The 56369-nt window shown below is 73.7% G+C and carries 54 protein-coding genes and 2 tRNA genes (2 of these 56 cut by a window edge); 40 read left to right on the top strand and 16 right to left on the bottom strand.

Going from position 1 to position 56369, the window contains the following annotated elements:
* From GC722_RS11460 to GC722_RS11470, 3 genes are all read right to left on the bottom strand, one after another.
* A protein-coding gene (locus GC722_RS11460; RefSeq protein WP_331714720.1) for an ABC transporter permease crosses the window boundary here: on the bottom strand, positions 1 to 735 show its 5' portion. Its footprint begins 243 nt before the window's first position; 735 of the gene's 978 nt are visible here — the first part of the coding sequence; it begins with the start codon at positions 733 to 735; its stop codon lies off the left edge, out of view.
* 11 nt (positions 736 to 746) lie between these two features.
* Positions 747 to 1730: an ABC transporter permease gene (locus tag GC722_RS11465; protein ID WP_156610228.1), complete on the bottom strand. Its 984-nt coding sequence runs from the start codon at positions 1728 to 1730 to the stop codon at positions 747 to 749.
* A 148-nt stretch (positions 1731 to 1878) separates the two neighbouring features.
* Complete coding sequence (locus GC722_RS11470) at positions 1879 to 3435, bottom strand: dolichyl-phosphate-mannose--protein mannosyltransferase (RefSeq protein WP_331714721.1); 1557 nt, start codon at positions 3433 to 3435, stop codon at positions 1879 to 1881.
* Positions 3436 to 3512: 77 nt separating this feature from the next.
* Between GC722_RS11470 and rsmI the strand changes: the two genes are divergently transcribed.
* The 7 genes from rsmI to GC722_RS11505 all read left to right on the top strand — a co-directional run bounded on the left by rsmI (position 3513) and on the right by GC722_RS11505 (position 9768).
* On the top strand, positions 3513 to 4358 hold the full coding sequence (rsmI, locus tag GC722_RS11475) for a 16S rRNA (cytidine(1402)-2'-O)-methyltransferase (RefSeq protein ID WP_331714722.1): 846 nt from the start codon (positions 3513 to 3515) through the stop codon (positions 4356 to 4358).
* 32 nt (positions 4359 to 4390) lie between these two features.
* Positions 4391 to 4963: a GNAT family N-acetyltransferase gene (locus GC722_RS11480; RefSeq protein ID WP_331714723.1), complete on the top strand. Its 573-nt coding sequence runs from the start codon at positions 4391 to 4393 to the stop codon at positions 4961 to 4963.
* A 32-nt stretch (positions 4964 to 4995) separates the two neighbouring features.
* Positions 4996 to 5844 (top strand): TatD family hydrolase, encoded by an 849-nt coding sequence (locus tag GC722_RS11485; protein ID WP_331714724.1) that lies wholly within the window; start codon positions 4996 to 4998, stop codon positions 5842 to 5844.
* Entirely contained in the window at positions 5841 to 6440 is a 600-nt protein-coding gene (locus GC722_RS11490; protein ID WP_156610229.1) for a nitroreductase family protein, read from the top strand. The genes GC722_RS11485 and GC722_RS11490 overlap by 4 nt, the downstream gene beginning before the upstream one ends.
* A gap of 258 nt (positions 6441 to 6698) precedes the next feature.
* On the top strand, positions 6699 to 7901 hold the full coding sequence (locus GC722_RS18990) for a ubiquitin-like domain-containing protein (RefSeq protein ID WP_156610231.1): 1203 nt from the start codon (positions 6699 to 6701) through the stop codon (positions 7899 to 7901).
* Positions 7902 to 7935: 34 nt separating this feature from the next.
* A complete protein-coding gene (gene rsmA, locus GC722_RS11500; protein WP_331714725.1) occupies positions 7936 to 8799 on the top strand; it encodes a 16S rRNA (adenine(1518)-N(6)/adenine(1519)-N(6))-dimethyltransferase RsmA in 864 nt (287 codons plus the stop codon).
* Positions 8800 to 8826: 27 nt separating this feature from the next.
* Positions 8827 to 9768 carry a 4-(cytidine 5'-diphospho)-2-C-methyl-D-erythritol kinase gene (locus GC722_RS11505; RefSeq protein ID WP_331714726.1) on the top strand — a complete coding sequence of 314 codons (942 nt, stop codon included), beginning with the start codon at positions 8827 to 8829 and terminating at the stop codon, positions 9766 to 9768.
* A 142-nt stretch (positions 9769 to 9910) separates the two neighbouring features.
* On the opposite strand, the gene GC722_RS18995 is transcribed toward GC722_RS11505, so the two are convergent.
* Positions 9911 to 10486, bottom strand: a complete 576-nt coding sequence (locus GC722_RS18995; protein ID WP_197430054.1) for a TetR/AcrR family transcriptional regulator — start codon at positions 10484 to 10486, stop codon at positions 9911 to 9913.
* 86 nt (positions 10487 to 10572) lie between these two features.
* On the opposite strand from GC722_RS18995, the gene GC722_RS11515 reads away from it, so the two are divergent.
* From GC722_RS11515 to pth, 8 genes are all read left to right on the top strand, one after another.
* On the top strand, positions 10573 to 10887 hold the full coding sequence (locus GC722_RS11515; protein WP_156610235.1) for a DMT family transporter: 315 nt from the start codon (positions 10573 to 10575) through the stop codon (positions 10885 to 10887).
* Positions 10887 to 11237 (top strand): DMT family transporter, encoded by a 351-nt coding sequence (locus tag GC722_RS11520; protein WP_156610237.1) that lies wholly within the window; start codon positions 10887 to 10889, stop codon positions 11235 to 11237. The genes GC722_RS11515 and GC722_RS11520 overlap by 1 nt, the downstream gene beginning before the upstream one ends.
* Positions 11238 to 11291: 54 nt before the next feature.
* The gene (locus GC722_RS11525; RefSeq protein WP_156610239.1) at positions 11292 to 11789 is read left to right on the top strand and encodes a MarR family winged helix-turn-helix transcriptional regulator; all 498 of its coding nucleotides are present in this window, start codon (positions 11292 to 11294) and stop codon (positions 11787 to 11789) included.
* A gap of 63 nt (positions 11790 to 11852) precedes the next feature.
* Positions 11853 to 11932, top strand: a tRNA-Gln gene (locus GC722_RS11530).
* 55 nt (positions 11933 to 11987) lie between these two features.
* Positions 11988 to 13469 carry a bifunctional UDP-N-acetylglucosamine diphosphorylase/glucosamine-1-phosphate N-acetyltransferase GlmU gene (gene glmU, locus GC722_RS11535; RefSeq protein ID WP_156610241.1) on the top strand — a complete coding sequence of 494 codons (1482 nt, stop codon included), beginning with the start codon at positions 11988 to 11990 and terminating at the stop codon, positions 13467 to 13469.
* 77 nt (positions 13470 to 13546) lie between these two features.
* Positions 13547 to 14524, top strand: coding sequence for a ribose-phosphate diphosphokinase (locus GC722_RS11540; RefSeq protein ID WP_331714727.1), 978 nt, complete (start codon positions 13547 to 13549; stop codon positions 14522 to 14524).
* 144 nt (positions 14525 to 14668) lie between these two features.
* The gene (locus tag GC722_RS11545) at positions 14669 to 15292 is read left to right on the top strand and encodes a 50S ribosomal protein L25/general stress protein Ctc (RefSeq protein ID WP_156610243.1); all 624 of its coding nucleotides are present in this window, start codon (positions 14669 to 14671) and stop codon (positions 15290 to 15292) included.
* Positions 15293 to 15333: 41 nt separating this feature from the next.
* On the top strand, positions 15334 to 15933 hold the full coding sequence (gene pth / locus GC722_RS11550) for an aminoacyl-tRNA hydrolase (RefSeq protein ID WP_156610245.1): 600 nt from the start codon (positions 15334 to 15336) through the stop codon (positions 15931 to 15933).
* Between the two features lie 9 nt (positions 15934 to 15942).
* Here pth and GC722_RS11555 read toward each other — a convergent pair whose 3' ends face one another.
* The 3 genes from GC722_RS11555 to GC722_RS19285 all read right to left on the bottom strand — a co-directional run bounded on the left by GC722_RS11555 (position 15943) and on the right by GC722_RS19285 (position 19418).
* Complete coding sequence (locus tag GC722_RS11555; RefSeq protein WP_331714728.1) at positions 15943 to 17244, bottom strand: EAL domain-containing protein; 1302 nt, start codon at positions 17242 to 17244, stop codon at positions 15943 to 15945.
* 55 nt (positions 17245 to 17299) lie between these two features.
* Complete coding sequence (locus tag GC722_RS11560; protein ID WP_156610249.1) at positions 17300 to 18286, bottom strand: TIGR03557 family F420-dependent LLM class oxidoreductase; 987 nt, start codon at positions 18284 to 18286, stop codon at positions 17300 to 17302.
* 64 nt (positions 18287 to 18350) lie between these two features.
* Positions 18351 to 19418 (bottom strand): hypothetical protein, encoded by a 1068-nt coding sequence (locus GC722_RS19285; RefSeq protein WP_156610250.1) that lies wholly within the window; start codon positions 19416 to 19418, stop codon positions 18351 to 18353.
* 66 nt (positions 19419 to 19484) lie between these two features.
* Here GC722_RS19285 and trmD point away from each other — a divergent pair, with 66 nt between their 5' ends.
* From trmD to GC722_RS11610, 9 genes are all read left to right on the top strand, one after another.
* On the top strand, positions 19485 to 20696 hold the full coding sequence (trmD, locus tag GC722_RS11570; protein WP_331714729.1) for a tRNA (guanosine(37)-N1)-methyltransferase TrmD: 1212 nt from the start codon (positions 19485 to 19487) through the stop codon (positions 20694 to 20696).
* Between the two features lie 9 nt (positions 20697 to 20705).
* On the top strand, positions 20706 to 24299 hold the full coding sequence (mfd, locus tag GC722_RS11575; RefSeq protein WP_331714730.1) for a transcription-repair coupling factor: 3594 nt from the start codon (positions 20706 to 20708) through the stop codon (positions 24297 to 24299).
* Positions 24300 to 24342: 43 nt separating this feature from the next.
* On the top strand, positions 24343 to 24918 hold the full coding sequence (locus tag GC722_RS11580) for a hypothetical protein (protein ID WP_156610252.1): 576 nt from the start codon (positions 24343 to 24345) through the stop codon (positions 24916 to 24918).
* 50 nt (positions 24919 to 24968) lie between these two features.
* Complete coding sequence (locus tag GC722_RS11585; protein ID WP_156610571.1) at positions 24969 to 25544, top strand: MazG family protein; 576 nt, start codon at positions 24969 to 24971, stop codon at positions 25542 to 25544.
* Positions 25545 to 25998: 454 nt separating this feature from the next.
* Positions 25999 to 27285 carry a phosphopyruvate hydratase gene (gene eno, locus GC722_RS11590; RefSeq protein ID WP_156610253.1) on the top strand — a complete coding sequence of 429 codons (1287 nt, stop codon included), beginning with the start codon at positions 25999 to 26001 and terminating at the stop codon, positions 27283 to 27285.
* Between the two features lie 12 nt (positions 27286 to 27297).
* Positions 27298 to 27954: an FtsB family cell division protein gene (locus tag GC722_RS11595; RefSeq protein ID WP_156610255.1), complete on the top strand. Its 657-nt coding sequence runs from the start codon at positions 27298 to 27300 to the stop codon at positions 27952 to 27954.
* Entirely contained in the window at positions 27951 to 28487 is a 537-nt protein-coding gene (locus GC722_RS11600; RefSeq protein ID WP_408609310.1) for a DUF501 domain-containing protein, read from the top strand. Before GC722_RS11595 ends, GC722_RS11600 begins: the two co-directional genes overlap by 4 nt.
* The gene (locus GC722_RS11605; protein ID WP_331714731.1) at positions 28484 to 29422 is read left to right on the top strand and encodes a Ppx/GppA phosphatase family protein; all 939 of its coding nucleotides are present in this window, start codon (positions 28484 to 28486) and stop codon (positions 29420 to 29422) included. The genes GC722_RS11600 and GC722_RS11605 overlap by 4 nt, the downstream gene beginning before the upstream one ends.
* Positions 29419 to 30690: an alpha-galactosidase gene (locus GC722_RS11610; protein ID WP_197430058.1), complete on the top strand. Its 1272-nt coding sequence runs from the start codon at positions 29419 to 29421 to the stop codon at positions 30688 to 30690. The genes GC722_RS11605 and GC722_RS11610 overlap by 4 nt, the downstream gene beginning before the upstream one ends.
* A gap of 22 nt (positions 30691 to 30712) precedes the next feature.
* Here GC722_RS11610 and GC722_RS11615 read toward each other — a convergent pair whose 3' ends face one another.
* The 3 genes from GC722_RS11615 to GC722_RS11625 are packed head-to-tail and all read right to left on the bottom strand — an operon-like array spanning position 30713 to position 33866.
* Positions 30713 to 31585 (bottom strand): carbohydrate ABC transporter permease, encoded by an 873-nt coding sequence (locus GC722_RS11615; protein WP_156610275.1) that lies wholly within the window; start codon positions 31583 to 31585, stop codon positions 30713 to 30715.
* A 1-nt stretch (position 31586) separates the two neighbouring features.
* The gene (locus tag GC722_RS11620) at positions 31587 to 32522 is read right to left on the bottom strand and encodes a carbohydrate ABC transporter permease (protein WP_331714732.1); all 936 of its coding nucleotides are present in this window, start codon (positions 32520 to 32522) and stop codon (positions 31587 to 31589) included.
* 3 nt (positions 32523 to 32525) lie between these two features.
* Complete coding sequence (locus GC722_RS11625) at positions 32526 to 33866, bottom strand: sugar ABC transporter substrate-binding protein (protein ID WP_197430060.1); 1341 nt, start codon at positions 33864 to 33866, stop codon at positions 32526 to 32528.
* A gap of 207 nt (positions 33867 to 34073) precedes the next feature.
* On the opposite strand from GC722_RS11625, the gene GC722_RS11630 reads away from it, so the two are divergent.
* The 6 genes from GC722_RS11630 (at position 34074) to GC722_RS11655 (ending at position 40083) form a co-directional block, all read left to right on the top strand.
* Positions 34074 to 35612 carry an alpha-N-arabinofuranosidase gene (locus tag GC722_RS11630; RefSeq protein WP_156610280.1) on the top strand — a complete coding sequence of 513 codons (1539 nt, stop codon included), beginning with the start codon at positions 34074 to 34076 and terminating at the stop codon, positions 35610 to 35612.
* A 51-nt stretch (positions 35613 to 35663) separates the two neighbouring features.
* The gene (locus GC722_RS11635) at positions 35664 to 36719 is read left to right on the top strand and encodes a LacI family DNA-binding transcriptional regulator (RefSeq protein WP_156610582.1); all 1056 of its coding nucleotides are present in this window, start codon (positions 35664 to 35666) and stop codon (positions 36717 to 36719) included.
* Positions 36710 to 36782, top strand: a tRNA-Leu gene (locus tag GC722_RS11640). The genes GC722_RS11635 and GC722_RS11640 overlap by 10 nt, the downstream gene beginning before the upstream one ends.
* A gap of 81 nt (positions 36783 to 36863) precedes the next feature.
* On the top strand, positions 36864 to 38285 hold the full coding sequence (locus tag GC722_RS11645; RefSeq protein WP_156610282.1) for a threonine/serine exporter family protein: 1422 nt from the start codon (positions 36864 to 36866) through the stop codon (positions 38283 to 38285).
* 27 nt (positions 38286 to 38312) lie between these two features.
* Positions 38313 to 39146 (top strand): hypothetical protein, encoded by an 834-nt coding sequence (locus GC722_RS11650; RefSeq protein WP_156610284.1) that lies wholly within the window; start codon positions 38313 to 38315, stop codon positions 39144 to 39146.
* A gap of 91 nt (positions 39147 to 39237) precedes the next feature.
* Positions 39238 to 40083, top strand: coding sequence for a Bax inhibitor-1/YccA family protein (locus GC722_RS11655; protein ID WP_156610286.1), 846 nt, complete (start codon positions 39238 to 39240; stop codon positions 40081 to 40083).
* Positions 40084 to 40156: 73 nt separating this feature from the next.
* Here the strand turns inward: GC722_RS11655 and GC722_RS11660 are convergent, their stop codons facing one another.
* Positions 40157 to 40894 carry an NUDIX hydrolase gene (locus tag GC722_RS11660; RefSeq protein ID WP_331714733.1) on the bottom strand — a complete coding sequence of 246 codons (738 nt, stop codon included), beginning with the start codon at positions 40892 to 40894 and terminating at the stop codon, positions 40157 to 40159.
* Positions 40895 to 40976: 82 nt separating this feature from the next.
* Between GC722_RS11660 and GC722_RS11665 the strand changes: the two genes are divergently transcribed.
* The gene (locus tag GC722_RS11665; RefSeq protein ID WP_156610289.1) at positions 40977 to 41789 is read left to right on the top strand and encodes a carbon-nitrogen hydrolase family protein; all 813 of its coding nucleotides are present in this window, start codon (positions 40977 to 40979) and stop codon (positions 41787 to 41789) included.
* A gap of 28 nt (positions 41790 to 41817) precedes the next feature.
* Complete coding sequence (locus tag GC722_RS11670; protein WP_156610291.1) at positions 41818 to 42606, top strand: EI24 domain-containing protein; 789 nt, start codon at positions 41818 to 41820, stop codon at positions 42604 to 42606.
* Here GC722_RS11670 and GC722_RS11675 read toward each other — a convergent pair.
* Positions 42584 to 43294 (bottom strand): VOC family protein, encoded by a 711-nt coding sequence (locus tag GC722_RS11675; protein ID WP_156610293.1) that lies wholly within the window; start codon positions 43292 to 43294, stop codon positions 42584 to 42586. The two genes, GC722_RS11670 and GC722_RS11675, sit on opposite strands and share 23 nt — an antisense overlap.
* A gap of 95 nt (positions 43295 to 43389) precedes the next feature.
* On the opposite strand from GC722_RS11675, the gene GC722_RS11680 reads away from it, so the two are divergent.
* The 3 genes from GC722_RS11680 to GC722_RS11690 all read left to right on the top strand — a co-directional run bounded on the left by GC722_RS11680 (position 43390) and on the right by GC722_RS11690 (position 46111).
* Positions 43390 to 44529: an acyl-CoA dehydrogenase family protein gene (locus GC722_RS11680; RefSeq protein ID WP_156610584.1), complete on the top strand. Its 1140-nt coding sequence runs from the start codon at positions 43390 to 43392 to the stop codon at positions 44527 to 44529.
* A gap of 98 nt (positions 44530 to 44627) precedes the next feature.
* On the top strand, positions 44628 to 45119 hold the full coding sequence (locus GC722_RS11685; protein ID WP_156610296.1) for a transporter substrate-binding domain-containing protein: 492 nt from the start codon (positions 44628 to 44630) through the stop codon (positions 45117 to 45119).
* Positions 45116 to 46111, top strand: coding sequence for a cation diffusion facilitator family transporter (locus GC722_RS11690; protein WP_156610298.1), 996 nt, complete (start codon positions 45116 to 45118; stop codon positions 46109 to 46111). The genes GC722_RS11685 and GC722_RS11690 overlap by 4 nt, the downstream gene beginning before the upstream one ends.
* Before the next feature lie 10 nt (positions 46112 to 46121).
* Here GC722_RS11690 and GC722_RS11695 read toward each other — a convergent pair whose 3' ends face one another.
* Positions 46122 to 46649, bottom strand: coding sequence for a DUF488 domain-containing protein (locus GC722_RS11695; RefSeq protein WP_156610300.1), 528 nt, complete (start codon positions 46647 to 46649; stop codon positions 46122 to 46124).
* Between the two features lie 306 nt (positions 46650 to 46955).
* Between GC722_RS11695 and GC722_RS11700 the strand changes: the two genes are divergently transcribed.
* From GC722_RS11700 to GC722_RS11715, 4 genes are all read left to right on the top strand, one after another.
* Positions 46956 to 47591 (top strand): response regulator transcription factor, encoded by a 636-nt coding sequence (locus GC722_RS11700; RefSeq protein WP_156610303.1) that lies wholly within the window; start codon positions 46956 to 46958, stop codon positions 47589 to 47591.
* A 122-nt stretch (positions 47592 to 47713) separates the two neighbouring features.
* The gene (locus GC722_RS11705) at positions 47714 to 49300 is read left to right on the top strand and encodes a hypothetical protein (RefSeq protein WP_156610305.1); all 1587 of its coding nucleotides are present in this window, start codon (positions 47714 to 47716) and stop codon (positions 49298 to 49300) included.
* A 9-nt stretch (positions 49301 to 49309) separates the two neighbouring features.
* The gene (locus tag GC722_RS11710; RefSeq protein WP_156610306.1) at positions 49310 to 50689 is read left to right on the top strand and encodes a hypothetical protein; all 1380 of its coding nucleotides are present in this window, start codon (positions 49310 to 49312) and stop codon (positions 50687 to 50689) included.
* Between the two features lie 19 nt (positions 50690 to 50708).
* A complete protein-coding gene (locus tag GC722_RS11715) occupies positions 50709 to 52058 on the top strand; it encodes a caspase family protein (RefSeq protein ID WP_156610308.1) in 1350 nt (449 codons plus the stop codon).
* A gap of 10 nt (positions 52059 to 52068) precedes the next feature.
* Here GC722_RS11715 and GC722_RS11720 read toward each other — a convergent pair whose 3' ends face one another.
* The 3 genes from GC722_RS11720 to GC722_RS19290 all read right to left on the bottom strand — a co-directional run bounded on the left by GC722_RS11720 (position 52069) and on the right by GC722_RS19290 (position 55940).
* Entirely contained in the window at positions 52069 to 53682 is a 1614-nt protein-coding gene (locus GC722_RS11720; protein WP_156610310.1) for an arylsulfatase, read from the bottom strand.
* 28 nt (positions 53683 to 53710) lie between these two features.
* Entirely contained in the window at positions 53711 to 55042 is a 1332-nt protein-coding gene (locus GC722_RS11725; protein WP_197430064.1) for an MFS transporter, read from the bottom strand.
* A gap of 142 nt (positions 55043 to 55184) precedes the next feature.
* On the bottom strand, positions 55185 to 55940 hold the full coding sequence (locus GC722_RS19290; RefSeq protein ID WP_156610312.1) for an IclR family transcriptional regulator: 756 nt from the start codon (positions 55938 to 55940) through the stop codon (positions 55185 to 55187).
* A 112-nt stretch (positions 55941 to 56052) separates the two neighbouring features.
* Here GC722_RS19290 and GC722_RS11735 point away from each other — a divergent pair, with 112 nt between their 5' ends.
* On the top strand, positions 56053 to 56369 hold the 5' end (the start) of the coding sequence (locus GC722_RS11735; RefSeq protein ID WP_156610315.1) for a glycoside hydrolase family 2 protein. It continues 2155 nt past the right edge of the window; the window shows 317 of its 2472 coding nt (coding positions 1–317); the start codon lies at positions 56053 to 56055; its stop codon lies off the right edge, out of view.

Raw genomic sequence — 56369 nt, forward strand, 5'->3', positions numbered from 1 at the left:
GGTGGCGTCGATGATCAGCAGCGAGGAGATGTTGGGCAGGATGTGGCGGACGATGATGACCGGCGCCGGGATGCCCATGAACCGGGCGGCCTGCACGTACTCGCGCTCCTTCACCGACAGGCTCAGCGAGCGCACCACGCGGGCGGCCAGCATCCAGCCGAAGAGGGCGAGCAGGACGACCAGCACGATCCACTGCGGGGCGGCGCTGACGAAGCGGTCGAAACCGGACTGGTTGGTGCCGCTGCGGTCGGCCGACATCATGATCGCGATGATGAGGAACGAGGGCACGACGAGCAGCAGGTCGATCACCCACAGCGCGATCCGCTCGAACCAGCCGCCGAAGTAGGCGGCGAAGGCCCCGACGACCGCGGCGATGCCGGTCGAGATCACCGCCACCGCGAGCCCGATCACCAGCGACTTGCTCAGCCCGCGCAGCGTCAGGGCGAACATGTCCACCCCGCTCTGGGTGGTGCCGAAGGGGTGGCGGGAGTCCGGCTCGGAGAGGAAGGCCGTGCGGTCCACGTCGCGGTAGTCCCAGGCCGAGATGAGGGGGCCGAAGACGGCCAGCAGGGCCATCACCACCAGCACCAGCAGACCGAGCACGGCGGTCTTGTTGCGCAGGAACCGGCGCACGACCAGCTGGCGGCGGCTGAGCCGCTTCGACGTCGGCGCGTTGGCCCCGTGCGTCGGCGTGGGCATCTCGTCGATCAGCTCGAGGGGGTTGTTGGTGCTCACCGTGGGCCTCCTCAGCTCACTCGGACGCGCGGGTCGAGGGCCGCGACCATGAAGTCGGACAGGGTCGCGCCGACCAGCACGCACACCCCGCCGAAGGCCGCGACGGCGACGGCGCCGTGGACGTCCTGGCCCTGGATGCTGGTGATGGCGTACTCGCCCATGCCGTGGAAGCTGAAGAGCACCTCCACGAAGGTGGACCCCAGGAACAGCGTCGCCACGCTGAAGGCGAAGTAGGTGCCGGTGGGGATCAGCGAGGTCCGCAGCGCGTGCTTCATCACCGCGCGCCGGCGGGGCAGGCCCTTGGCCCGGGCGGTGCGGACGAAGTCCGAGCCGAGGGCGTCCAGCATCAGGTTGCGCTGGATCCGGCTGAAGAACGCGGCGTTGGCCAGCACCAGCACGAGGGTGGGCAGCGCCAGGTGCTGGATGCGGTCGACCAGCACGGCGCCGGGGTAGTCGCCGACCGAGCCCGTCTCGCCGACGAACTCGAACAGCCGCCAGCCGGTGGCGTCGTTGAAGTTGGTGGCTAGCACCTGCACCACGCTGATGAGCACGAACACCGGCACCGAGAAGATCGCCAGCGCCAGGAAGGTGATGGTGCGGTCGGAGATCTTGTACTGCTTGGTGGCGGTCCAGGCGCCGACGAGCACCCCCAGCGCGATGCCGCCCAGCGAGCCGATGGTGATCAGCCGGATGCTGACCCCGATCCGCCGGGCGATCTCGGGCCCGACGTCGCCGGTGCGCGGCGCCTCGCCCCAGTCCCAGTGCAGCAGCACGCCGGTGAGCCACGTCCAGTACCGCTGCAGCAGCGGCACCTCGTCGCTGAGGTTCTTGCTGCGCAGGCTGCTCTCGATCGTCTCGGCCGGGATCGGCGGGTTCGCCAGCTCCCACAGCGAGCGGGGGTTGAGCTGGGACGCGGCGAGCAGGTACGTCAGGCTGATCGCCACGAAGAGCAGGACCGCGTAGTTCAGCAACCGTCGCAGGATGAATCTGCCCATGACCCCTGGCGAGTCCTCTCTCGTGTCCACGGGAACCGGCACCGTCGGGGCCCGTCGGGGGACAACCTAGGCGACGCGACGCGCCGGACCAAAGGCGGAGGGCCTTCGTCACGCAGTTGAAACTGTCACGCAGCTGCAACGCGGCGCCTCAGACCCAGGTGCGCAGCCACATCCGGTCCAGCCACTGGTCCTTGGTGAGCACCTGGTCGGTCCAGACCGGGTAGAAGAAGGCGAAGTTGAGCACCACCAGCGCGACGAAGACCCCGCACACCACCGCCCCCACCCGGCGGCGCCGGCCCGGCCCCGGCGGGCCGAGCAGCAGACCCATCACCAGGCACACCGCCAGCACGGTGAAGGGGATGATGGTGATGGCGTAGAAGAGGAACTGCGGCCGCTCGGTGTACTGGAACCAGGGCAGCCAGGTGCTGGCCAGCCCCACCACGGCGACGCCGAAGCGCCAGTCGCGCCGGCCCAGCCACCACAGCACCGCCACCAGCAGGCAGGCGGCGCCGACCCACCACAGCAGCGGGGTGCCGATGCCGGTGATCACCCGCTGGCAGCGGTCGGCGTCGAGCGGGCAGCCGTCGGTCCCCGGCGGGATGTCGTTGACCGCGTCGATGCCGATGGTGCGGGCCAGCACCAGCCAGCCGATCGGCTTGGCGTCGTAGCTGTGGGTGGCGTCCTCGGTGATGAACTCGCCGGTGTGGAAGGCGTAGATCTCGGCGTGGTAGTGCAGCAGCGAGGCCAGCGGCGCACCGAGCAGCCTTGTGGACGTCGCCTCGGGGTGCTGCTCGCCCCAGTCGCGGTAGTAGCCGCCGGAGGTGACCAGCCAGCCGGTCCAGGTGGTGAGGTAGACCACCGCGGCGAGCACCACCGTCGACACGAAGGCGGGGACGCCGTCGGCCAGCAGCGCCATCGTCGAGCGGCTCCCCGCCCCGGCCAGCCGGCGGGCGCCGACGTCCCAGGCCACGCTGAGCAGCCCGAACGCCGCCAGCACGTAGATGCTGTTCCACTTGACCCCGCAGGCCAGCCCGAACACCACCCCCGCCAGCACCCGCCACGGCCGCCACAGCAGCACCGGCCCGGCCACGCCGCCCAGGTCCGCCAGCCCGCGCGCCTGCAGGTGGTCGGCGAGCCGGGTGCGGAACCAGTCCCGGTCGGCCGCCAGCGCCGAGACCGCGGCCACCAGGAAGACGGCCTGGAAGATGTCCAGCAGCCCGATCCGGCTCATCACGAAGGCGAGGCCGTCGAAGCTGAGCAGGACGCCGGCGGCGCCGCCGAGCAGGGTGGAGCGGGTGACCCGCCGCACCAGCCGGACGGTGACCAGCACCAGCAGCGCCCCGAACACGCAGGCGCTGAACCGCCAGCCGAACGAGGTCATCCCGAACAGGTGCTCCCCGACGGCGATCAGCCACTTGCCCAGCGGCGGGTGCACCACGAAGGCCGGGCCGTCCTCCCAGACGTCGGTGCTGCCGGCCACGATCTGGGCGTTGGCGTCGTCGGGCCAGCCCCGCTCGTAGCCGAAGTGCAGCAGCGACCAGGCGTCCTTGGGGTAGTAGGTCTCGTCGAAGACCAGCTTGTTCGGCCGTCCCAGGTCGACCACCCGGACGGCGAAGGCCAGCACCGTCAGCGCCAGCGTGACGACCCAGGCGGTGAGCCGGTCCCGGGGCAGGGGGTCGCGCAGGGCCGCCTGCAGGTCGTTCACGCGGACATACTAGGAGCGCCCGGGTGCCGGGCCGGTCGCCCGCGAGGAGGCCGTCGGCGGAGCAGGGGAGGACCCGCGTGGGCGAGACCGGGCCGGTCGAGGGCGTGCTGGTGCTGGCCGGCACCCCGATCGGGGACGTCGACGACGCTGCGCCGAGGCTGCGCCAGGAGCTGGAGCGGGCCGACGTGGTCGCCGCGGAGGACACCCGCCGGCTGCAGCGGCTGCTGCAGCGTCTCGGCGCCGAGCAGCCCGCGCGGGTGGTGTCCTACTTCGAGGGCAACGAGGTGGCCCGCAGCGAGCAGCTGGTCGAGGAGCTGGCCGCCGGGGCGCGGGTGCTGGTCGTCACCGACGCCGGCATGCCGTCGGTGTCGGACCCGGGCTACCGGCTGGTGCGGGCGGCTGTGGCCCGCGGGATCCGGGTGACGGCCGTGCCCGGGCCGTCCGCGGTGCTGACCGCGCTGGCGGTCTCCGGGCTGCCGGTGGACCGGTTCTGCTTCGAGGGGTTCCTGCCCCGCAAGGGCGGCGAGCGGGCCCGCCGGCTGGCCGAGCTGGCCGCCGAGCCGCGCACCATGGTGTTCTTCGAGGCCCCGCACCGGCTGGCCGCCTTCCTCACCGCCTGCGCCGAGGCACTCGGCGGCGACCGCCCCGCCGCGGTGTGCCGCGAGCTGACCAAGACCTACGAGGAGGTCCGCCGGGGACCGCTGGCCGAGCTGGCGGACTGGGCGGCCGAGGGCGTGCGCGGGGAGATCACCGTGGTGCTCCAGGGGGCGGAGCAGCAGGGCGACGAGGCCTCGGCGCTGGAGCTGGTGCGCGAGCTGATCGCCGACGGGGTGCGGCTCTCCGACGCCGTGGCCCAGGTGGCGGCCAGCACCGGCACCCGCCGCAACGCGCTGTACCGGGCGGCCGTCGCCGACCAGCGCTGACGCGGACCGGGCCGGCGGTCGATACTGGGCAGGTGCCCCTGACCCTGGCCGAGCTGCGGTGGCCGCGGACCACCGAGCGGCTGCTGATCCGACCCGCCGTCCCCGACGACCACAGCCGGGTGTTCGCCTACCGCTCCGACGTGTCCGTGGGGCACTGGATCGCCCGCTGGACCACCGACCCCGAGGAGCACCGCGAGCAGTTCAGCGCCCCGGAGCGTCTCGGCCGCACCCTGGTCTACGAGCTCGGCGGGCGGGTGGTGGGCGACCTGATGCTCGCCCAGTCCGACGCCTGGTCCCAGGTCGAGGTGGCCGCCGGGGCGGCCGGCGCGGAGGTGGAGCTGGGGTGGACCATCGACCCCGCCTACGCCGGCCGCGGGCTGGCCACCGAGGCGGTCCGGGAGCTGATGGCCGCCTGCTTCGACGACCTCGGGGTGCACCGGGTGACGGCCCACTGCTTCGCCGAGAACCGGGCGTCCTGGCGGCTGATGGAGCGGGTGGGGATGCGGCGGGAGTCCGAGGGCCGCCGCGACGCGCTGCACCGCAGCCGGGGCTGGCTGGACTCCTACGGCTACGCCATCCTCGCCGAGGAGTGGCGCGCGCGGTGAGCCCGGCGGGCGCCGGTGGCTAGCCTGGGCCGGTGACCCCCGAGCTGCCTCCCGCCCCCGCGGCGCTGCCCGCGCCGGTGACCGACACCCACTGCCACCTCGACGTGGCCCGGGAGTGGAGCGGGCTGGACCCCGAGGAGGCGCTGGCCCGCGCGGCCGCGGTCGGGGTCACCCACCTGGTGCAGGTCGGCTGCGACCTGCCGAGCTCGCGGTGGGCCGTCGAGGCCGCGCACCGGTGGCCCTCGGTGGTCGCCGCCGTGGCCCTGCACCCCAACGACGCCGCCGGCCTCGGCGACGCCCTGCCGGGGGCGCTGGAGCAGCTGGCCGCGCTGGTGGCCGAGCAGGCCGCCGACCCCGCCCGCCGGCTGCGCGCGGTGGGGGAGACCGGGCTGGACCACTTCCGCACCGAGGACGAGGACGGCCGCCGGCGGCAGAAGGAGTCCTTCGCCGCCCACATCGCGCTGGCCCGCCAGCACGACCTGACCCTGGTGATCCACGACCGCGACGCCCACGACGACGTGCTGGACGTGCTGGACGCCGAGGGCGGCGTGGACCGGGTGGTGATGCACTGCTTCTCCGGTGACGCCGGCTTCGCCCGGCGCTGCCTGGACCGCGGTGCCTGGCTGTCCTTCCCCGGCACGGTGACCTTCAAGCCCAACGCGCACCTGCGTGAGGCGCTGGCGCTGACGCCGTCCGACCGGGTGCTGACCGAGACCGACGCCCCCTTCCTGACACCGGTGCCGTTCCGCGGCCGGCCGAACGCCTCCTACCTGGTCCCGCTGACGGCGGCGTTCATGGCCGAGCAGCGCGGGGTGGAGCTGGCCGAGCTGTGCGCCGCGCTGCACGACAACGCCGCCGCCGCCTTCGGCGGTCCGTGGTGAGCGAGCTGGCGGCGCTGCTGGCCCGGCGCCGGATGGTGCGCGACTTCGCCGAGGGCGTCCCGGTGGCCGAACCGGTGCTGGCCGCCGTGCTGGACGCCGGACTGCGCGCCCCCTCGGCCGGGCACGCCCAGGTCGTCACCTGCGTGGTGCTGACGGGTGAGGAGGTGGCCCGGTTCTGGTCGACGACCGGCGAGCCGGGGGCGGACAGCGCGTGGCTGCGCGGCATGCGACGGGCGCCCGTGCTGGTGACGGTGTGGACCAGCGCGGACGCCTACGCCGAGCGCTACGCCGAGACCGACAAGGCCGGGCCGGACGCCGACCCCGCCTGGTCCGCGCCCTGGTGGTGGGTCGACGCCGGCATGGGCGCGATGGCGATGCTGCTCGCCGCCACCGAGGCGGGCCTGGGTGCCTGCTTCTTCGGGGTGCCGCCGGCCCGTCAGCCGCAGCTGGCCGGCGTCCTGGGCGTGCCGCCCGGCTGGGCCTCGGCGGGGGTGCTCGCCCTGGGCCACCGGGCCCCCGACGAGCGTCCCTCCGGCTCCGCCCGCCGCCGCGCGCGCCGCCCCCGCTCCGAGCGCGTCCGCCAGCAGCGCTGGTGAACCCGGCCCTCTCAGGGAAGTGGTCGCGAACGACACTCCGCAAGCGCTTGCGGGGCGTCGGGCGCCGTCGGTTCCGACCACTTCCCGGCTGAGGGCGGGCAGAGGGGCGGGAGGCAAAGGCGCGGCGACACGCCGTGTTCTCTCAGATTTTTCTCACTCTGGCTTTGGGTTCGCCTCATCCAGGCGTTATCGTGCCGTGACGGTCGTGGCCCCGGAAGGCGGCCCGGCCCCCTCTTCGCCTGTCTCTGGAGAACCCCTGTGCGCAAGCTCATCCCGATCTCGATCGCCGCTGCCGCGGCCCTCTTCGCCACCAGCGGGGTGGCCGTCGGCTACCAGGTGATGGAGAAGACCGTCGAGCTGTCGGTCGACGGCGTCCCCACCACGGTGACCACCTTCCGCAGCGACGTCGGCGACCTGCTGGAGCAGCAGGGCCTCGAGGTCGGCCCGAACGACGTGGTCGCGCCGGCCGCGGAGACCCCGATCGACGACGGCGACCGCGTCACCGTCCAGTACGGCCGCCAGGTCACCGTCGACGTCGACGGCACCGAGCAGACCCACTGGACCACCGCGACGACCGTCGGCGAGGCGCTGGCCCTGCTGCAGATCAAGGCCGAGGGCGCCGAGCTGTCGACCAGCCGCTCCGCCGGCATCGGCCGCGAGGGGCTGGCCTTCAGCGTCGACACCCTCAAGGAGCTGACCCTGGTGGTCGGCGGCAAGAAGAGGACGGTCGAGTCCACCGCCGCCACCGTCCGCGAGGTGCTCGCCGACGCCGACGTCGAGACCGACCGCGACGACCGCGTCCACCCCGCCCTCGGCACCGAGGTCGAGGACGGCACCAAGATCACCGTGGTCCGGGTCGAGGTGAAGGACGTGAAGAAGACGTCCGCCGTCGCGCACAAGACGGTCCGCCAGGAGACCGACGACCTGGACAAGGGCACCACCCGCGTCCAGACCGAGGGCAAGGACGGCGAGCGGACCACCGTCATCACCCAGACCCGTGAGAACGGCAAGGTGGTGAAGGAGAAGGAGAAGTCCTCCGAGGTGACCACCGAGCCCGTCGACGAGGTCGTGCTGGTCGGCACCCGGGTCGAGGCGCCGGCTCCCGCACCGCGCAAGCAGTCCTCCTCCAGCTCCTCCAGCGGTTCGTCCTCGGGCGGCAGCTCCTCCAGCGACTCCGACACCGACTCCGGCTCCGACGACTCCTCCTCCAGCTCCTCCGGTTCGGACGCCGTGTGGGACCGGCTGGCCCAGTGCGAGTCCGGCGGCAACTGGTCCATCAACACCGGCAACGGCTACTACGGCGGCGTGCAGTTCAGCGCCCAGACCTGGAAGGCCTACGGCGGCAAGGGCCTGCCGCACGAGAACAGCAAGGCCGAGCAGATCCGCATCGCCAAGAAGCTGCAGGCCGCCGCCGGCTGGGGGCAGTGGCCCCACTGCTCCGCCAAGCTCGGCCTGCGCTGAGCCCGGGAGCACGACGCTGAACCCGACCCCCCGAGTGCCGGGTGGCCTGCTGGACCCCTCCGCGGTCCGGCAGCTGGCCACCCGGCTCTCGCTGCGCCCCACCAAGCAGCGCGGCCAGAACTTCGTCACCGACGCCAACACCGTCCGCCGGCTGGTGACCCTCGCCGGGCTCGAGCCCGACGACGTCGCCCTGGAGATCGGGCCGGGGCTCGGTTCGCTGACCCTCGGTCTGCTGGAGCGGGCCCGCCACGTGGTGGCCGTCGAGATCGAGCCGAGCCTCGCCGAGCAGCTGCCCCGCACCGTCGCCGAGCGCATGCCGGACGCCGTCGAGCGGCTCACCGTGCTGGAGGCCGACGCGCTCCGCGTCGACGAGCTGCCCGAGCCCAAGCCGAGCGTGGTGGTGGCCAACCTGCCCTACAACGTCTCCGTGCCGGTGCTGCTGCACCTGCTCGCCATCGAGCCGAGCTGGACCCGCGGGCTGGTCATGGTGCAGTCGGAGGTGGCCGACCGGCTGGTCGCCGGGCCCGGGTCGCGGACCTACGGGGTGCCCTCGGTGAAGATGGCCTGGTGGGCCGAGGCGACCCGCGTCGGCACCGTGCCGCCCACCGTGTTCTGGCCCGTGCCCAACGTCGACTCCGGGCTGGTGCGGCTGCAGCGCCGCGAACCGCCCGACACCCCCGCCACCCGTGAGCAGGTGTTCACCGTGGTGGACGCCGCCTTCGGCCAGCGCCGCAAGATGCTCCGCGCCGCCCTGGCCGGCCTGGCCGGCTCCTCGGCCGCCGCCAGCGCGCACCTGGAGGCCGCCGGCGTGGACCCGCAGGCGCGCGGGGAGACGCTGACCGTCACCGACTTCGCCCGCATCGCCGCCTCCCTCTACGCCCACCCGCCGCAGGGCTGAGCCGACGCGGTAGCTAGCCTCGCAGCCGTGTCGGCTCCCGAGGTCCCCCGCTCCCCGGTCGTGCGCGTCCGCGCGCCCGCCAAGATCAACCTGGCCCTGCTGGTGGGCCGGCTGGGCGACGACGGCTACCACCCGCTGGTGAACCTGTTCCAGGCGGTGTCGCTGCTCGACGACGTGCTCGCCGCCCCTGCCGAGCCCGGCTGCTTCACGGTCACGATGACCGGCGAGAGCGCCGGGGTGGGGGAGGGGCCGGACAACCTGGCCCTCCGCGCCGCCCGGCTGCTGGCCGAGGAGCACGGCGGCGACGAGCCCCTGGGGGTGGCGCTGACCGTCCGCAAGACCATCCCGGTGGCCGGTGGCATGGCCGGTGGGTCGGCCGACGCGGCCGCGGCGCTGCTGGCCTGCTCGGTGCTGTGGGACCTCGACGTGGCGCCCGACCAGCTCGCCGCGCTGGGCTCGCGGCTGGGGGCCGACGTCCCCTTCGCGCTGCTGGGCGGCACCGCCCTGGGCACCGGGCGCGGCGACGTGCTGGCGCCGGTGCTGACCTCGGGCACCTTCCACTGGGTGCTGGCCGTGGCGGAGGAGGGGCTGTCCACGCCGGCGGTCTACACCCGCTTCGACGAGCTGGGCCGGGGACGCCGTCCCGAGGAGCTGGACGTCCCCGACGAGCTGATGAACGCCCTGCGCACCGGCGACGCCCGCGCGCTGGCCGGGCAGCTGCACAACGACCTGGCCGAGGCCGCCCTGGACCTGCGTCCCGACCTGTCCCGCACCCTGGAACGGGGGAGGGAGCTCGGCGCGCTGGCCTCGCTGGTGTCCGGGTCGGGTCCCACCTGCGCCTTCCTCTGCGAGGACGAGTCGGCGGCCATCGACGTCAGCACCCAGCTGGCCAGCACCCCCGGCGTCCAGGCCGTCCGTCGCGTGCTCGGCCCCGTCCACGGCGCCCGCCTGGTCAGCCCCACCCACTGACCGACCGGGGGCCGACCCCCCCACCTGCCGGACCCCGGGCGGAACGTGGTCGGAGACGACCGTCGGACGCCCTGATCGAGCGCCCGGGCGGGTCGTCCGCGACCACGTCCCGAAGGAGGCCGGGAAGAGCTGGGGTCGGGGGTCAGGGGGTGGGGGAGGTCAGGTCGAGGTGGTGGTCGAGGACGCGCAGCGCCCAGGAGGGGTCCGCGCTCGGGCCGGCTTGCACGAGGTGCAGGGCGAGGCCGTCGACGACGGCGTGGAGCAGCTGCACCTCCACCTCGGTGGCGTCGGGGTGCAGCGCGGCGGCGGCGCGGGCGCAGACGGCGCGGATGGTGTCGTTCACCTCGTCGTAGAGCCGTCGCAGGTCCTCCTCGCCATGGCCGCTGGCGCCCAGGGCGAGGAACACGTCCATCTCGAGGCGGCGCTGCTCGTCCAGCGGCAGCAGCTCCAGCAGGGCCGCCCGGGCCCACGCCCGGCCGGTCAGGTCGCCGGGCAGGGCCGCCAGCCGTTCGTCCAGCCGCTCCGAGACGCCGGCGACCGCCCGCTCGCGCACGCTGGCCTGGGTCGGGAAGGTGTAGCGCAGCGAGCTCGGGGCCAGCCCGGCCTCGGCGGCGACGGCGCGCACGGTGAGGGCCCGCACCCCGTCGCGGGCCACCACCCGCCAGGCGGCCTCGACCACCGCGCGGTCGCGGGCCTGCACGTCCAGGGAGCGGGGCACGGGCCGATTCTCGCACAGGTGTACGAGACGGTGGTAGGGTCGAACTCGTACGGTTGTGCGGGAACAGGGACAGGGCAGGAGCGGACATGGCGTGGCTGGTGCTCATCGTCTCGGGGATGCTCGAGGCGGTGTGGGCGACGGCCCTCGGGGCGTCGCGTGGGTTCCGGAGGAAGGGTCCGACGGCGGTCTTCGTCGTCGCGATGGTGGCCAGCATGGTCGGCCTCGCCTACGCCATGACGTCGTTGCCGACCGGCACGGCGTACGCGGTGTGGGTCGGCATCGGAGCGGTGCTGACGGTCGTCCTGGCCGTCGTCCGCAGGCAGGAGCGGCTGACCCTCGCGCGCACCCTGCTGCTCGTCGTGCTCATCGGCAGCGTCGTCGGTCTGAAGGCGGTCAGCTGATGCCGTGGCTGGTGCTCCTGGTCAGCGCCGTCCTCGAGGCCGTGTGGGCCACCGCCCTCGGCGCGAGCGACGGCTTCACCCGGCCACTGGCCACCGGTGTGTTCCTGGTGGCGGTGGTGCTCAGCATGCTCGGCCTGGGGTACGCCGCCAAGCACATCCCGATCAGCACCGCCTACGCCGTCTGGACCGGTCTCGGCGCGGCGCTGACCGTGACCTACGCGATGCTCACCGGCGAGGAGGCGGTCACCGTCTGGCGGGTGGTCTTCCTCGCCGGCGTCGTGGGTGCCGTCATCGGGCTGAAGCTGGTCAGGGCGCCCGCCGGGAGCGGCGGGCCGGCACAGGTCGAGTGAGGCTGCCCTCACAGACTCTCGATGTCAAGAATCTCGTGCGTTACAGTGGCGGGCATGCAGGACGAGGTCGATGCCCTGGTCGCGGACTGGGCCCGTGAGCGCCCGGACCTCGACCTGTCCGCCATGCAGGTCCTCAGCCGGGTCAGCCGGCTCAGCCACCTGCTGGACCGGGCCCGCAAGGAGGCCTTCACCGCCCACGGCATCGTGGCCTGGGAGTTCGACGTGCTGGCGGCCCTGCGCCGCGCCGGCGCTCCCTACACGCTCTCACCCGGTGCGCTCATCCGCGAGACGCTGGTCACCAGCGGCACGATGACCAACCGGGTCGACCGGCTCGTCGAGCGCGGGCTCGTCACCCGCAGCGCAGACCCGAGCGACCGCCGTGGCGTCCTGGTCACCCTCACCGACGCCGGCCGGGACACCGTCGACGGGGCGCTGACCAGCCTGCTGGCCGCCGAGCGACGGCTGCTCGCCGGGCTGGACCCGCAGCGTCAGCAGCAGCTCGCCGGGCTGCTGCGCTCGCTCGGTCTGGCCATCGACGAGCTCGCCGCCTGACCGGCGCCGCCCCGGCTCGTTATGCTGACCGGGGTGTCGGCCGGTTCGTCCGGTGGGCGCCGATCCCCGGTTGGTCTGCCGGCAGGGCCCGCCTGACTTTGAATCAGGATCAAGCGACGTAGGTTCGACTCCTACCCGGGGAGCGTCGAGACGCCGTGGGTCTGGCCCCGCGGCCCCAGCCAGCCCGAGGGAGCACCGATGACCGCAGCGCCGACGCCCGACCCCACCACGCCCGGAGCCACTCCGCCCGACCCGAGCGCGTCCCCGGGCGTCTCCGCCGTCGTGGTGCTGGCCGCCGGCGGCGGCACCCGGATGAAGTCGGCCAGGTCGAAGCTGCTGCACGAGCTCGGCGGCCGCAGCCTGCTCAGCCACGCGCTGCGGGCCGCCGGCGACGTCCGGCCCCGTCACCTGGTGGTGGTCGTCGGGCACGCCCGCGACCAGGTCGAGCCGCACGTGGCCGAGCTCGCCCCGCAGGCGCTGATCGCGGTGCAGCAGGAGCAGCTGGGCACCGGCCACGCGGTCCAGTGCGGGCTGCGGGTGCTGCCGGCGCTGGACGGGGAGGTGCTGGTGACCTACGGCGACGTCCCGATGCTGACCGGGGACACCCTCGCGCAGCTGCTGGCCGCCCACCGCGCCGAGGGCAACGCCGTGACCGTGCTGACCGCCGACGTCCCCGACCCCACCGGCTACGGCCGGGTGCTGCGCGGCGCCGGTGGTGACGTCGAGCGGATCGTGGAGCACCGCGACGCCGACGAGGCGACCCGCGCGGTGACCGAGATCAACTCCGGCATCTACGTCTTCTCCGCCGCCACCCTGACCCGGGGGCTGGGCCGGCTCCGCGCCGACAACGCCCAGGGCGAGCTGTACCTGACCGACGTGCTGGGTCTGGCCCGCGGCGACGGCGAGCGGGTCGGCGCCTTCCGCACCGACGACCTGTGGCAGACCGAGGGCGTCAACGACCGGGTGCAGCTGGCCCGGATGAACGCCGAGCTGAACCGGCGCACGGTCGAGCGGTGGATGCGCGAGGGCGTCACGGTCGTCGACCCCGCCACCACCTGGGTGGACGCCGACGTCACGCTGGCCCGCGACGTGGTGCTCCACCCGGGCACCATCCTCGCCGGCGCCACCACCGTGGCCGAGGGTGCCGAGATCGGCCCCGACACCCGGCTGCGCGACTGCGAGGTCGGGGCCGGGGCCTCGGTGGTGCGCAGCGAGGCCCAGCTGGCCGTGGTCGGCGAGGGGGCCGTGGTCGGGCCGTGGTCCTACCTGCGTCCGGGCACCGAGCTCGGCCGCCGGGGCAAGATCGGCGCCTTCGTCGAGACCAAGAAGGCCCGCATCGGAGACGGCTCCAAGGTCCCGCACCTGAGCTACGTCGGCGACGCCACCATCGGCACCGGGGTCAACGTCGGCGCGGGCACCATCACCGCCAACTACGACGGCGTGGACAAGTTCCCCACCGTGGTGGCCGACGGCGCCTTCATCGGCTCGGGCAGCGTGCTGGTGGCCCCCGCCCAGGTGGGGGAGGGTGCCTTCGTGGCCGCCGGCTCGACCGTCACCGAGCCGGTGCCCGCCGGCGACCTCGCCGTCGCCCGGGGCCGGCAGCGCAACGTGGAGGGCTGGGCGGAGCGGCGTCGGGCGTCCCGCGCTGCGGCCCGTGAGGACACGACCGCCGCGCAGTAGTAGGTTCGACCGACGTACAGCCCGCGCGCCGTCGCCGTCCCGGGCTCGACACGCTGCTGCAGCCGAGGGGATCACGCGTGACCGTAGTGAAGAAGCCGTTCGAGAAGCACCTGATGCTCTTCAGCGGACGGGCCTACCCGGAGCTGGCCGACGAGGTCGCCACGCTGATGGGGACGACGATCGTCCCGATGCGGGCGCTGAGCTACGCCAACTCCGAGATCTACGTCCGCTTCGAGGAGTCGGTGCGCGGCTGCGACGCCTTCGTCATCCAGAGCCACTGCGCCCCGGTCAACGAGTGGCTGATGGAGCAGCTGATCATGGTCGACGCCCTCAAGCGGGCCTCGGCCAAGCGGATCACCGTGGTGGCGCCGTTCTACCCCTACGCCCGCCAGGACAAGAAGCACGCCGGCCGGGAGCCGATCTCGGCGCGGCTGGTGGCCGACCTGTTCCACACCGCCGGCGCGGACCGGATCATGTCGGTGGACCTCCACGCCGCCCAGATCCAGGGCTTCTTCGACGGTCCCGTCGACCACCTGTGGGCGCTGCCGGTGCTGGCCGACTACATCCAGAGCAAGTACGACACCTCCCAGATGACGGTGGTCTCCCCGGACGCCGGGCGCGTGCGGCTGGCCGACATGTGGACCGACCGGCTGAACGCGAAGCTGGCCATCATCCACAAGCGCCGCGACCCTGACGTGGCCAACACGGTGGCCGTGCACGAGGTGGTCGGTGAGGTCGAGGGGCAGGTCTGCCTGCTGGTCGACGACATGATCGACACCGCCGGCACCATCTGCCAGGCCGCCGAGGCCCTCAAGGCCCGGGGTGCCAAGGCCGTCATCGCCGCCACCACCCACGCCGTGCTCTCCGGCCCGGCCGCCCAGCGGCTCAACGCCTCCGCCTTCGAGGAGGTCATCGTCACCAACACGCTGCCGATCGCCACGTCGGAGCCGATCGAGAAGCTCACCGTGCTCAGCATCTCGCCGCTGATCGCCGAGGCCATCCAGCAGGTCTTCACCGACGGCTCGGTCACCAGCCTGTTCAACGGGCAGAGCTGACGGGGCGGCTTTTGGGCCCGCCCGCCGGCGTGGGCTAGAGTGCGGTGAACCATGGCGAGGGGGGCGGCACGCCCCCGTCATCGACAGGGGCCTGCACTCCCTGGTCGTTCGCCTGCCGACACCCAGGTTGAGGAGCCGACCACCATGTCCGAGATCACGCTGACCGCCGAGCTGCGCACCGAGTTCGGCAAGGGCGCCGCCCGCCGGATCCGCCGCGCCGACCGCGTCCCCGCCGTCCTCTACGGCCACGGCACCGACCCGGTGCACATCTCGCTGCCGGGCCACGAGACCCTGCTGGCGCTGCGCCAGGCCAACGTGCTGCTGTCGATCGACGTCGACGGCCAGAGCCAGCTGGCCCTGCCCAAGCAGGTGCAGCGCGACCCGATCAAGGGCTTCCTCGAGCACGTCGACCTGCTGATCGTCCGCCGCGGCGAGAAGGTCTCGGTCGAGGTGCCGGTGCAGACCACCGGCGAGGCCGCTCCCGACACCGTCGTCATGGTGGACGCCACCACCATCACGGTGCAGGCCTCGGCCACCCACATCCCGCAGGCCATCGAGGTCTCCGTCGAGGGGCTCGAGGCCGGCTCCCAGATCCTGGCCAAGGACCTCCAGCTGCCCGGCGACGTCACCCTCGACGTCGACGAGGAGCTGCTGATCGTCAACATCAGCAACGCCCAGACCGACGCCCAGTTCGAGGCCGACCTCGGCGAGGGCGGCAACGAGGGCGAGGCCGTGGCCGAGACCGGTGAGGGCTCCGACCAGGAGTGATCCGTCGCCTGCTGCGACGGACCGCTGCTGCTGAGGACACGATGACGACCTGGCTGGTGGTGGGGCTCGGCAACCCGGGCCCCACCTACGCCATGAACCGGCACAACGTCGGCTTCATGGTCGTGGACGAGCTGGCCCGGCGCGCCTCGGCCACCTTCGCCGCCCCCCGGGGGATGCGCGCGGACGTGGCCACCACCCGCTACGCCGCCGGCACGCTGGGCGGCCTCGGCGCCGACGCCGACAAGGTGCTGCTGGTCAAGCCGCGCACCTTCATGAACGACACCGGGGCCGCGGTGCAGAAGCTCTCGGCCTTCCACGGTGTCGACCCCGCCCACGTGGTGGCCGTGCACGACGAGCTGGACCTGGACCCGGGGCGGCTGCGGCTCAAGGTCGGCGGCGGCGACAACGGCCACAACGGGCTGAAGTCCATCCGGGCCCACCTGCGCACCGGCGACTTCGCCCGGGTGCGGGTGGGCGTGGGCCGCCCGCCGGGACGGATGGAGGTGCAGGCCTTCCTGCTGTCCGACTTCGCCGCCGGTCAGCGGGCCGACCTGGCCGTCGACGTCTCCCGGGCCGCGGACGCCGTCGAGGTGCTGCTCGGATCCGGTCTGGTCGAGGCCCAGAACCGCTTCAACTGCTGAGCCGACCGCTCAGGACAGTTCCGGGTCGCTCTGCCGCGACTCGGACCCCAGCGCCCCCGCCGGCAGCGGCGGCACGAACGGCGGCACGGCGGTGACCCGGTGGGTCAGCCGGGTCAGCAGCGACCGCGCGGCGTGGGCCACCAGGTCGCGGTCGTAGCTGAGCACGTAGTCGAAGCTGCGCTGCCGCTCCGTGGCCGACGGGTGACCGGTGTCGCGGGCGACCAGCATCGCCGCCACCGTGGGTGAGAGCACCAGCACGTTCCACTCGTGGACGAGCGGGTCCGAGCCGTCCAGCGCCGCCACCGACACGGCAGGGTCGGCGATCTTCTCCGCCCCCTGCGCGGCCATCAGCACCATCGTGCAGCTGGCGCCGAGCCGGCGGTAGCGCGCCACCGTCCCCGGCGGCAGGTGGCGGGCGTGCTGGAAGGCCGACAGCACCATGCCCGAACGGCCACCCGTCTCGGCGGTCGCCTCCAGCCGGGTGCTCAGCGCCAGCAGCAGCTCCTTGTCGGCCCGCCGCGGGGTGGCGCGCCGGGCGGCCAGCTCGAACGGGCTCTGGTGCGGCACGGGCAGCGGCGGGGTGAACAGCCGGAAGAGCACCTCGGCGTCCGCGGCCACCACCTCCGGGTGCGGCCGGGAGTAGCGCCCCGTCACCAGGGTGACGCCGGCGGCGTGGGCCGCCGCGGCGGTGGCCGGGTCGTCGACCTGCTCGGCGGCCACGATCGCGCCGCTGCTGGAGGAGTAGGCGGTGGTGGCCTGGATGGTCTCGATCGACAGGCCGCTGCTCGGCTCGGCCAGCATCCGCCGGCTCAGCACCACCAGGGCGGGCTCGACGACGGCCACCGCGGCCAGGCTGAGGTGGTCCGCGCCGACCTCCCGCAGCCCGATCTGCCAGCCCTGGGAGCGGGCCGTCCCGATCAGCCGCAGCATCGCCGCCGGCCGCTCCAGGGCGGTGGTCGCGTCCAGCAGCAGGATCGTCAGCGGCGCGCCCTCCGCCAGCACGGGCAGCTCGCTGAGGGTGGCCAGCTCGGCGTCCAGCACGCGCGGGAACCCGGCCAGCAGCGGGTCCGTCTCGGTGGCCGCCAGCGCCTGCTCGCGGGCCAGCAGGTCCAGCGCGGCCGGGTCGTCGGCCCCGGCGATCAGCCGACGGACCTCGTCCGGGGGCACCGAGCCGTGCTCGGGGGCCCCGTGGGCCAGCACCCGCACCGCCAGCGACACACCCGTCGCGAGGTCGACCATCGGGACCTGGGAGACCACCAGCTCACCCCGGTCGAACAGCCGCTCCCGGAGCCAGCGGTCGGTCCCGCTCACCTGCGCTTCCTCGCTCATCGGCGGCCACCCTAACCCGCCGGGGAGGCGGCCCGGGTCAGCGGGTCAGCTTGGGCAGCACCTGCTCGGCGAAGACGTCGATCCACTCGCGCTGGTTGCGGCCCACGTTGTGCAGGTAGACCCGGTCGAAGCCCAGGTCGACGAAGCGCTGGATGTAGGCGCGGTGCTCGTCGGGGTCGCTGGACATGATCATCCGGCCCTCGAAGTCCTCGATCCGGACCAGCTTGGCCATCTCGGCGAAGTCGTGGGGGGAGCGGATGTCGGCCTTGGGGAACTTCATGCCGCCGTTGGGCCACTCGGTCAGCGCGTTGCGGCGGGCCTCCTCGTCGGTGGGGGCCCACGACAGGTGCAGCTGCAGCACCTTGGGCATCGTGTCGGGGTCCTTGCCGACCTCGCGAGCCCCCTCGGCGAACTTCTGGAACAGCCCGGAGATCTTCTCCAGCGGGGCGCCCACGGTGATCATCCCGTCGGCGTGGCGGCCGGTGCGCTTGGCGTTCAGCGGCCCGGCGGTGGCCACCAGGATCTCCGGCGGCGTCTCCGGCATGGTCCACAGCCGGGCGGTCTCCATCTTGAAGAACTCCCCGGTGTGCTTGACGTCCTTGCCGGTGAACAGCTTGTTGATGACCTCGATCGCCTCGAACATGCGGCGCGAGCGCTCCCCGGCCTCGGGCCAGTAGCCGGCGATCACGTGCTCGTTGAGGGCCTCGCCCGCCCCCACGCCGAGCCAGTGCCGGCCCGGGTACATGGCGGCCAGCGTCGCCGAGGCCTGGGCCACCACCGCCGGGTGGTAGCGGAAGTGGGGCGCGACCACACCGGGACCGAAGTCCCCGGTGGTCCGCTCGCCGACGGCCGTGAGCACGTTCCAGACGAAGGCGGACTGGCCCTGGCTCGGCACCCAGGGCTGGAAGTGGTCGGCGGCCATCACGCCGGAGAAGCCCTTCGACTCGGCGTAGGCGCTCAGCTCCACCACCTCGGTGGGGTGGAACTGCTCGAGCATGGCGGCGTAGCCGACGGTCAGCGACATGGTTCTCCTCCGGACGGGTGTGCTCCGAGCGTAGGACGCCCGGGCGGGCGCGGGCAGCCGGGCCTCAGTCGGAGTTCACCAGGTGGCGCAGCAGCTGGTAGCCGATGATCACCACCGCCGTGAACACGATGCTGCGCCAGGCGACGCCGCGGCGCAGCCGTCGACCCTGCGGCGCGATGCTGGGCGGCCCCGCCACCGGACCGACCGCGGCCAGCGCCTGCCGGTTCTGCTCGGCCACGCGCGGGTCGCGGTAGCTGCGGGAGCGGTCGCGCATCAGCCGGGCGACGGTGTCGCTGATCTGCGCCAGCCGCTCCCAGGTGCGCGGCTCGGTGGGGGAGAGCCCGCCACGGGAGTACAGCAGCATCCACTCGTCGACGAACTCGACGTCGAGGGCCTGGGTGTGGTCGATCAGGTGGGCCATCAGGTCGGGGGTGAAGAGGTAGAAGGCGTCGAACCCGTAGCCCTGCGGGCAGTACAGGTCGAAGTGCCGGTCGAACTCGCCGCCCAGGCTGACCCGCTGGTCGGCGCTGAAGGTCGCCGGCAGGTTGCTGCCCAGGAAGGTGTTGTTGGCGCGGGCGTCGAGCAGCATGTGCGGCAGCGGGCCCTCGAGCCGGACCGCGGCGAACTGCCACGTGTGCACCCGCCGGTCCTTGCCCGAGCCGGTGGTGTAGCGGTACGTGCCGCAGTCGGCGACCGGACCCCGGGTCGACCACACGTGCTCGACCACCTTGCGGTCCGAGCCGACCCCGAAGATGGCGCCCTGGTAGGGCGGGGACCCCGATCGCGGGGAGAACTCCATCGCGTTGGCCCGGGCGAACTCCTCAGCGCGCAGCATCCGCTCCCAGCGCACCCGGCTGCCACGGTTCGGCAGGATGATCCCGACGGCGAGGATGATGGCGAGCAGCACCAGCCCGGCTACCAGGCCGGCGGTCGCGCTGCGGGCCAGGACGCCGACGTTGGCGCCCACCACCAGTGGGAAGACCACCGCGAAGAGCACCAGCACCAGCACCCCGACCCACCAGGAGGTGCGCCAGCGCGGGTCCCCGCTGGCCAGTTTCGCGCGGCGGAAAGCCGACACCTCAGGCGGCGTCACCGGCCGGGTCAGCGCCCTCGTGTCGAACGTGGTCGCCACGTCACCTCCTGCTCGTCCGCCCTCGTGCGTCGCCACCCTAGGGGCCGGCGGTGGCACCATGAGCCGGTGCGGATCGACGTGGTGACCATCTTCCCCGACTACCTGGCCCCGCTCGAGCTGTCGCTGATCGGCAGGGCGCGCCGGGCCGGGCTCGTCGACGTCGTCGTGCACGACCTGCGCGACTTCACCACCGACCGCCACCGCACCGTCGACGACACCCCCTACGGCGGCGGCGCCGGCATGGTGATGAAGCCCGAGCCCTGGGGCCGGGCGCTGGAGCACGTCCGCACCCGGCCGGAGGCGCCGGGCGGGCGTCCCCGGCTGCTGCTGCCCAGCCCGGGCGGGCGCCGCTTCGACCAGGCGATGGCCCGTGAGCTGGCCGCCGAACCCTGGCTGGTCTTCGGCTGCGGCCGCTACGAGGGCATCGACGAGCGGGTCGCCGAGGCCGCCGCCGAGCACTTCGACGTCACGCTGGTCTCGCTGGGCGACTACGTCCTCAACGGCGGCGAGGTGGCGGTGCTGGCCATCACCGAGGCGGTGGCCCGGCTGCTGCCCGGCGTCGTCGGCAACGCCGAGTCGCTGGTGGAGGAGTCCCACGAGGACGGCCTGCTCGAGTACCCCGTCTACACCAAGCCGGCGGTCTGGCAGGGCCGCGAGGTGCCGGCGGTGCTGCTGTCGGGCGACCACGCCGCCATCGCCGCGTGGCGTCACCAGCAGCGGCTGGAGCGCACCGCCGCCCGCCGCCCCGACCTGCTCTCGCCCGCCTCGGCCGCCCGGCCCGACGAGCTGGCCGTCGTCCCGGCGGTGCCGGCGGACGCCCCCGAGCTGTGGACCCTGCAGCTGGCCGGCTGGGTGTCCGAGGCCCACGCCAACCCGGGGCTGCGGATCCCGCCGCTGCACGAGGAGCTGGCCGACGTCCGCGCGTCCCTGGAGGAGTGGAGCACCTGGGTGGTCCGCTCGGCCGGACGGCTGGTCGGCTCGGTCCGCGGCCGGCTGCAGGGCGAGGACTGGGAGATCGGACGCCTGGCGGTGGCCCCCGACCTGCAGGGCCGGGGACTGGGGCGCCGGCTGCTCGCCCACGCCGAGTCGACCGCCCCGCCGGCGGCGCGGCGCGCGGTGCTGACCACCGGCGAGGGCAGCGCGAGGAACCTGCGGTTCTACCGCCGGGCCGGCTACCGCCCGGCGCCGGAGTCCCCGGTGGAGCCCGGCACGGTGCTGCTGGCCAAGCCGCTGCGCTCGCGGCGAACGGGTGCCGGGAGCGGGGCTGCCGGAGGGTAAGTTGGCTCGGTGACCCTGGCCGGACTCGTCCAACACGTCGCCACCGATCCCGTCGTCTCCGAGTCGATCGACGACGCCCGCGCGCGCACCGTCGACGCCCTGGACCTCACCCTCGCCGCCCCGCTGCGGCCGCTGGTCGCCGCCGCGCTGGCCGAGCAGAGCGGACGGCCGCTGCTGCTGGTCACCTCGACCTACCGCGAGGCCGAGGACCTGACCGCGACCCTCGGCTCCTTCCTCGACCCGGAGCGGGTCGCCTACTACCCCGCCTGGGAGACGCTGCCGCACGAGCGGCTGAGCCCCCGCTCCGACACCGTCGGGCGCCGGCTCTCGGTGCTGCGCCGGATCGTCGGGACCGACGAGGGCCCCGCCCCCCAGGTGGTGGTGGCGCCGATCCGCAGCATGATCCAGCCGCAGGTGAAGGGGCTGGCCGCGCTGCGTCCGGTGCGGGTGGCCGTCGGCGGCGAGTTCGACCCCGACGACCTGGCCCAGGCCCTCGTCGACGCCGCCTACGTGCGCGTCGACATGGTCGAGCGGCGGGGCGAGTTCGCCGTCCGCGGCGGCATCGTGGACGTCTTCCCGCCCACCGAGGAGCACCCGGTCCGCATCGACTTCTTCGGCGACACGGTCGAGGAGATCCGGGTGTTCGCCGTGGCCGACCAGCGCTCGGGGGAGCAGACCCTCGACGCCGTGGTCGCCGCCCCCTGCCGCGAGCTGCTGCTGACCGACGAGGTCCGCGCCCGCGCCGCCCGGCTCGCCACCGACCACCCCGAGCTGGCCGAGATGCTGAGCCGGATCGCCGACGGTCAGGCGGTCGAGGGGATGGAGTCGCTCGCCCCCGCCCTGGTGGACGGGATGGAGCTGCTCGTCGAGGTGATGCCCGCCGACACGCTGGTCGTGGTGCTGGACCCCGAGCTGGTGCGCACCCGTGCCGCCGACCTGGTCACCACCTCCGCGGAGTTCCTGCACGCCTCCTGGGCCGGTGCCGCCGGCGGCGGAGAGGCCCCCATCGACCTGGGCGAGTCGGCCTACCGCTCGCTGGCCGACGTCCGCGCCTGCGCCCGTTCCCGCGGCCAGGGCTGGTGGAGCTTCTCCTCCTTCAGCGCCGGCCCCGGCGAGGACGCACCGCACCAGGTGGTGCGCACCGAGGACGGCGAGGTGGTGGACCTGTCCGCCGCCGAGGGCCCGACCGGCGTCCCCACCCGGGTGGTGGACGCCCGCGCCATCGACTCCTGGCAGGGCGACACCGAGGCGATGGTGGCCGAGGTGGCCCGCGGCGTCCGGGCCGGCTGGCGGATCGTGATGACCGCCGAGGGCCACGGGCTGCTGGAGCGGATGCGCGAGGTGCTGGCCGACCACGACATCCCCGCCCGCGCCCTCGACGGGCTGGCCGAGCCGCCGCCCCAGCAGGCCGTCAGCCTGGTCACCTCCGAGCTGCGGCACGGGTTCCGGATGGAGTCGACCCGGCTGGCCGTGCTCACCGCCGGCGACCTGTCGGGCCAGCGCGCCGCCGACAAGTCCGCCCGCCGCATGCCCGCCCGGCGCAAGAACCAGATCGACCCGCTGCAGCTGGCCCCGGGCGACCCGGTGGTGCACGAGCAGCACGGGGTGGGCCGCTACGTCGAGATGGTGCAGCGCACCGCCGCCGGCGGCACCCGCGAGTACCTGGTCATCGAGTACGCGCCCTCCAAGCGCGGCCAGCCCGGCGACCGGCTCTACGTCCCGATGGACCAGCTCGACCTGGTGACCCGCTACGTCGGCGGCGAGGCCCCGACGCTGGACAAGATGGGCGGCTCGGACTGGAACCGGCGCAAGTCGCGGGCGCGCCGTGCGGTCCGCGAGATCGCCGGCGAGCTGATCCAGCTGTACGCGGCCCGGCAGGCGACCCGCGGCCACGCCTTCAGCCCCGACACCACCTGGCAGCGCGAGCTGGAGGACGCCTTCGGCTTCGTCGAGACGCCCGACCAGCTGGCGACCATCGAGGAGGTGAAGAAGGACATGGAGCAGGTGGTGCCGATGGACCGGCTGATCTGCGGCGACGTCGGCTACGGGAAGACCGAGATCGCGGTGCGGGCCGCGTTCAAGGCGGTGCAGGACGGCAAGCAGGTGGCCGTCCTCGTCCCCACCACCCTGCTGGTGCAGCAGCACGCCCAGACCTTCACCGAGCGCTACGCCGGCTTCCCGGTCACGGTGGCCCCGCTGAGCCGGTTCCAGAGCGAGGCCGAGACGAAGGCCACCATGGCCGGGCTGGCCGCCGGCACCGTCGACGTGGTCGTCGGCACCCACCGGCTGCTGTCCGGCGAGGTGCAGTTCAAGGACCTCGGCCTGGTGATCGTGGACGAGGAGCAGCGCTTCGGGGTGGAGCACAAGGAGGCCCTGAAGCGGCTGCGCACCCACGTCGACGTGCTGGCCATGTCCGCCACCCCGATCCCGCGGACCCTGGAGATGGCGATCACCGGCATCCGCGAGATGTCGACCATCGCTACCCCGCCGGAGGAGCGGCACCCGGTGCTCACCTTCGCCGGTCCCTACGACCGGGCCCAGGTGGCCGCGGCGATCCGGCGCGAGCTCAGCCGCGAGGGGCAGGTGTTCTACATCCACAACCGGGTGCAGACCATCGAGAAGACGGCCGCCCAGATCCGCGAGCTCGTCCCCGAGGCGCGGGTGGTGACCGCCCACGGCCAGATGGGGGAGGCCCGGCTGGAGCAGGTGATGGTCGACTTCTGGGAGCGGCGCGCCGACGTGCTGGTCTGCACCACGATCGTCGAGGCCGGTTTGGACATCTCCAGCGCCAACACGCTGCTGATCGAGCGGGCCGACCTGCTCGGGCTCTCCCAGCTGCACCAGCTCCGGGGCCGGGTGGGCCGCAGCCGTGAGCGCGGCTACGCCTACTTCCTCTACCCGCCGGAGAAGCCGCTGACCGAGACCGCGCACGACCGGCTGGCCACGATGGCCGCCCACACCGACCTCGGCGCCGGCATGCAGATCGCCATGAAGGACCTGGAGATCCGCGGGGCGGGCAACCTGCTCGGCGGCGAGCAGTCCGGCCACATCGCCGACGTCGGCTTCGACCTCTACATCCGGCTGGTGGGCGAGGCCGTCGCGGAGTTCCGCGGCGACGGCGGCGAGCCCGAGCCGGAGGTGCGGATCGAGCTGCCGGTGGAGGCGCACCTGCCGGTGGACTACGTGGAGTCGGAGCGGCTGCGGCTGGAGATGTACAAGCGGATCGCCGAGGTCCGCAGCGAGGACGACATCTCGGCGATCGTCGCCGAGCTCACCGACCGCTACGGCGAGCCCACCGGGCCCGTGCTCACGCTGCTCGAGGTGGCCCGGTTCCGGCTGCTGGCGCGCGCGGCGGGGCTCACCGAGGTGGTCAGCCAGGGCAACTACATCCGGTTCGGACCGCTGGACCTGCCCGAGTCGCGGATGCTGCGGCTCAAGCGGCTGCACCCCGGTGCGGTGGTCAAGGAGGCCGCCGGCTTCGTGCTGGTGCCGCGGCCGCGGGCCGGGCTGGGGCGGCTCGCGCCCACCGGTGAGGAGCTGCTGCGCTGGTGCGGCCAGGTGGTGCGTGACGTGTTCGCGGGCGAACCCGTCCCCACTGGCTAGTCTGGGCCGGGAAGTCGGCAGGCCAGCCAGGAGGAGGAGCAGCGTGGGAGCACGGCACGCAGGTGTGTCGCGGGATCGGCGTCGGGCAGGACGGCTGAGCCTGCGGGTGGCCGCCGTGGCGGTGGCCGGGGGGCTCGCGCTCGCCGGCTGCGGACGCGCCCCCTCCACCGCGGCCCAGGTCGGCGGCACCACCATCGGCAACGACCAGGTCGACACCACCGTCGCCGGTGCCGCGCAGGCGCTCGGCGCCCGCACCGACGAGATCAACGAGCGGGCCGTGCTCGCCTCCCTGATCCAGGGTGCGGTCGTGGACGAGATGGTCGAGCAGGCCGAGACCTCCGGGCGCACCGACCTCACCATCGCTCCCGCCGACCGGGAGGCGGTGCTGCAGTCCCAGCCGCAGCTGCAGGCGCTGCAGGAGGTCCCCGAGGCCGCGCCCCTGGCGGAGTCGCTGGTGGACTTCACCATCCTGCAGCAGCGGATGGGCTCGGAGGCGTTCCAGCAGGCCTTCCTGGCGGTGCCGGTCGAGGTGAACCCGCGCTGGGGCAGCTGGCAGCCGGGCTCCCAGGAGGGGCTGATCGGCACCGGCTCGCTCTCGGTGGAGTCCTACACCGCGTGAGCGAGCCGACCCCGGCCGAGCACCCCGAGCTGGCCCGCAGCGTGGCCGTCATGCAGCGGCTGCGCCGCGACTGCCCGTGGGACGCCGAGCAGACCCACCGCAGCCTGGTCCGCTACCTGGTCGAGGAGACCTGCGAGGTGGTCGAGGCGATCGAGTCCGGCGACGACGACGACCTGCGGGAGGAGCTGGGCGACCTGCTGCTGCAGGTGCTCTTCCACGCCACCATCGCCGCCGAGCGCGACGCCTTCACCCTGGAGGAAGTGGCCGGCGGGGTCGCCGACAAGCTGGTGGCCCGTCACCCCTACGTCTTCGCCGAGGGCGAGCTGCCGCCGGACCTCGAGACCTCCTGGGAGCAGCGCAAGCGCGCCGAGAAGGGTCGCAGCTCCGCCCTCGACGGCATCCCCGGACGGCTGTCGGCGCTGACCCGCGCGGCCAAGACCATCAGCCGCGCCCGCTCCCACGACGTCGAGCTCGACCTGCCCCGTGAGCCGGTCGCCGCCGACGAGCTGGGCCGCGAGCTGCTCGCGCTCGCCGCCCGCGCCCAGGCCAGCGGGCTGGACCCCGAGCAGGTCCTCCGCGACGCCGTCCGCGGCCTGGAGGACGACGTCCGCCGCGCCGAGGCCTGACCCGCCCACCCACCCCGACCCGACGCACCCCTGCCCACCCACCCATCCCCGCGCGCCCCTGCCCGCGTGTATGTCGTCGCGGTCACGGCCGGCGGGCCCCGGTGCGTCGCGCTGTCCGGGCGCCACGGCGTACACGTTCCCAGGGTCCGCCCCCCGCCACCCCGCTGCGGACGCCGTCAGCACGCGGGTCCGTGCGCGCGCCCCTGCGTCGGGGCCGGGCTCGAGTCCTCGCCCCTGAGGACGTGTACGCCGTCGGGCCGAGACACCGCGGCACGCCGCGACACGCCGACCGTGACCGCGACGACATACACGCGAGCAGGGGGAGGGCGGGTGGGGGCGACTCACCGCGCCGAGGTCCGCCGGCGGCGTCCGCCCCCGGGGGACGATGGAGCAGGCGCCCGGCGAGACGGCACTAGGGTTGTCCCGGAACGTCCGCACACCGTGAAAGGCAGACATGTCCTACATCGAATTCGTCGATGCGCGCGAGATCCTCGACTCCCGAGGCAACCCCACCGTCGAGGTCCAGGTGATCCTGGACGACGGCTCCGAGGGGCGTGCCGCGGTCCCCTCCGGCGCCTCCACCGGCGCCTTCGAGGCCGTCGAGCTGCGTGACGGCGACAAGGCCCGCTACGGCGGCAAGGGCGTGCTCAAGGCCGTGGAGAACGTGGTCGACACCATCTTCCCCGCCGTGCACGGGATGGACGCCGACGAGCAGCGCCTGGTCGACCAGACCATGCTCGAGCTGGACGGCACCGACAACAAGGCCAACCTGGGCGCGAACGCCATCCTCGGGGTCTCGCTGGCCGTCGCCCGCGCCGCCGCCGAGTCGGCCCAGCTGCCGCTGTTCCGCTACATCGGCGGGCCGAACGCCCACACCCTGCCGGTGCCGATGATGAACATCCTCAACGGCGGCTCCCACGCCGACTCCGACGTCGACGTGCAGGAGTTCATGATCGCCCCGATCGGGGCCTCCAGCTTCTCCGAGGCGCTGCAGCAGGGCGCCGGCGTCTACCACGCCCTCAAGTCCGTGCTGAAGAAGCGCGGCCTGGCCACCGGTCTGGGCGACGAGGGCGGCTTCGCCCCCAACCTGCCGCAGAACGTCGCCGCCCTGGAGCTGATCGCCGAGGCGGTCGAGAGCACCGGGCTGAAGCTGGGCACCGACATCGCGCTGGCCCTGGACGTGGCCGCCACCGAGTTCTTCGACGCCGAGGCCGGCACCTACACCTTCGACAAGGCCCAGAAGTCGGCCGACGAGATGGTCGCGGTCTACTCCGACTGGATGCGCCAGTTCCCGATCGTCTCCATCGAGGACCCGCTGGCCGAGGACGACTGGTCCGGCTGGTCGACCCTCACCGCCCAGTTCGGGGACAAGGTCCAGATCGTCGGCGACGACCTGTTCGTCACCAACGTCTCCCGGCTGCGGCGCGGCATCGAGGAGAAGGCGGCCAACGCCCTGCTGGTCAAGGTCAACCAGATCGGCTCGCTGACCGAGACCCTGGACGCCGTCGACCTGGCCCACCGCAACGGCTTCCGCTGCATGATGAGCCACCGCTCCGGCGAGACCGAGGACACCACCATCGCCGACCTCGCCGTGGCCACCAACTGCGGCCAGATCAAGACCGGCGCCCCGGCGCGCTCGGAGCGGGTGGCCAAGTACAACCAGCTGCTGCGCATCGAGGAGGACCTGGACGACGCGGCGCGCTACGCCGGCCGGGCCGCCTTCCCGCGGTTCACCGCCTGACGGTCGCACGCGATGGCACAGCGACGCACCCCGCTCTCCGGCACCGGCCCCGGGCGGACCCCGTCCCGGGGCACGCCGGGGAGCGGGACGCCGCGCGCCCGCACCCAGGCCCGGACCCGCTCACGCCGGCACAGCCGCGTGGGCGGGACCACCCCGGTCTCGGCCAGCAGCCCGTCCTCGCCGCTGTCCCCGGCCGAGGCGGCCGGTGAGCCGTCGCGGTTCCGCCCCTCGCTGGGCGTGACCCGGCGGGCGGTCGCCGTGGTGGTGGTGCTCGCGGTGCTGGTGCTGTCCTACGCCTCCTCGCTGCGGATCTACATCACCCAGCAGACCGACGCCGCCGAGGCCCGCGCCGAGATCGCCGCCACCCAGGCCCGCATCGACGACCTCCGCGACCAGCTCGACCGCTGGGAGGACCCGGCCTACGTGCGCGCCCAGGCCCGCGAGCGGCTGGGCTGGGTGGTCCCGGGGGAGACCGGCTACGTGGTGATCGGGCCCGACGGCGAGCCGGTCAGCGGCGGCAGCCAGATCGACTCCAGCCGCGCCGACGGCCAGCAGCCGGACGCCGACGCCTGGTGGGCGCGGATGGCCGGCAGCGTCGCCGCGGCCGACCACCCGGCCCCACCACCCAAGGAGGAGGCCACCGTGCCCGATCCCGACCAGCCCCGATGAGCCCGGCGGAGGGTGCGGAGAGCGGGGCCGTGGACCGGCTGGAGCCGATGAGCGAGGCCGACACCGCGGCCGTCGGCACCCAGCTCGGGCGGGTGCCGCGCGGGGTCGCGGGGGTCGCCTGGCGCTGCCCCTGCGGCAAGCCCGCGGTGGTCGCCACCGAGCCGCGGCTGCCCGACGGCACACCGTTCCCCACCACGTACTACCTGACCTGCCCACGGGCCACCGCCGAGTGCTCCCGGCTGGAGTCGCGCGGGCTGATGGCCGAGATGACCGAGCGGCTGCAGCACGACGAAGAGCTCCGCGAGGCCCACCGGCGCGCCCACCTCAGCTACCTGGCCGACCGGGCCCGCCTCGGCGAGGTCCCCGAGGTCGCCGGCATCAGCGCCGGCGGCATGCCGGACCGGGTCAAGTGCCTGCACGTGCTGGTCGGCCACGCGCTGGCGGCCGGACCCGGCGTCACCGTGCTGGGGGACGAGGCGGTGCAGGCCGTCGGCGAGTTCTGGCAGCACCCCTGCCTGGAGGAGGAGCGGTGAGCACCCGGTTCGCCGCCGTCGACTGCGGCACCAACTCGATCCGCCTGCTGGTGGCCGAGGCCGGCCCGGACGGCCGGCTGGTCGAGGTCGACCGGCGGCTGGAGATGGTGCGGCTGGGGCAGGGCGTGGACGCCACCGGCGAGCTGCACCCCGACGCCCTGGCGCGCACGTTCGCCGCCTGCGAGCAGTTCGCCGAGCTCCTCGACCAGCACGGGGTCGCTCCCGAGCGGCTGCGCTTCGTGGCCACCTCCGCCGCCCGCGACGCCCGCAACGGCGAGCAGCTCTTCGCCGGCGTGCGGGAGCGGCTCGGCGTCGAGGCCGAGGTCGTCACCGGCTCGGAGGAGGCGCTGCTGTCCTACGCCGGCGCGGTCAGCGGCATCGCGGCCGCGGAGGAGCCGGTGCTGGTGGTCGACGTCGGCGGCGGCTCCACCGAGCTCGTGCTCGGCGAGCGCGGCCGCATCCTGGCCGGCACCAGCCTGGACATCGGCTCGGTGCGGCTGCGGGAGCGGCTGCTGCGCGGCGACCCGCCCAGCGAGGCGGAGGTGCTGGCCACCGTCGACCACGTCGACGCCCAGCTGGACCGCTGCGGGGTGCCGCTGGAGCGGGCCCGCACCTGGGTCGGGGTGGCCGGCACCATGACCACGCTCTCGGCCGCCTACCAGGGGCTGCCCCGCTACGACCGCGAGCGGGTGCACGGCTCGACCGTCCCGCGCGAGGAGCTCCGGCTGCTGTGCACGTCGATGGTGCAGCGCTCGGTCCGCCAGCTCCGCGACATCCCGTCCATGCACCCGATGCGCGCCGACGTCATCTCCGCCGGCTGCGTCATCGTCGAGCGGATCGCCGCCAGGGTCGGCGCGCCCGAGCTCGTGGTCAGCGAGACCGACATCCTCGACGGCATCGTCCTCGAGCGGATCAGCCAGGAGGCACGCAGGTGAGCAGCACCCCCGTCCCGGTCGGACGTCCCCCGAGCCCGCCGCGCGGCTGGAACAGCTGGGACTGCTACGGCACCACGGTGACCGAGGAGGAGGTGCTGGCCAACGCCCGGTTCATGGCCGAGCACCTGCTGCCGCACGGCTGGGACACCGTGGTGGTCGACATCCAGTGGTACGCCGCCTCGGTGGGCGCCGGCGGCTACCACCCCGACGCGGACGTGCAGCTCGACGCGTGGGGCCGCCCGGTGCCGGAGGTGTCCCGCTTCCCCTCCGCCGCGGACGGGCGCGGGTTCGCCCCGCTCGCCGATCAGGTGCACGCGCTGGGGCTGCGCTTCGGGGTGCACATCATGCGCGGCATCCCGCGCCGGGCGGCCGAGCAGCGGCTGCCCGTGCTGGGCACGCAGGTGACCGCCGCCGACCTGGCCGACCCCCAGCAGGGGTGCAGCTGGAACCCCGACAACGCCGGCGTCCGCGCCGACCACCCCGACGCCGCCGCCTGGTACGCCTCGGTGGCCCAGCAGCTGGCCGGCTGGGGGGTCGACTTCGTCAAGGCCGACGACATGCTGTGGCCCTACCGCGCCTGGGACATCGAGGCGCTGTCGACGGCGCTGGCCGCCACCGGGCGCCCCATCGAGCTCAGCCTCTCCCCGGGCGTCGACGTCTCCACCACCCGCGCCGAGCACCTGGCCCGCCACGCCACGATGTGGCGGATCTCCAACGACCTGTGGGACTCCTGGGACGACGTCACGGACATGTTCGCCCGGCTGGCCCGCTGGGCGCCGCTGTCGCGGCCCGGCGCCTTCGCCGACGCCGACATGCTGCCGCTGGGCCGGGTGGGGATCCGGGCCGAGGTGGGCACCGACCGCACCTCGCGGCTGACCTGGGCCGAGCAGCGCACCCTGCTCACGCTGTGGGGGATCGGGCGATCGCCCTTCTTCGTCGGCGGCGACCTGCCCACCAGCCCGCCGGAGACCATCGCGATGCTGCAGAACCCGCTGCTGCTGGCGGTGAACTTCGCCGCCACCGAGCCGCGCGAGGTGCTCCGCGAGCGCGACCACGTGCTGTGGACGGCGCGGCTGGGCGAGGAGCTGGTGGTGGCCGTGTTCGCCGTCGGTCCCGAGCCGCTGCGCCGCACCATCCCGCTGGCCAGCGTGGCCGGCGAGGGCCGCACCCGCGCGCGGGAGGCCTGGACCGGTGCGGAGGTGGACGTCACCGACGGCATCGCGGTCGACCTCGCCTCCCACGACGCCGCCCTGCTCCTGCTCAGCTGACGGGGCGGCCGCCCCGTCGGCGCTACCCCTTGAGGCCGCTGGCCGACAGCGACTGGGTGAAGTAGCGCTGGAAGAACAGCAGCACCAGCAGCGGTGCCGCGGTGGTGACCACGGCGCCGGCGAAGATGCCCCCGAAGTCGACGCCGTGCTCACCGGCGAACTGGGCGATCGCCACCGGCGCCACCTTCTTGGCCGGGTCGGGGGCGATCAGCAGCGGCCACATGTAGCTCTGCCACTGGAACACGAACAGGATCAGCCCGGCGCCGATCAGCGCCGGTTGCGACAGCGGCAGGTGGACCCGCCAGAACACGCCCCACCAGCTCAGCCCGTCGACGCGACCCGCCTCGGCCAGCTCCTGCGGGATGCCGAGGAAGAAGCTGCGGAGCAGGAAGACCGCGAGCCCGTTGCCGATGCCCGGCAGGATCAGCCCCGCGTAGGTGTTCTGCAGCCCCACGTCGCGGAAGACCGAGCTGAGCGGGATGGCGATCGCGTCGAAGGGGATCAGGAACGACACCACCATGACCGCGAACACCGCCGTGCGGCCCGGGAAGTCCAGCACCGCCAGCGCGAAGGCCGCCATCGAGCAGATGGCCAGGCCGACCACCACGGTGACCGCGGCCACCAGCACCGAGTTGGCCATGGCCAGCGTGAACCCCGCCTCGCCGAGCCGGCCGAAGTTCTCCGCGGTGAGGTGCCGCGGCAGGACCGTCCAGACCGAGACGGGGGAGAGGGTCCCGAACGTCTCCTCCTGCGGGCGCAGCGCGCTGGCCGTCATCCACCACAGCGGCAGCAGGAACAGCACCGCGGCCGCGGCGCCGACCGCGGTCAGCACGCCGCGCCGGGCGGTCTCGGCGGTGCGGGCGGGGCGTCGGCGTGCGGTGACGGCGAAGGCCATCTCAGTCCTCCTCGCCGGTGCCGAGCAGGCGGAACTGGACCACCACGATGGCCAGCGCCACCACCACCAGGATCACCGTGGCCGCGGCCGCGGAGCCGGTGTCGGCCGCCACGTAGGCCCGCTCGAAGATGTTGTTCATGATGAGGTCGGTGCGTCCGTTGGGCCCTCCGTTGGTCAGGATCTGCACCGGCGCGAAGACCAGCAGGTTCGAGATGGTGTCGGCCACCAGCACGAAGATCAGCTGGCGACGCAGCTGCGGGATGGTGATGGAGACCAGCTGGCGCCAGCGTCCGGCGCCGTCGATCTGGGCCGCCTCGTACAGCGTGGGGTCGATCTCCTTCAGCCCCGCGATCAGGAACATCATCCAGTAGCCGACCCCGATCCAGGACACGATGACCATCAGCGACGGCAGCGCCTGCCCGGGTGAGGTCAGGTAGCGCAGACCGTCGAGGCCGAACAGGGCGAGGGTGCCGTTCAGCGGGCCGTCGGGACGGTAGGCGATCGCCCAGATCACCGCCGAGACGCTCTGCGGGACGGCCACCGGCAGGAAGATCAGCGTCCGCATCAGCCCCGTGGCGGGGAGGCGGGCGTTGAGCAGCAGCGCCAGCGCCAGGGCCAGCAGCACCTGCAGCGGGTTGATGACCACCCCGAAGACGGCCGTGACGACGAGGGAGTTGAGGAAGGCCGGGTCGCCCAGCAGGGCGCGGTACTGCTCCAGCCCGACCCACTCGGTGGGGCCGAAGCCCAGCGGCGTGCTGTGCAGGCTGTCGGTCACCGCACGCACCATCGGCCAGACCCGCAGCACGACCGCGGCCAGCAGCGCCGGGGCGACGAAGGCCAGGGCCACCCACAGGTCGCGGTGCCGGCGCCCCCGCCTCGGCGGGACGGCTGCGGCCCCGGTGTCCGGCTCGGTGGCCACCGTCGCCTGGGTCGCCACCGGCTACTCCCTCGGGTACTTGGCCAGGGCCCGGTCGAGCTCCTCGGCGGCCTGCTGCAGCCGCTCGGCCGGCTCCGACCCGTTGCGGATGTCGGCGAAGGCCTTGTTCATCACCGTCTCGAAGTCCACGAAGCCCACCGTGGTCGGCCGGGCCACCGCGTTGTTCGCCAGCTCGTGCTCGATGATCGCCGCCAGCTGCTCCGACCGGGTGTCGGAGGCGTTCTCCGACAGGTACCTGCTGAACGCCTCCTGCTGCACGGGCAGGTTGCGCGAGCTGGCCTGCCAGGCCCCCGTGGCGTCGGTGGTCATGTAGCGGATGAACGCCTTGGCGGCCTCCTGCTTCTCCGAGAACGGGCTGACGCCGGTGGCCCAGGAGCCGGTGGAGGACACCGCGCGACCGCCCTCGAACATCGGGAAGGGGGCGACGCCGTAGTCGACGCCGGCCTCGTCGAACAGCGGTGCGTTCCACGGCCCGCCGGCGAAGAACGCGGTCTCGCCGTCGCTGAACAGCGGGGTCGTCTGCTCGGCGGTGATGCCACGGGGGGAGAGGCCGCTGTCGAAGGTCGACTTGTACCAGCTCATGGCCTCGACCCAGGCCGGGTTCGTGACGGCGGGGGTCAGCAGGCCCTCGCCCTCCAGCCCGGGCCCGCCGCCGAGCGACTCCGGCAGGGGCTGCAGCTGGTAGTAGCGGTCGACCTGCTCGAAGGTGAAGCCGTACTTCGCACCCGCCTGCTGCGCCTGCTCGCCCGCGGCGGCGACCTCCTGCCAGGTCATCGGCTGGCTCGGGTCGCTGCTGGGCGCCTCCACCCCGGCGTCCTCCAGCAGCTCGGTGTTGTAGTACAGCAGCTGGGTCGACGTCCAGCGCGGCATGGCGTACTGCTTGCCCTGGTAGCTGGTGGCGTCGAGGGCCTTCGGGTCGATCTTCCCCTCGGCCTCGGCCCGCAGGTCGCTGAGGTCGGCGAGGTAGCCGCGCGCGGCGAACGAGGCCAGCCGGGGCTCGTCGACGTCGTAGAGGTCGATGGAGGCGTCCTTGGCCCCCAGCCGCGACTGCACCGAGGAGTTCAGGTCGTCGAAGGGCAGCGTCTCGAGCGTGATGGTGATGTTCGGGTTGGCCTCGGTGAAGCCGGCGATGACCTCGTCGAAGGTGCCCGGGTCCTGGGCGTTGACGAAGGTCAGCGTCACCGGCTCGTCGCCGGAGACCTGCGGCGGCTGCTCGGCGCTGCCGCCGCTCTGGCAGGCGGCGGTCAGCAGCAGCGCCGCCAGCACGGTCAGGGCCCGGGCGGGTCGCCGCCCCGGGGTGCGCCGTCCCGCTGGCCGCAGCGGGCGGGCGTCGGAGGTGTCCATCAGCGTCTCCTCGTCGAACGGCTGACGGCTCCCGGGCGGGGGTCGTCCCGCAGGCGCCCGGACGGCGCCCCACAGGTCGTGGGTACCCGGCATCCCGGGCTGGAAACCCTCGTGCTCACCGCCCCGGGGCAGGGCGGCCCCTTGCCCGTTGGGGCGTGCCGCCTTTAACGTCACAGTCCCGCATGCCGAGTCCCGAGGAAGAGACCCATGAGCACTCCCGACGCCCGCGCCGTCATCGACCTGGACCTCCCCGGTCCGCAGATCAGCCGCCACCTGTACGGCCACTTCGCCGAGCACCTCGGCCGCTGCATCTACGGCGGCTTCTGGGTCGGTGAGGACTCCGACATCCCGAACGAGGGCGGCATCCGGCTCGACGTCGTGGAGGCCCTGCGCGGGCTGTCCATCCCCAACCTGCGCTGGCCCGGCGGCTGCTTCGCCGACGAGTACCACTGGCGCGACGGCATCGGTCCGCGCGAGCAGCGTCCCCGGATGGTGAACAGCCACTGGGGCGACGTGGTGGAGGACAACTCCTTCGGCACCCACGAGTTCATGGCGCTGTGCGAGCTGCTCGGCGCCGAGCCCTACGTCAACGGCAACGTGGGCTCGGGCACCGTGCGGGAGATGAGCGAGTGGGTGGAGTACCTCACGCGCGCCGACGACTCCCCGATGGCCGCGCTGCGCCGGGCCAACGGCCGCGACGAGCCGTGGCGGGTCCCCTTCTGGGGCGTCGGCAACGAGGCCTGGGGCTGCGGCGGCAACATGCGCGCGGAGGCCTACGCCGACCTGGCCCGCCAGTACGCCACCTTCTGCCGCAACCACGGCGGCAACGAGCTCTACCGGATCGCCGCCGGGGCCAACGTCGACGACTACGAGTGGACCGAGACGCTGATGAAGGCCCTCGGCTGCATCGACTGCAAGGGCAAGCCCGTCTTCCAGGCCGTCTCGCTGCACTACTACACGGTCAACGGCTCCTGGAAGGACAAGGGCGACGCCACCCGCTTCGACGTCGACGACTGGTACGTCACCATGCTGCGCGCCCGCCGGGTCGAGGAGCTGCTGCGCCGCCACAGCACCGTGATGGACCGCTACGACCCGTACCGCAAGATCGGGCTGGTGCTGGACGAGTGGGGGACCTGGTGGAACGTGGAGGAGGGGACGAACCCGGGCTTCCTGTACCAGCAGAACAGCCTGCGCGACGCCCTGGTGGCCAGCGTCCACTTCGACGCCTTCCACCGCAGCGCCGAGCGGCTGGTGATGGCCAACATCGCCCAGACGGTCAACGTGCTGCAGGCGATGATCCTCACCGACCCCGACCCCGACTCCGGCGCGCTGGTGCTGACCCCGACCTACCACGTGTTCGAGATGAACACCGGCCACCACGACGCCCGCCGCCTCGACGTCCACCTGCAGGACGACAGCGACCCGCGCGAGGTGGAGGGCCAGCCGCTGGAGCTGCTCTCGGCCTCGGCCTCGACCAAGGACGGCACGGCGCTGGTGTCGCTGTCCAACCTCGACGCCGACCGCCCCCGCTCCGTGCTGCTGGACCTGCGCGGGATGGAGGTCACCGGCCACCGCGCGCGGGTGCTCACCGCCCCCGCGATCCAGGCCCACAACACCCCCGCCGACCCGACGGCGGTGGCCCCGGCCGAGCACGACGGCGTGCAGCCCCACCCGCGCGGGCTGCTGGTGGAGCTGCCGCCGCACTCCTACACGACCGTCTCGCTCGACCTCGCCCCGCTCGGCTGAGCGGGGCGCGCCCTGACGGTGGGACGCCGGGGAGGAGGTGGCGTGGTCACCATGCACGACGTCGCCCGGCTGGCCGGCGTCTCCACCATGACCGTGTCCAACGTGGTCAACGCCCGGGCCGGGGTCAGCGACCCGGTCCGCCGGCGGGTGCTGGCCGCCATCGCCGACTCCGGCTACCAGGTCAACGTCTCGGCCCGGAACCTGCGCTCGGGCCGGACCGGGGTGCTGGGGCTGGCGGTGCCCGAGGTGGACCGGCCCTACTTCGGCCAGCTGGCGGCGCGGATGATCTCCCGCGCCGCCAGGCTGGGCTACCGGATGGTGGTGGAGCAGACCGCGGGGCGCCTCGACGGCGAGCTGGCCGCGATCGAGTCCTCGCGGCACCAGATGTACGACGGGCTGGTGCTCTGCGCGGTCGGCATCGGCCCCGATGACGTCCGCTCCAGCCCGCCGGCCACCCCGGTCGTGGTGATGGGCGAGCGGCCCTTCGAGGGGACGGTCGACCACGTCGCGATGCCGAACCGCGAGGGGGCCCGCACCGCGGTGCTGCACCTGGCCGGGCGGGGGAGCCGGGCCATCGCGCTCGTGGGCGGCGGGGCGAGGAACCGCGACGACGCCTTCACGCTGCGGGAGGCCGGCTACCGCGACGCCCTGGCCGAGCTGGGCCTGGTCGCGCACCCCGAGCTCGCGGTCAGGCTGCCGACGGCCACCAGCGCCGGCGGCCGCGAGGCGGTGGCCGAGCTCGTCCGCCGCGGCACGCCCTTCGACGCGGTCTTCGCCGTCACCGACACCGTCGCCCTCGGCGTGCTGCGGGGGCTGGCCGACGCCGGGCTCGCCGTCCCCGGAGCGGTCCGCGTGGTCGGCTACGACGACCTCGACGAGGCCCGCTACAGCGTCCCCTCGCTCACCAGCGTCGCCCCCGACCACGACTGGATGGCCGGCACGGCGCTGGACCTGCTGCTCGCCCGGCTGTCCGGTGCCCGGGACGCCCCGCCGGTGGCCGACCACATCGCCCCGTTCCGGCTCGCGGTGCGGGAGTCCTCCGGTCGAGCCGCCGACCAGCACCGTTCACCTGCGGGCCCTACCATGCCTTCGGCCGGGCCCCCGTAGCCCAAGGGCAGAGGCAGGCGGCTTAAACCCGCTCAAGTGTGGGTTCGACTCCCACCGGGGGCACACCCGGCCCTCCGCGGCCGGTCGCAGCCGGCCCGTGCACCGTCGTCGCGCGGGGTGAGGCGTTCGCCGCGCTCTGGCACCATGGCGCCCGTGCCCGCCGAGAACCACATCACGCGCACCATCGACCTCTGCCTGCGGCTCGGTGACCTGCTGATGTCCAACGGGGCCGGCGCGGCGGACGTGACGGTGACGATGGACTCCGTGGCCCGTCAGTACGGGCTCCGCCACGCCGCCGTCGACGTCACCTTCACCTCCTTGTCCATGAGCTACCAGGAGGCCGAGGGCTCGGTCGCCTACACCCAGATGCGGCAGGTGCAGCTGCGCGAGATCGACTACGAGGACCTGACCCGGGTCGACCACCTGGTGAGCGCCGTGCTGGCCGGCGAGGTCGACGTGGCGGAGGCCCGCCGGGCCGTGCTGCGGCTGCAGTCCAGCGGCCACCAGCGGCCGCGGTGGGCGGTCACCCTGGGCTGGGGCGTGATGTCGGCCGGCGTCGCGGTGATGCTCGGCGGCGACCTGTGGGTGGTGGCCAGCGCGCTGGTCACCGCGGTGGCCATCGACCGCGCGCAGCAGCTGATGTCGCGCCGGCGGCTGCCCGCGTTCTACCAGCAGGTGGCCGGCGGGGCGATCGCCATGGTCTTCACCGTGCTGGTGGCCGCCGCCGGGGTGGGCGCCGACCCCTCGCTGGTGGTGGCGGCGAACATCATCATGCTGCTGTCCGGGATCGGCTTCATGGGTGCCCTGCAGGACGCCCTCACCGGCTTCTACGTCACCGCCTGCGCCCGGCTGCTCGAGGCGCTGCTGTCGACGGCGGGGATCATCGTCGGGGTCAGCGGCGGGCTGGCGGCCGCCACCCTGGTCGGGGTGGACCTCGGCGAGCTCGCACCGGGAGCGGCCACCGGCATCCGGGCGCTGGCCGCGCTCGGGATCGGGGCGGCGGTGGCGGCCGCCGGTTTCGGCTACGCCAGCCACGCCCGGCTGCGGGCGCTGCCCCCGATCGGCCTGGTGGCCGGTCTGGCGGTGCTGGTGTCGGCCGTCGTGGTCCAGCTCGGGCTGGGACGGCTGTGGTCGGTGGGGCTGGCCGCGGTCTTCGTCGGCCTGGTCGGCTTCGGGGTGGCCCGCCGGGTGCACGTCCCGCCGCTGGTGGTGGTGGTCTCGGCGGTGGTCCCGATGCTGCCCGGGCTGTCGATCTACCGCGGGCTGTCGCTGCTCGGCGAGGGCGTCGACGGCTCCGCCCCGGAGGGCATCCTCGCCCTCGTCACGGCCGCCTCGATCGCGCTGGCCCTGGCCGCCGGCGTCATCCTCGGGGAGTACGTCGCCCAGCCGCTCGCGCGCGAGGCCCGCCGGCTCGAGCAGCGGCTGTCGGGGCCGCGGCTGGTCGGACCGCTGCGGCAGCGCACGGGCCGCTCCCGCCGCCGGTCGTCCACGCGGCCCTCGTCCACCCGCCGGCCGTCCACGCCCCGGTCCTCCCCGCGGGCCCCGTCCCCGCGGCGCGGGTCCTGACCCCGGCTCCCTGGCAGACTCCCCGCCATGGCTACTACGAGCCCCGCGGCCCCGCCGCGCCGTCGTTCGCCCCTGCGGATCGTGCTGGTCGTCCTCGCCTGCCTGGTGGGGCTGGTGCTGCTCGCGGTGCTGGCCCTGGTGGCCTGGGTGCAGCTGCGCCCGCTGTCGGCGGGCGACTACCGGCTCGCCAACAACGAGGTGGGCTACGTCGGGGAGGAGGTCGACTTCGCCGGCCAGGCGGTGGCCACCTCCTTCAACGACCTCGCCTCGGGCGACCGCGCCGTGGTCGAGGCCTCCGCCCAGCGGGTCCGTGACCAGGTCGGCCTCGCCGCCGACGGGGCGCAGCAGCTCGGCGAGCTGCGGGCGATGGAGGACCCGGAGGTGGCGCGGCAGGTGGCCGCCGTCCAGGAGGGGGTCGCCGCCATGGAGACCTACCTGCGGGCCTACGCCGACGCCATGCTGCCCATCGCGCAGATGAACGCCACCTGCGCGGCGTGGGCGGAGGACCCGGCCACCTCGGTGGACTCCGGCTCCAGCGCCGCCGAGGTCAACGCGGCCGCCCAGCCGTGCGTGCAGCAGGCCACCGCCGTCGAGCAGGCGGGGGAGGGCGCCTGGACCCAGCTCGGCTCGGCCCAGCTGGCCTTCGTGGCCGACACCGCGGCCGCCCTGGAGCTGGTCGAGCAGCGTCCCGAGGACTTCGAGGCCCACTACGCCGCCGAGAACCAGGCGCGGGAGGACCACCAGACCGCGGTGCAGCAGGCCAACGCCGCCCTGGGCGAGGAGCTCGGGCAGGTCGGCGACCGGGTCACCGAGCCCCTCAACGCCCTCGGCAGCTACACCGAGCAGCGGGCGGCCGGATGAGCGCGCACGCACGACGGGCGCAGGTCGGTCCCCGCCCGGCACTGGAGCAGCCCCGTAGAATGGGATCAGCAGTTCACTCACAGGAGGACGCATGTTCCGCAGCACCAACCCCGTCCTGACCAAGGACGCGGCGTTCGCGCCTCAGCCCCGTGGTGGTGGCTACGGCCCCTACTCCCCGTACCCCCAGCAGCAGGGTTTCGGCCAGCAGCAGGGCTACGCGCAGCAGGGCTACGGGGCGCTGCCCGACCCCGGTCCCCGGATGACCATCGAGGACGTCATCACCAAGACCTCGGTGATCATGGGTCTGATGATCCTGGTGGCCGCCGCCTCCTGGTCCGCCATCGTGTTCGGCGTCGTGCCCGTCGCGCTGATGTGGCCCGCGCTGGTGGTCGGCGGTCTGGGCACCTTCGTGCTCAGCATCGTGGTCGCCTTCCGCTCCAAGGTCGGCCCGGTCACCGCCGCGGTCTTCAGCGTGCTCGAGGGCCTGTTCATCGGCATGTTCAGCCTGTTCTTCGAGTCCATGTACCCCGGCATCGTCGTGCAGGCCGTGCTCGCCACCCTGATCGTGGCCGCCGTGATGCTGGCCGCCTACCGGTTCAAGGTCATCCGGGTGACCCCGATGTTCACCAAGGTGCTGATCATCGCCACCGTGTCCTTCGCGCTGGCCATGCTGGTCAACTTCGTGCTGGGGTTCGCCGGCATCAACCTGGGTCTGCGCGACTCCGGGGGCGACGTCAGCCTGCTCGCCATCGGCGTCTCGATCATCGGTGTGGTGCTGGCCGCCCTGAACCTGGTGCTCGACTTCGACGTCATCGACCGCGGTGTCCGCTCCGGCGCCCCCGCCCGCCAGTCCTGGCTGGCGGCCTTCGGCCTGGTGGTCACCATGGTCTGGCTGTACACCGAGCTGCTGCGGATCCTGTCCTACTTCCGCCGCTGAGCACCCCGGTCCCCGGACCGGAGCGACGAGGGCCCGTCACCACCAGGTGACGGGCCCTCGTGCGCGTCCGGGTTCAGGACTCGGTGCGGCAGCTGGCGTCCAGGGCCAGACCGCGGACGCAGCTGTCCAGGTGGCGCTGCAGCAGACTGCGCGCGCCGCGGGTCCAGGGGACGCTCGTCCAGCTGTCCAGCGGCACCCACTGCGCCGCCGAGGTCGTGCCACCGACGTCGTGCACGACCGCCGCGCCCGGCTCGGGGCAGCGGGCGGCGTAGATCAGCCGGATGGCGTGGAAGTCCTCGAGCACCCCGTTGGGGGCGTGACCCACCCAGTGGTCGGACTGGACGTCGATCAGCACCGGCGCGGAGAGCCGCTGCCCGGCCTCCTCCCAGGTCTCGCGGACGACGGTGTCGGCCGGGTCCTCGCCCGGCTCGATGCCGCCGCCCGGCAGCCCCCACTGGCCGGGGACACCCGTCCGTGAGGAGAACTCGGTGGCCAGCACGGCGGAGTCGCAGACCGCGATGGCATAGGCCGCCGGTCGCTGCCGCACCTCGGCGTCGCGGGCGGCGTCGGCGGGGCGCAGCCGCTGGTGGCCGTTGCGCCTCGGTCGCTCGCCCCGGGGCAGCGGGGAGACCAGCAGGGTCAGCTCCAGGCCGTCCTCGCCCTGGGTGGCGCTGAGTGCGCGCTCGACCTGCCAGCCGCGACGGATCGCGCCCTGGCGCGGGTCCTCGCCGTGGTCGAGGTGGTGCCGGTAGACGACATCCAGGCCCGCTGCGGAGCGTCCCACGATGTCCATCCAGCCATCTTGCCTCACCCGGGGAAACCTCGGCCGGTGCGCCGGTCCGGGCGAGTCGGGCGGCGCGTCGCCCGGGCCGACGTCGGCCTACCCTGGGCGCATGCGCGTCGCCCTGGCCCAGGTCACCAGCAGCTCCGACGTCGGCGAGAACCTGCGGCTGGTGGCCGACGGGGTCGCCCGGGCCGCCGAGCAGGGGGCGCAGCTGGTGGTGCTGCCCGAGGCCACCATGCGCGCATTCGGCCACCCCCTCGACGAGGTCGCCGAACCCCTCGACGGGCCCTTCGCCGGCGAGGTCGCGCGGATCGCCGAGCGGGCCGGCGTCCACGTGGTGGTGGGCATGTTCACCCCCAGCCCCGAGCAGCGGCCCGGCTCCGGGCGGCGCAAGGTGGTCAACACGCTGCTGGTCACCGGACCGGGCACCCACGTCGGCTACGACAAGATCCACCTGTTCGACGCCTTCGGCTTCGCCGAGTCCGACACCGTCAGCCCCGGCTCGGCGCCGCTCACCTTCGAGTGCGGCGGGCTCCGCGTCGGCCTGGCCACCTGCTACGACCTGCGTTTCCCCGCCCTGTTCACCGCGCTGGCCCGGGCCGGTGCCCAGGCGGTGGTGGTCGCCGCCTCGTGGGGCGCGGGGCCGGGCAAGGCCGAGCAGTGGGACGTGCTGGTGCGCGCCCGGGCGCTGGACTGCACCAGCTGGGTGCTGGCCTGCGGGCAGTCCGAGCCGGCGGCCGCCGGGGTGGAGGCGGTGCCGGGCGCGCCCACCGGGATCGGGCGCAGCGCGGTCGTCGGGCCCGACGGCTCGCTGCTTGCCCGGGCCGGTGCCGGTCCGGAGCTGCTGCTGGCCGACGTCGACGCCGACACCGTGGAGCGGGTGCGCCAGCAGATCCCCGTGCTGGCCAACGCGCGTCTGTGACGTCTGCCGGCCCCGATAGCCTGGGCCGGTGGCCAACCCGATCTCCACCGCCCTGTCGGGCGCCGCTCTGCTGCCCCGCGCGCTGCGGCTGCTGACCCGGCGCCCCGGACTGCTCGCCCTCGGCGCGCTGCCGCCGCTGATCACCTCCCTGCTGCTGGGCGCCCTCTTCGTGCTGCTGGCCTTCAACGTGATGGACGTGGCCGACGCGCTGACCGGGTTCGCCGACTCCTGGTCGGCCTCGCTGGCCGAGGCGCTGCGCTACGTGGTGGCCGGGGCGGTGCTGGTGGCCGCGGCGGCGTTGATGGTGCTGGCCTTCAGCACCATCACCCTCGCCCTCGGCTCACCGGTGTACGACCGGATCGGCGAGCAGACCGAGGAGCTGGCCGGCGCTGCGCCGGCGGTGCACGAGGAGCCGCTGCGGGTCAGCCTGCCGCGGACGGTGCGGCAGTCGGTGGCGCTGGTGCTGCTGTCGGTGCTGCTGGCCCTGCCGGTCTTCCTGGTCGGCCTGGTGCCGGTCGTCGGGACGGTGCTGGGGGCGGTGGCGTCGGCCTGCGTGGGCGGCTGGCTGATCACCACCGAGATGGTCGGCGGCGCGCTGGAGCGACGGGGCCGGGTCCGGTTGTCCGACCGCTGGGCGCTGATGCGGCGCAACCGGGCCCGCTGCCTGGGCTTCGGCATCCCGGTGTTCCTGCTGCTGTCGATGCCGCTGGTGGCCATCGCGGTGTTCCCGGTGGCCAGCGCGGCCGGCACCCTGCTTGCCCGCGAGCTGGCCGAGGAGGCGGGCCGGCCCGCTCTCAGCGGGGCAGGTGGTCGGTGACGCAGTAGGTCGTGCCGGCCGGGTCGCGCAGCACCGTCCAGTCCTCGAAGCGCCGCACCAGCTCCGCGCCCAGCTCGCGGTGCCGGTCCACCTCGGTGTCCCGGCTGCCGGCCGAGGTGCCCAGGTCCAGGTGGGCCGTGGTGGGGCCGGAGCCGTCCTGGAGGCGCTGCAGGATGAGCTGCAGCGGCTGCTCCGGCGGCGGGGTGAGGCGGACGAACTCGGGCCCCGACGGCCGCGGCGGGAGCCCGGTGAGCGTCGCCCAGAACGCCACCTCGGCCTCGTGGTGCCCGGGCGCGGCGTCCACGCAGACCTGGTCGACCATGGCGCGGCGGCCGTCCGGCCAGCGACGCACCGGCGGCCGCCGCCGGGGCTGCTCCTCGACGTAGCCGAACCGGAGGCCGCCGGGGGAGCGCAGCTGCCTCGGGCCGGAGCCCGGGTCGGTGCTCGCGCCCGCCCGCAGCGCGGCCGCCACGGCACCGTCCGGGTCGGGGACGGCGAGCTCCAGCCGCAGCCCGGCCTCCCCGGGCCGGAGCTGCAGGTAGGGGCTGCCGTCGGCGGGCAGCAGGACCACGCCGCCGGCGTCGGCGGAGGACGGCGGCATCTCCGTGACCGCGGCCCAGAAGGCGGCCGCCGCCGCGTGCCGCTCGGCCGGCAGCTGCAGGACGGCGGTGATCCAGGTGGGGTGCACGCACCCCAGTGTGGCCCGGGCACCGGACGCGCCGCGAGGGCCTGATGACGGGTCGGGATGTGGGTTACGGTGAGCGCGTGACCAAGATCACACCGATGTACCGGCCGGACGAGGAACACGAGGCCCTCCGTGCCGCCGTCCGGGAGGTGTGCCGGGACGTGGTCGCACCGCACGCCGCCGAGGCCGACGAGCGCGCGGAGTTCCCGCAGGCCTCCTACGACGCGCTGCGGGCCGCGGACCTGCACGCCCCGCACCTGCCGGAGCGCTACGGCGGGGTGGGCGCGGACGCGCTGGCGACCTGCATCGTGGTCGAGGAGATCGCCCGGGCCTGCGCCTCCACCGCGCTGGTGCCGAGCGTGAACAAGCTGGGGACGATGCCGCTGCTGCTGGCCGGCTCGGAGGAGCTGCGCCAGGAGTTCCTGCCCCCGGTGGCCGCGGGGGAGGCGATGTTCTCCTTCGCCCTCTCCGAGCCCGACGCCGGCTCCGACGTGGCCTCGATCCGCACCCGGGCGGTGCCGGAGGGCGACGGCTACCGCATCGACGGCGTCAAGCGCTGGATCACCAACGCCGGCATCTCCCGCTTCTACACGCTGTTCGCCGTCACCGAGCCCGGTGCGGGCAGCCGCGGCATCAGCGCCTTCGTCGTCAGGGCCGACGACCCCGGCGTCGGGTTCGGACCGCCGGAGAAGAAGCTCGGCATCCGGGCGTCCCCCACCTGCGAGGTGCACCTGGAAGACGTGCTGGTGCCGGCGTCGCGGATGGTCGGCGACCCCGGCAGCGGGTTCGCCACCGCGATGCGGACGCTGGAGCACAGCCGCATCACCATCGCCGCCCAGGCGCTGGGGATCGCCCAGGGAGCCCTCGACCACGCCCTGGCCTACGTGCAGGAGCGCAGCCAGTTCGGCCGCAAGCTCGCCGAGTTCCAGGGGCTGCAGTTCATGCTGGCCGACATGGGCATGAAGATCGAGGCGGCCCGGCAGCTGACCTACGCGGCCGCGGCGAAGTCCGAGCGGGGCGACGCCGACCTGCCCTTCTTCGGGGCGGCCGCGAAGTGCTTCGCCTCCGACGTGGCCATGGAGGTCACCACGGACGCCGTCCAGCTGCTCGGCGGCTACGGCTACACCCGCGACTTCCCGGTGGAGCGGATGATGCGCGACGCCAAGATCACCCAGATCTACGAGGGCACGAACCAGATCCAGCGGGTGGTGATGGCGCGCCAGCTGCTCAGCCGCTGACCGCGGCCGCGACTGCCCGGGCCCGCACCCACCCGGAAGCAGCTCGCGGGCGGTGACCCTAGGGTGGTCCGAGCTGAGCCGCTCCCCGGAGGTCCTCGATGATGTTGCCCCGCCGCAGCGCCGCCCGCGCGGTGCTCGCGATCGGGCTCGCGCTCCTCGGTACCGCCGGGTGCGCCGGGCCCTTCCCCGCCGACTCCGAGGACACCCTCGCCCGCGCCAGCGGGGGTACGCTGCGGGTCGGCGTCTCGGAGAACCCGCCGTGGACGGAGGTCGGCGACGACGGCTCGGTGAGCGGCGTCGAGGCCGAGCTGGTGACCCGCTACGCCGCCGAGATCGGCTCGCGGGTGGAGTGGACGCCGGGCGCCGAGAGCGTGCTGGCCCAGGAGGTGGCGGCCGGCCGGCTCGACATGCTGGTGGGTGGGCTGACCAGCCGGTCGCCGTGGAGCAGCGAGGTGGCGCTGACCCGGCCGTGGGGGACCGCCACCGGCCCGGACGGCCAGCAGCAGGAGCTGGTGATGGGCGTCCGGCTGGGGGAGAACGCGCTGCTGGTCTCGCTGGAGACCTTCCTGGCCGAGCAGGAGCGAGGATGAGCCCCCGCGACAGCTCCCGCGAGACCGCCGAGGACACCCGTCGTCCCGTGCTGCCGCCGGAGCAGCAGGACGCGCTGCGGCGGGCCGTGCGGCTGGAGTGGACCACCCTGGCGGTGATGGCGGTCACCGTGGCCGTGGTCGGGCTGACCACAGGCCAGTCCCAGGCGATGAAGGCGGCCTGGATCGAGGACTGCCTGTCGCTGCTGCCCCCGATCGCCTTCCTGGTGGCCTCCCGGCGGATCCGCCGGCCCTCGGACCGCGACCACCCCTACGGCCACCACCGCTCGATCGGCGTCGCCCACCTGGTCGCGGCCGTCGCCCTGCTGGTGATGGGAACCTTCCTGGTGGTGGACTCCGCGACGGGTCTGCTCACCGCCGAGAAGCCGCCGATCGGCATCATGGTCCTCTTCGGTCAGCCGCTGTGGTCGGGCTGGGTGATGATCGCGGTGATGGCCGCCTCCGGGGTCGCACCGGTCGTGCTGGGCCGCAAGAAGATCGCCCTGGCCCGCACGCTGCACGACAAGGTGCTCTACGCCGACGCCGACATGAACAAGGCCGACTGGTCCACCGCGGTGGCCACCATCGTGGGGCTGGTGGGGATCGGCCTCGGGCTGTGGTGGCTCGACGCGGTGGCGGCCCTGGTGGTGGCGGCCTCGATCATCAGCGACGGCGTCAAGAACCTCCGCGCCGCCGTCCGCGGGCTCACCGACGCCCGGGCCCGCAGCTACGACGAGAAGGAGCCCCACCCGCTGACCGGCCAGGTCGAGGAGCACGCCCTGGGGGTGCGCTGGGTGGCCGACGCGGCGGCCCGGGTGCGCGACGAGGGCCACGTCTTCCACGTCGAGCTGTTCGTCGTGCCCCGCCCCGGGCAGGACCCGCCGGCGGTCGAGCTGGCGGGCCTGCGGGACTCGGTGCGCGAGCTGGACTGGAAGCTGCACGACGTCGTGGTCGCCCTGGTGCCGGAGGTCCCGGGGTTCCAGGCGCCGCGCTGAGCGGCGCCGGTCAGGACGCCGGTGCGGCACCGTCCCACACCACCCCGGCACCGGTGAGGCGCGCACCCTCGGCGACCCGGTGCCCGCCCAGCCGGCCGTCGTGCATCAGGTGGCGCACCTCGACGCCGTGGGCCAGCACCGCGACGTCGCCGATCAGGCGCCGGTGGCAGCGCCACCAGACCGACTCGCTGCACATCACCGCCGTGGTCTGCTGCTGCCCGCCGGTCAGCAGCTCCGCCATCGCCGCGCCGAACTCCGGCGTGCGGGTCCAGGCGGCGTAGGCCTGGAACTGGGTCACCTGCCACCAGGTGTCGACGGGCTCGCCGTCGACACGGCGCCGCCCGCCGAGGCGCTCCTCCCACCGGTAGGCGACCCCGTGCCGGGGCAGGAGCTCCTGCAGCGACTCCCGCGACACCTCCGGCTGGCGACGGCTGCCCGGGTAGCGGCGGACGTCGACCAGCTGCTGCACGCCCGCACCGACCAGCAGCTCGGCCAGCCCGCTGCCGTCCAGCCGGCCGTGCCCCACCGTCAGCAGCATGGTCCCTGTCTACCCGAGCCGGTGTGGCCGCGTTCCCCCGACGGAAGTGACACCAGATCCGCCGACGTGCCCATATAGGCGTGCCGTCGGATCTGGTGTCACTTACGTCTACGTCGCGCCGGGGCGGGTGATTCCGGCACCCCTGGGCGGCCACCCGGAGCGTGGAACGCTCGGGGTGGGCTGCATGCCGCCCACCGGTGCCTCGCCGCCGGCCCTGACCCCTGGGGGTCTTGCCCGGTTACGCGCACCCGCCGGACAATGCTGCTGGGCGCCCACGCACCCCGGGCGCCCAGGCGGGGGAGGGCCATGGTCGATGCCGTGCTGGTCGCGCCCGTCCGCGCCTGCCGCGAGGCGCTCGCGGGCGCGCTCGCCGTCGCGGACGTGGCGGTGACGGCCCACGTCGCCAGCTCTGAGCAGGCGCTGGCCGAGTGCGCGCTGCGCCCACCCGACGTCGTGCTGCTGGACTTCGCCACCGACCAGCCCGACCGGCTCGTCCGGGCGGTCACCCGGGTGGCTCCCCGCACCCGGTGGCTGGGTATCGGGGTCGGGCTGTCCGCCGAGCACGCCCGCCAGGTGCTGCTCTGCGCCGAGGCCGGCATGACCGGCTTCGTCGACGCCGACCAGTCCCTGGCCGACCTCGTCCACGGCCTGGGGGTGGTGATGGCCGGGGAGGTGTGCTGCAGCTCGCGTACCGGGCTGCTGCTGGTGCACGGGCTGCAGCAGCGGCCCCGGCGCGGTGCGACGACGCTCCCCGCGGGCTGCCGGCTGACCCCCAAGGAGCAGGTGATCGCCGAGCTGATGGCCGCGGGGCTGACCAACCGCCAGATCGCGGCCCGGCTGGTCATCGGCGAGGCCACGGTGAAGACCCACGTCCACTCGGTGCTGGCCAAGCTGGGGCTGCGGCACCGGGCCGAGCTGGTGGCCCAGACGTCCACCGGTTGAGGGGGGTGTAGGACCGACCTCCACCTCCGGGTTCCTCCTCTGCTCCACCTGCCGCGGGGGATCCGGTGCCGACGACGCCCGCGCGAGGCTGCCAACTACCACGCGCGAGCAGGAGGCACCCCATGGACGTGAAAGACCTGATGGGCAAGGTGGTCGACGCCCTCTACGACGGGCTCACCGGCGGCAGCGCCGAGCTGCCGCTGCCCGACAACGTGATGATCAACTGGATCCAGCCCGGCATCCCCTTCGACGAGAGCGCCTTCGACTTCGCCATCGCCGGCCCCTTCTCGGGCCCGACGCCGCTGACGCTGGCCTACTTCAAGGAGCTGGTGGAGACCCTGATGGGCCCGCCGCCGCAGGAGGGCGCCCCCGGTGGCCTCAGCCGCGAGGACGCCGTCGCGCAGGCGAAGCTGATGTACCAGCAGCACCTGCTCGGCACCTGGGAGCAGTGGTCGCGGCTGGTGGACTTCATCCCGCTGCCCACCCCGAGCGCCGGCGACTCACGGTGGCGGGCCTCCGGCGGGCAGGGCAAGTACAAGCACGTCTCGGTGGTCTACGGCCAGTCCGGGCACCGCCTCAGCGAGCTCTACGAGGACACCCTGCGTCGCTGCGAGGTCGCCGACGAGCAGCTGACCGACGCGCAGAAGGCGATCGTGGAGCGGATGCGCGCCCTGCTGATGGAGACGGTGGAGGTGGAGGACTTCCTCACCGGTGAGAAGACGCAGGAGTCGCGCGACAGCAAGGTGATGACGGCCTACAAGGCCAAGCGCAACGCCTACGACAACGCGGTCACCGACTACGCCTCCCGGCTCGCCCGCGCCAACGGCGGCACCGCCCAGGACCTCATCGAGTGGCAGCGCTCCGGCGGCATCTTCCGCCGCCGGGCCACCGAGGCCCTGCGGGACTGGGAGACCAGCGGCTACAAGCTCGACGTCGAGCGCGCCCAGGCCACCTTGAACCACATCCTCGGCTCCTCGATGGTCGCCTGGAAGACGCGGCTGCTGGAGAGCATCGACGACATCAACAACAACACCACCGGCCAGTTCGGCTACCCGTTCTTCCCCGCCACGGTGCTGCCCGGCTCCTTCGCCCGCTCCGACGGCTGGTCGGAGTACGACGAGCGCCACATCTCCCGCCGCACCAGCTCGTCCTCCAGCAGCCGCTCCGGCTCCGGCGGGGTCGCGTTCAGCCTGGGCCTGTTCACCATCGGCGGCGGCGGGGGCCACAGCGTGCAGGAGCACCAGTGCCAGGTGGAGGCCGACGACTTCGGCATGCACTTCGAGTACACCACCGTCGAGATCTCCCGCCCGGCGTTCAACCCCGGCTTCTTCGCCTCGCGGGGCTGGCGACCCACCACCGAGTTCGTGGCCGACCACGGACCCGTCCACTCCGACGGCCAGAAGCCGCCCAAGGGGGCGATGATCGGCTACGCGACCAAGGCGCTCTTCGTCCGCGACCTCACCATCTACTCCTCGGCCTTCGCCAGCTTCATGCGCTCGGTGCAGTCCCAGACCGAGGGCGGCGGGATGATCGGCATCGGTCCGTTCTGCATCGGCGGCAAGTACCAGCAGGCCAACCGTCAGGACGAGTCGAACCTCCAGATCGACACCAGCTCCATCACCGTCCGCGGCATGCAGCTGGTCGGGTTCATGTCCGCCCTGATCGACAAGGCCGCCGACCCCAACCCCGACGTCGAGACCTGGATCTGAGGGGTCACCATGCAGAGCGGCCTGCACGTGGCGCTGGCGGCCTGGGTGCACTCCCAGGCCGGCAGCCCGGGGTTCCTGGCCTGCCCCGAGCTGCCCGTGCCGCTGCAGCTGGTCGACTTCGCCGCCCCCACCTCCATGGACGACCTCAACCGCGCGTGGGAGTTCGCCGAGCTCACCAACGGCGAGCTGCGGCTCGGCTCCCCGGCCCGGACGGCCGGTCCGGAGGGGCCGCTGTGGACCCGGCACCGCCGGCTGCTGGAGCGGATGGAGTTCGCCACCCGCAGCTGGTCCGACTCCGAGGACGCCGAGTTCGCCGCCGCCCGGGCGGTGCTGTTCACCGACGGCCAGGGCGGGTTCCCCGTGCCCTCACCCACCTTCACCCGCTACCAGGAGTACCGCGGGCTGCACACGACGCTGCTCGAGCAGGGGGCCGGCCCGGAGGAGCTGACGGCGCTGCTGGCGGAGTGGGTGGTCTCGGGGCACAAGGCCGCCGTGGAGTCCGCGCTGGCCACCGTGCTGCGGCTGGGGCTGCGCTCGAGCCGGCCGGTCGCCGAGCGCGAGCGCGCCGCCCTGCACGAGGACCTGCTGCCCACCACCGCCGACCACCGCTGGGCCCCCACCGGCTTCACCCCGCTGTCCGCGGTCGACCGGAGCACCTGGCTGGAGGGCCGGGCCAGCCTGGAGGAGCTGGACCGGGCGCTGCCGCCCGAGACCCCGCGGGAGGTCTGGGAGAGCTGGCGGGCCAACCGGGTCGGCGAGGTCCGGCTGCGCTTCGTCGCCCTCTCGTTGCACCGCTCGTGGTTCAGCGTGGAGCAGTACGCGGCCCAGGACTGGCGGCTGCCCGACCAGACGCTGGCCTCCGCCGGGGACGGGCGCACCGGCCCGGTCCCGGCCTACGCCACCACCGCCTACCTGGTCGAGGTCGTCGACCTGGCGGTGGCGCCCCGGGTCGAGGAGCCGGCCCCGGCGCCGGACCCCGTCCGGCCCCGCGGTCCCGCCTGGCCCGGTCGGGTGGTGCTCCCGGTGGGCCGGCTCGAACCGGTCGTGCTGAGACCCGCGGCGCTCGGCACCGGAGCCCGGCCCGGGACCGTGGCGCTGCGTCCCGCCGCCGCCACCAGCGCCGTCACCGTGCCGCACCGGCTGCCGCAGCTGGAGCAGGTCGAGGCCGGCCGGCGCGCGGTGCTGCTCGGCCACATCCAGCTGCTCGACCCGGCCGCCCAGCGGCGCCGGCTCTGGGTCACCGACGTCCTGCTCGGCGCCGCCGGCACCCCGCCGCCGGACCCACCGCCCGCCCCTCCACCGTCCTCGGGCGCCTTCCTGGTCGGCCTCGGCTGCACCGTGGTGCCCCTCTCGCCCAACCCCAGTCCCACCTACACCTGGGCGCCGTGACGCGCCGGAAGGAGTCCCGATGTTCCAGTCCAACCGCTTCACCCGCGTCGCCACGCCCAGCACGCGTGCCCGGCTGCTCGCCGCCTACGAGAACCAGCGCCCGATCAGCCGCGGCGAGAGCTGCCGGGGTGCGGTCGTCGCCGTGCAGGAGGCGCTCAGCGCCCTCAACGCCGGCTACCTCACCGGCGGCGACATCGACGGCTACTTCGGTCCCCGCACCTTCGCCGCCGTGGACGCCTTCCAGCGCGAGTACGGCCTGGTGGCCGACGGCATCGTGGGCCACCAGACGCTGTCCCAGCTCGACGCGCTGTTCTGCGGCGACCTCGTCCGCACCCCCGTGGGCCTGGCCATCCACGTCGGGGTGGACCACGTCGACCCGGCGCACTACGGCTCGGACCTCGAGCTGCCCTCCTGCCGCAACGACGCCCGGGCCATGGCGAAGCTCTCGGAGCAGCTGGGCTACGACAGCTGCCTGCTGCTGGACTCCGACGCCACCACCAGCGCGCTGTACGCGCTGCTGTCCGACGCGGCGGAGAACCTGCAGGCCGGGGACGCCCTGCTGCTCACCTTCTCCGGTCATGGCAGCCAGATCGACAACGAGTCCGGGGACGCCGAGCAGGACCTGATGGACGAGACCACCTGCTTCTACGACCGGATGCTGGTCGACGACGAGCTGTACGCGCTGCTGCGGGGGCTGCGCGAGGGCGTGCGCGCCCACGTCGTCTTCGACAGCTGCCACTCCGGCACGGCGTTCAAGGACCTGCTGACCGACGCCGCGACAGAGGAGGTGGCCGCCGGCCGGAGCCAGCAGGTGAGGTCGGCGCTGGCCGCCACCTCGACGACCAGCCACCAGACGGCCGGCTCGGTGAGCGAGCAGGACGTCACCCCGATCAGCAGCTCCTCCCTCGACTCGGCCCTGGAGGGGGAGGCGCCCGAGCCCGGCACCGCGCCCGCCGGGGACGAGGAGCGCGACGAGGAGGTGGCCGAGCTGTTCGGCGAGCTCTTCGCCGAGAGCCACGCCGGCACCAAGAAGTACACCGAGGGCGGGCAGGTCTACAGCACCCACAAGCAGCTCTACGACGCCGTCCGCTCCGCCGCCTGCACCGTGCCCGACGACGAGCCGATGGCCTGCACCGTCACCACGCTCTCCGCCTGCGCCGACCACCAGGTGACGCCGGCGGGGAACCCGCTGTCGGCCTTCACCTACAACCTGACCGCCATCTGGTTGCACGGCGCCTTCGCCGGCTCCTACGACGACCTGTCCCGCGCCCTGCGGGGCCGGGCCATCCCCACCGCGACACCGCAGCTCAACAGCTACGGCTCGCGGGGGGCGGCGGCCCGGGTGGTGGAGCGGCCCTTCGCGTTCTGATCGCGGAGGGTCACTCCGAGGGCAGCCCCGAGCCGCGGCTGGCGTAGAGCTCGAGCACCTTCTCGCGGGGGATGACCCCGCAGCGCTCGGCCCACCGCTGGTAGACCTCGGCCATCTCGGCGACCCTCGCGGGGTGGTCGGCGGCCAGGTCGTGCAGCTCGGTGCGGTCGGCGTCCAGTTCGAACAGCTCCCAGTCCTGGCCGTGCTTGCGGACCAGCTTCCAGGGCCCGCGGCGGACGCCGCAGTTGCCCTCGTGCTCCCAGTACAGGTAGCGGTCCTCGGCGGGGGCGTCCTCGGCCCAGGTGGCGAGCATGCTGCGCCCCTCCGGCGGCAGCACCGCGTGCCCCAGGTGCTCCTCGGGGTACTCGGCGCCGCTGACCTCCAGCACCGTGGACATGATGTCGGTGAGCTGGTGGGGCTGGTGGCGCAGCTCGCCGCGGGCGGCCAGGCCGGCGGGCCAGTGCGCCACCAGCGGCGCGGCGATGCCGCCCTCGTGGATCCAGTGCTTGTACTCCCGGAAGGGGGTGTTGGACAGGTTCGCCCAGGAGCGGCCGTAGGTGGCGTAGGTGTCCTCACCGCCCGGCCAGATGCTGGGGTCGTTGCCCGGGCGCACCTCGCGGCCGTCGCGGGTGAAGGCGTCGAAGCTGACGTAGGTGGTGACGAAGTCCCGCGCGGTCTCGACCGGCATCTCCTCCGCGCAGCCGCCGTTGTCGCTGAGGAAGACGACCAGGGTGTCCTCGCGCACGCCCTGCTCGGCCAGCTGGGCCATGATGCGCCCCACGCCCTGGTCCATCCGGTCGATCTGGGCGGCGTAGACCGCCATCCGCGCGGCCTCCCACTCCTGCTCGGTGACGTCCTCCCAGGCGGGGACGCGCGGGTCGCGCTCGGTCAGCGCCCACTCCCCGGAGACGATGCCGCGCTCGACCATCCGAGCCAGCCGCTGCACCCGAAGCTCGTCCCAGCCGGCGGCGAACCGTCCGGCGTAGCGGGCGATGTCCTCCTCCAGCGCGTGCAGCGGCCAGTGGGGGGCGGTGTAGGCGACGTAGAGGAAGAACGGGTCGTCGGCGCGGTTCTCGGCGTGGCTGCGCAGGAACTCCACCGCGTGGTCGGTGATGGCGTCGGTGTAGTAGAAGCCGGGGTCCTCGCAGAGGTGCTCGACGTTCTCCTCGTTGCGGGTCAGCGTCCGGGTCTGGAAGAAGCTGCCCGCGCCCTCGAGGGTGCCGAAGAACTCGTCGAACCCACGTCGGGTGGGCCAGGCGTCGTCGGGGGAGTGGATGTCGTTGGACATGTGCCACTTGCCGGAGATGTAGGTCGCGTAGCCGGCCGGGCGCAGCACCTCCGCCAGCGTCACGCAGGAGCGGTTGAGGGTGCCCGGGTAGCCCTCGGGGGAGTCGTCGTAGTTGAGGATCCCGATCCCCGTCTGGTGCGGGTGCAGCCCGGTCATCAGGCTGGCCCGCGAGGGGCTGCAGCGGGCGGTGTTGTAGAACTGCGTCATCGACAGACCGCCCGCGGCCAGCGCGTCGATGTTCGGGGTGAGGACCTCGCCGCCGTAGCAGCCGATGTCGGAGAAGCCCATGTCGTCGACGAGGACGACCACGATGTTGGGGCGGGGGGCGCTGCTCATGTCTGTGCTCTCCAGGGTGGGTTGTCGGTCAGGCGGTCTGCTGCGAGGCCCGCTGGTGCAGGTCGGCGTCGACGTCGTCGAAGGCGGTCTCCCGGGCCAGCCGCAGGCTGATCAGGGTGATGAGCGCCGCCACCATGACGTAGACCGCCACCGGCCAGGAGCTGTCGAAGGTGGAGACGAGGAAGATGGCCAGGGCCGGGGCGATGGCGCCGGAGGGCAGCACGCCGAGCTGGTAGACGATCGACATGCCGGTGTAGCGGACCCGGGCGGGGAAGAGCTCGGCGAAGAAGGCCGCCTCCGCGCCGAACATCGTGCAGGCCCCCAGCGCCCAGCCGACGACGATGGCCAGCCAGATCAGCTGGGCCACCCCCGAGTCGACCAGGGCGAACACCGGGAAGGCGCTGACCAGGGCCACCGCGGCGCCGGCGCCGAACACGACCCGGCGTCCGTAGCGGTCGGACAGGCGACCGGCGACCGGGATGATCACGAACCCGATGACGCTGGCTATGAGCAGGCCGTTGAGGGCGTAGCGGTTGGGCAGCCCCAGCACGGTGGTGGTGTAGGTGAGGATGAAGGCGTTGTAGATGTTGAAGGTGATGCTCTCGCTGAGCCGGGCGCCGGTGCCGATGAGCAGCTGCTTGGGGTAGCGGCGGAAGACCTCCAGCATCGGCACCGCGACCCGGTCCTCGGTCTTCACCATGGCCTGGAAGGCCGGCGGCTCCTCGACCTTGAGCCGGACGAACAGCCCGACGACCACCAGGATCGCGCTGGCCAGGAACGGCAGCCGCCAGGTCCAGGCGACCAGCGCCTCGTCACCGGGCAGGCTGACCAGGTTCACCGCCAGGGTGGACAGCAGCAGGCCGATCGGGACGCCGGTCTGGGGCCAGCTGGAGAAGTAGCCGCGGCGCCCGCGCGGGGCGTGCTCGAAGGTCAGCACGGCCGCGCCGCCCCACTCACCACCCAGGCCGATGCCCTGCAGCATCCGCAGCACCAGCAGCAGGATCGGCGCCAGCACGCCGATGCTGGCGTAGGTGGGGAGCACGCCCATCAGGAAGGTCGAGCCGCCCATGATGAGCATGGTCAGCACCAGGATCTTCTTGCGGCCGATGCGGTCGCCGAAGTGGCCGAAGATCAGGCCACCCAGCGGGCGGGTGACGAAGCCGGCGGCGAAGGTCACGAACGCCACCATGCTGCCGACCAGCGGGTCGAAGGTCGGGAAGAACTCCTTGTTGAAGACCAGCGCGGCCATGGTGGCGTAGAGGAAGAAGTCGTACCACTCGACCACGGAGCCCAGCACGCTGGCCAGCACCGTGTTGCGGCGCATCCGTGTCTCGGTCGAGGAGTGCACGTCGGAGGTCATCTCGCTCCATCCCGGCCGCAGCCTGTCACGTCGTTGTGTCCCGATGTGCGGGACAGGCGTCCCGCTCCATTGGACAGCCTAGGGCGTCAGGGCCCCGCCCTGTCAACGTGCCCTGTCGTAGCCAACCCCAGCCTGCGTGCGGTCAGTCGGCTCGGCCGAGGGTCCGGCCCAGCCGGGTCGCGGACTGCTGCAGCGCGGTCAGCACCTCGGCCTCGGCCGCGGCCAGCCGGACGCCCGGGCCGGAGACCGACAGGGCGGCCACCACCTCGCCGTGGGGACCGCGCACGGGGACGGCGAGGGAACGCACGCCGGCGATCGTCTCGTCAGCCGCGCCCGCCCAGCCGTCACGGCGGGCCCGCTCGAGCAGCTCGCGCGCCTGCGGGGGCGTGAGCGCGCGGTGCAGCCGCTCGCCGCCGGTGCGGTCGGCCAGCGCCTGCTCCACCTCGTCCTCGTCCAGGTCGAGCATCAGGATCCGGCCGGTGGCTCCGGACCAGAGGGGGTAGAGCACGCCGAGCTCGGAGGCGAAGCGCAGCGGCAGGGTGCTCTGCACCTCCTCGATGAAGACCCGGCTCCAGCCCGTGCGGATGCTCAGCCCGACCGTCTCACCGGTACGGTCCCGGAGCGCGACCATCAGCGGGCGGGCCGCCGAGACCAGCGACATCCCCTGCCGGTAGCCCAGGCCGATCAGCAGCGCCTGCGGACCGATCCGGTAGCGGCGGTCGGCGCCCTGCTCGACCATCCCGGTGGCCGCCAGGGTGGTCAGCGCCCGCTGCACGGTGCTGCGCGACATGCCCGTGCGGGCCGAGAGCTCGCGGGCGCTGCTGCCGGCGTCGGCCGTCCGCAGCGCCTTCAGCACCGCGACGGCCTTGCCCACGGCGCCGTCCTCGGGGTGCTCCACGCCGACAGGGTAGCCGTGCTGTGGGACGCGCCCGTGGATCGTCGGCCGCCACCCCTAGCCTCCGCGGCGAGGCGCTGACAGGCTTGGCCCGCCGACATCCCAGGAGGACCAGATGCTGACCACCCACTCCCTCGACGGCGCGTGGACGCTGGAGGTCGCCGAGCACGACGCCGAGCACCCCGCACCGGCGCTGCCCGGGACGATCCCCGCCACGGTGCCCGGCACCGTCCACACCGACCTGCTGGCCGCCGGGCTGATCGAGGACCCCTACCTCGGCACCAACGAGCCGCTGACGGCGTGGATCGGCCACACCGGCTGGCGCTACCGGCGCACCCTGGACTGGTCCCCGCAGGGCGCCGAGCGGGTCGACCTGGTCTTCGACGGCCTCGACACGGTGGCCACCGTCGAGCTCAACGGCGAGGTGGTGGC

The sequence above is a fragment of the Auraticoccus cholistanensis genome (genome assembly GCF_009742705.1).
Taxonomy (GTDB): Bacteria; Actinomycetota; Actinomycetes; order Propionibacteriales; family Propionibacteriaceae; genus Auraticoccus; species Auraticoccus cholistanensis.

Bases quoted from the DNA above. Each gene is read 5' to 3' on its own strand.
- GC722_RS11685 (WP_156610296.1), top strand. From the start codon at position 44,628: ATGATGTTGCCCCGCCGCAGCGCCGCCCGCGCGGTGCTCGCGATCGGG.
- GC722_RS11705 (WP_156610305.1), top strand. From the start codon at position 47,714: ATGGACGTGAAAGACCTGATGGGCAAGGTGGTCGACGCCCTCTACGAC.
- GC722_RS11585 (WP_156610571.1), top strand. From the start codon at position 24,969: ATGCAGCGGCTGCGCCGCGACTGCCCGTGGGACGCCGAGCAGACCCAC.
- GC722_RS11635 (WP_156610582.1), top strand. From the start codon at position 35,664: ATGCACGACGTCGCCCGGCTGGCCGGCGTCTCCACCATGACCGTGTCC.
- glmU (WP_156610241.1), top strand. From the start codon at position 11,988: ATGACCGCAGCGCCGACGCCCGACCCCACCACGCCCGGAGCCACTCCG.
- eno (WP_156610253.1), top strand. From the start codon at position 25,999: ATGTCCTACATCGAATTCGTCGATGCGCGCGAGATCCTCGACTCCCGA.
- GC722_RS11525 (WP_156610239.1), top strand. From the start codon at position 11,292: ATGCAGGACGAGGTCGATGCCCTGGTCGCGGACTGGGCCCGTGAGCGC.
- GC722_RS11630 (WP_156610280.1), top strand. From the start codon at position 34,074: ATGAGCACTCCCGACGCCCGCGCCGTCATCGACCTGGACCTCCCCGGT.
- GC722_RS11515 (WP_156610235.1), top strand. From the start codon at position 10,573: ATGGCGTGGCTGGTGCTCATCGTCTCGGGGATGCTCGAGGCGGTGTGG.
- GC722_RS11645 (WP_156610282.1), top strand. From the start codon at position 36,864: ATGGCGCCCGTGCCCGCCGAGAACCACATCACGCGCACCATCGACCTC.
- pth (WP_156610245.1), top strand. From the start codon at position 15,334: ATGACGACCTGGCTGGTGGTGGGGCTCGGCAACCCGGGCCCCACCTAC.
- GC722_RS11710 (WP_156610306.1), top strand. From the start codon at position 49,310: ATGCAGAGCGGCCTGCACGTGGCGCTGGCGGCCTGGGTGCACTCCCAG.
- GC722_RS11625 (WP_197430060.1), bottom strand. From the start codon at position 33,866: ATGGACACCTCCGACGCCCGCCCGCTGCGGCCAGCGGGACGGCGCACC.
- GC722_RS11715 (WP_156610308.1), top strand. From the start codon at position 50,709: ATGTTCCAGTCCAACCGCTTCACCCGCGTCGCCACGCCCAGCACGCGT.
- GC722_RS11700 (WP_156610303.1), top strand. From the start codon at position 46,956: ATGGTCGATGCCGTGCTGGTCGCGCCCGTCCGCGCCTGCCGCGAGGCG.
- GC722_RS11650 (WP_156610284.1), top strand. From the start codon at position 38,313: ATGGCTACTACGAGCCCCGCGGCCCCGCCGCGCCGTCGTTCGCCCCTG.
- GC722_RS11615 (WP_156610275.1), bottom strand. From the start codon at position 31,585: ATGGCCTTCGCCGTCACCGCACGCCGACGCCCCGCCCGCACCGCCGAG.
- GC722_RS11600 (WP_408609310.1), top strand. From the start codon at position 27,951: ATGAGCCCGGCGGAGGGTGCGGAGAGCGGGGCCGTGGACCGGCTGGAG.
- GC722_RS11655 (WP_156610286.1), top strand. From the start codon at position 39,238: ATGTTCCGCAGCACCAACCCCGTCCTGACCAAGGACGCGGCGTTCGCG.
- GC722_RS11690 (WP_156610298.1), top strand. From the start codon at position 45,116: ATGAGCCCCCGCGACAGCTCCCGCGAGACCGCCGAGGACACCCGTCGT.
- GC722_RS11720 (WP_156610310.1), bottom strand. From the start codon at position 53,682: ATGAGCAGCGCCCCCCGCCCCAACATCGTGGTCGTCCTCGTCGACGAC.
- GC722_RS11725 (WP_197430064.1), bottom strand. From the start codon at position 55,042: ATGACCTCCGACGTGCACTCCTCGACCGAGACACGGATGCGCCGCAAC.
- GC722_RS11545 (WP_156610243.1), top strand. From the start codon at position 14,669: ATGTCCGAGATCACGCTGACCGCCGAGCTGCGCACCGAGTTCGGCAAG.
- GC722_RS11665 (WP_156610289.1), top strand. From the start codon at position 40,977: ATGCGCGTCGCCCTGGCCCAGGTCACCAGCAGCTCCGACGTCGGCGAG.
- GC722_RS11465 (WP_156610228.1), bottom strand. From the start codon at position 1,730: ATGGGCAGATTCATCCTGCGACGGTTGCTGAACTACGCGGTCCTGCTC.
- GC722_RS11595 (WP_156610255.1), top strand. From the start codon at position 27,298: ATGGCACAGCGACGCACCCCGCTCTCCGGCACCGGCCCCGGGCGGACC.
- GC722_RS11680 (WP_156610584.1), top strand. From the start codon at position 43,390: ATGTACCGGCCGGACGAGGAACACGAGGCCCTCCGTGCCGCCGTCCGG.
- GC722_RS11520 (WP_156610237.1), top strand. From the start codon at position 10,887: ATGCCGTGGCTGGTGCTCCTGGTCAGCGCCGTCCTCGAGGCCGTGTGG.
- GC722_RS11560 (WP_156610249.1), bottom strand. From the start codon at position 18,286: ATGTCGCTGACCGTCGGCTACGCCGCCATGCTCGAGCAGTTCCACCCC.
- GC722_RS11695 (WP_156610300.1), bottom strand. From the start codon at position 46,649: ATGCTGCTGACGGTGGGGCACGGCCGGCTGGACGGCAGCGGGCTGGCC.